We start from the raw sequence: 57,671 nt of genomic DNA, 5'->3' as shown, positions 1-57,671 counted from the left end.
GCGGCGTTCGCTGAAGCGCCTTTTCCCACAACTCGGCGATGTCGAGTTCGAGGCTGAATGGTATGGCAAGATCGGCATGACCGACGACGCACTGCCGCGCTTCCACAAGTTCGGCCAGAATGTCATCGGCTTTTCGGGCTATAACGGCCGGGGGATTTCGCCGGGCACCACCTTTGGCCGGGTGCTCGCCCAGCACATCCTGGGCCAGATCGCGGAAGCTGACCTGCCTCTGCCTTTGACCGAGGTGAAGGAGCCGGGCTTCCGCCCGATCAAGGAGGCCTATTATGAAGCGGGTGCCCAGGTCGCCCACTTCGCCGGCGAACGTTTTTGACGACCACTCCATGGATTGCGTAAACGCAACCCACCTGTAAATTGACGCACGATCGATACCGGAGACTATAATGACGCTTGCCCAACTGGATCTCGCCGCTGAGGTGAACACCATCCTGAGCGACCTCGGCGTTGCCGCAGACCGCTTTACCGGCGGCACGCTCGCCGTCCGCTCGCCGATCACCGGCAAAGAAATCGGCAAGCTTGCCGAAGTGAGCGCCACCGACGCAAAGCAGGCAATTGATGCCGCGCATGAAGCCTTCCTCGAATGGCGCCTGGTTCCGGCGCCCAAGCGCGGCGAATTGATCCGCCTGCTTGGCGAAGAACTGCGCGCTGCCAAGGCGACACTCGGCCGCCTCGTTTCCATCGAGGCCGGCAAGATCACCTCCGAAGGCCTCGGCGAAGTGCAGGAAATGATCGACATTTGCGATTTCGCGGTTGGTCTTTCCCGTCAGCTTTACGGCCTGACGATCGCCACCGAGCGCTCCGAGCACCGGATGATGGAAACCTGGCATCCGCTGGGTGTCACCGGCATCATTTCTGCCTTCAACTTCCCCGTCGCCGTCTGGTCGTGGAACGCGGCTTTGGCCATCGTTTGTGGCAACTCCACCGTTTGGAAGCCGTCTGAAAAGACGCCGCTGACGGCGCTTGCCACCCAGGCGATCTTCGAAAAGGCGCTCGCCCGCTATATCGCTGAAGGCAACACGGCACCGAAGAACCTCTCGACGCTGCTCATCGGCGGCCGCGACGTCGGTGAAGTCCTGGTCGACCATCCGAAGGTGCCGCTGGTTTCGGCGACCGGCTCAACCGCCATGGGACGTGCGGTTGGCCCGCGGCTGGCGCAGCGTTTTGCCCGCTCGATCCTCGAGCTCGGCGGCAACAACGCCGCCATCATCACCCCGACGGCCGACCTCGACCTGACGCTGCGCGGCGTCGCCTTCTCTGCAATGGGCACCGCCGGCCAGCGCTGCACCACGCTTCGTCGCCTCTTCGTGCATGACAGCATCTACGATGCGTTCGTGCCGCGCCTGATCAAGGCTTATCAGTCCGTCACCATCGGTTCGCCGCTGCAGGACGGCAATCTCGTCGGCCCGCTGATCGACAAGGGATCGTTTGAAAAGATGCAGCATGCGCTGGAAGCCGCAAAGGCTGAAGGCGGCAAGGTATCTGGCGGCGAGCGCGTGCTCGATGACCAGGCGGCGGATGCCTATTACGTCCGTCCGGCAATCGTCGAGATGCCTGGCCAGACGGGACCGGTGAAGGAAGAGACCTTCGCGCCGATTCTCTACGTGATGCGGTACTCGGACTTCGATGAAGCGCTGCGCCTGCACAACGACGTGCCGCAGGGCCTGTCCTCCTCCATCTTCACCAACGACATGCGCGAAGCCGAAGCCTTCGTATCCGACCGTGGCTCTGATTGCGGCATTGCCAACGTCAACCTCGGCCCGTCGGGCGCCGAAATTGGCGGCGCCTTCGGTGGTGAAAAGGAAACCGGCGGCGGTCGCGAATCCGGCTCGGACGCCTGGAAGGCCTATATGCGCCGCGCCACCAACACGCTGAACTATGGTCGCACCCTGCCGCTCGCGCAGGGCGTCAAGTTCGACGTGATCTAAGCAATTCGGTGGCGGAGCGCCTGAACCTGCTGACCGACATCGAGGGCGTGGCTGTCGGCCACGCCACCGATCTCGTCTTGGGGTCCGGTGTCACCGCCATTGTTTTCGACCAGCCGGCCATCGCTTCCGGCTCCGTGCTCGGCGGCGCGCCTGGCGGCCGCGATACGGCTCTGCTTGATCCAGCCATGACAGTGCAGGCCGTCGATGCCTTCACGCTTTCGGGCGGCTCTGCATTCGGGCTCGATGCCGCAGGCGGCGTGCAATCGGGGCTGCGGGAAATCGGCCGAGGCTTTGAGGTCGGCCCGGCGCGGGTGCCCATCGTGCCACAGGCCATCCTCATGGATCTGCTCAACGGCGGCAACAAGGATTGGGGCCTCCACTCGCCTTACCGGGACATGGGCTACGACGCCTTCAAGGCCACCGCCAAAAGCCCGTTCGCGTTGGGGACCGTCGGTGCCGGAACCGGTGCAACGACCGCGACTGTCAAGGGCGGCATAGGCTCCGCAAGCGCCAGGACATCCTCTGGCCACACCGTGGCGGCACTGCTGGCCGTCAATGCCATGGGTTCGGCTACCGTGGGTGATGGCCCACATTTCTGGGCCGCACCTTTCGAAGAGAACGGGGAGTTTGGTGGCCTGGGCCTGCCGCCGGCTTTCACCCCCGAACATTCAGCAATGCGCATCAAGAGCGTGAAGCTCAAGGCGACCACGATCGGTGTGATCGTGACCGACGCTGCCTTGACGAAAGCCCAGGCACACCGCCTCTCGATCATGGCGCATGACGGGCTGGCCCGCGCCGTGCTGCCGGCGCATCTGCCTGGTGATGGCGACACTATCTTCTCTGCCTCAACCGGCGCCCGTCCGCTGGGCGACATGGCGGAGTTCGTCGAGCTTTGCCACCTCACCACCCTGGTGACGGCCCGCGCCGTTGCCCGCGGCGTGTTCGAAGCCACCGCACTGCCGGTGCCGAACGCGCAACCGGCGTGGCGCGATAGCTCTCCGTAGGTTGTATTTTTAGCTATTGCAACTTTTAGCTTTATTGATACTCTCTCGTGAGCTTAGGCAGCCGATGAACGCTGTCGCTCGTGGCACGGGAGGAAGTCAGGTGGAAGCAAGCGGAGATCTCATCACCGGCATAGCTTTCGGAAGTTTGGGGCAATCATTTCGGCCATTGCAGCTCTCGGCACGGCTGCATTCGGGCTGGTCGATTCCTCCAAGGCCTTCAGAGGGGGAATATCGAACGTAGGGTACGGCTTCATCAAAGCAGCGTTGAAGCCTTTCGAACCGGCGCTCAGCGTCATCGACCACGATGATCCTTACGCGGTTGCGAAGGCGAACTGGTTAAATGGTTTGCCTCCTGGGGACCAGAAATCCATTGTCAGGAACCTTATTCGGCTCGGCTTCAATTCACAGACGGCACCAGGGCTCGCCGAGCTTGTTCTTCCCGAGAACAGGGACCTGCTTACCGATATCGCTAGGAAAGTAGAGCAGGGCGATACTCCGTCTGAGGCCGAGCTTGCAGTATTGGCACGCTTCGACGCCATCATCGATGCACGTCTGGATGCGGCCTTCGAGCGAGCGGACCAGAAATTCCGCAACACGGCGCGCGTCGCCGCCGCGGGCGTGGCTATAGTCCTTGGCGAGGCAGGAGCCATGTTTGTTTATCAGTCGGCGGGTGCCGAGGTATTGCTTCTGGGTCTACTTGTGGGTGTCATCGCTGTACCCGTTGCGCCGATCGCCAAGGATCTCGCGTCAGCTGTCTCAACGGCGGTCATGACCTTCAAGACCATCAGGAGATAGGTGCTATGACCCTGTTCCTGAATTTTCGCACCAGTCCGGCTGGCGGCGCGATCGCGACGGAACCAGCGCTACAAACCGCAAGCGACAGCTCGCCGCTTGCGCCCATCGACAATGTCTTGTTTCAAAGAGCTATTGCGGGCCGCGACCTGCTGTTCGCCATCCACGGCTACAACAACAATCAGAAAGAAGCAGTGTGCAAGCTGTCTCGCCTTGAGACGCTCCTGAAGCTGCCGGATCATGCGAACTTCATCGGCGTGTTATGGCCGGGCGATTCGCGCGCCGGGTTCATCAGCTATCCTGTCGAGAAACCGACAGCATCGAGAACGGGCCGCCTGCTGGCGGACTTCTGCAACCGAAGACTGCAGCAGGCAGCAAGCTTTTCTTTTGTCAGCCATAGCCTTGGGGCACGCGTGGCACTCGAAACCATCCGGGGCCTGAAACGCGAAGCACGATCTGCGTGCCTTATGGCGGCAGCGATTGAGCGCACCTGCCTTGAGAAAGAATATGCCGATGCCTTTGCCAAGACGCACAGTATCTACGTCCTCGCATCAACGAAAGACGATATCCTCCGCTTCGCATTTCCTATGGGAAATTTCTTCGGTTACCTGCTTGATCCCACCAGCAACCCGCTTTCCAAAGCGCTTGGATATTCGGGGCCGCCGCGTGCCGTGGGCAACACGGTTCAGCCGTGGCAGATCGATCCCAAACTTGGATACGAACATGGCGAATACCTCCCACCTGCTCTGCCCCAGCCAGCCTTTCCCAATCCCAAAGGGACATGGATGAAGACAGCGCTTTTTGCCAAACGCGCGTTCAACCTTCAGCGGCAGAATTGGCCGTAAGCCCGCCCTCAGCCTTTCATTCAAAGGTCCAAGCAGCTTCTTCCACCCGCACCCAATCTCCCGGCCCCGGCAGGCCGATGCGCAGATCATCCGGCCGTTCCTCGAAACGGCGGGTAATGATCCCGCGTTCGCCGAAGTGACGGAAGAGAGACCGCGCCCGAGCATCCCGGATAAAGCGGAACAGTGACGTCCCGCCGCAGACGGGTAATCCGGCGGCAGCCAGGAGATGATCGAGGCCGGCAGCATCCTCCGCCAACCTCTGCCGTGTTGCGGCCTGCCAAGCGGTGTCTGAAAGCGCTTCTCGAGCGATATGCAGCGCGGGCCCTGAAACGGCCCAGGGGCCGAGCCTTGTTTCGACCTGCGCCGCCAGAGCGGGATGGGTGATGGCAAAACCTAACCTCAAGCCCGCCATGCCGTAGAATTTGCCGAAGGAGCGGAGTACCACCAACCCGCCGTCGCCCGCGGCATCGGCAACCGAATCGGCTGCAGAAACATCGTTGAAGGCTTCATCGACCACCAGCAGGCCGCCCTTCGTCCGCATCCTGCCGGCGAGCTCCAGCAAATCGTAACGCGGGATGACCCGCCCGGTCGGGTTGTTGGGATTGACCACAACCACGAGATCAGCAGCCGCCAGTTCAGCAAGGTCCCCCGTCTCCAGCACCGCCAACCCGGCGAGACGTGCAGCACGGGCATGCTCGGCATAGGTGGGCGAAAGGATGGCTGCAGAACGAGCCCCCTGGCACAGTCCGGCAATGATCGGCAGCAGGATCTGGGTACCCGGTGCCGCCACGACATGTGCCGCCGACGGCGCGCCGTAAGCCTCGGCAGCAATCTCTTTGAGCCGCCTCACCGCGTCCGGCTCCGGCAGCCGCGCAAAAGCATTGGCGGGAATGGCTGAGTGTGGATAGGAGTAAGGGCTGATGCCCGTGGAGAGATCAATCCAGGGCTCGGGCGCTTGCGGAAACAGCGCACGCGCACGCGAAAGGTTGCCTCCATGGGTAATGGGATCCAATACCTCGTCTCCACCTGCCGGGCCTGTCACCGCTGATGTTCCTTCTCGCTTTCGCCGCCCTGCTCGTGGAGCGGGTTGTCGGTTACCCGGACTGGCTGTTCCGCCGCATCGGCCATCCGGTCACCTGGATCGGCCACCTGATATCGCGAATGGACCGGGCGTGGAACCGCGAAACCGAGAGCTTTGCCAAGCGCAGGCGAAACGGTGTTTCTGCCTTGATCGTGCTTCTCGGGATGACCATCGCCATTGCCTTTTTCGTCGAGACCATCCTGCTTTCTGTCCCGCTGGGCGCCATCGCGCTGGTGCTGCTTGCGGCCAGCCTGCCCGCCCAGAAAAGCCTGGATGAGCATGTCGCTGCCGTCGCCACCGCTCTGGAAACAGGCGGTCTTCAAGCCGGGCGCAAGGCGGTATCAATGATTGTCGGACGTGACCCGGAGCAACTCGATGAAGCCGCCGTCTGCCGCGCGGCGATCGAAAGCCTGGCGGAAAACTTTTCCGATGGCGTCGTGGCGCCGGCGTTCTGGCTGGGCATGGGTGGCTTGGCTGGTGGCGCGACTTATAAGGCTGCCAATACCGCTGACAGCATGATCGGCCACCGTAACGCGCGTTTCGAAGCCTTCGGCTGGGCTGCGGCCCGGTTCGATGACCTCATCAACCTGCCCGCCTCGCGTCTCACAGCCCTGCTGTTCATCTGCGCGGCCCTCCTGGTCGAAGGCGCATCGCCACGGAACGCAGTGCGCGCCGTTCTGCGAGACGCCAGACATCATCGTTCGCCGAATGCCGGATGGCCGGAGGCGGCCATGGCCGGCGCTCTCGGCATCGCGCTCGCCGGCCCGCGCAGTTATGGCGGCCGGATGATCGAAGCACGGTTCATGGGCGAAGGCGGCAACCCACACCTGACGGCGCGGCATATCCATCAAGCCCTGAAGCTCGCGCGTGTCGCAGACGCGCTGCTGATCGGACTGTTCGGGCTCTTGGCGCTCATCATCTGGCTGATCTGAGACGGGCATCACCCGACTCACGGTTGAGGCTGAAGGCGGCCCTTCAGGCGCGTCAGCTATGCGGCCGCGAAAGGCCGCACGCAACCGGTCCCGCGACGCGGACGACATGCATCTCACAACCGTCTTCGATCGCGCTCGACCGCACGTAGATTGTTTACAAAGAAACAATCCGCCTGTAAACAAATACCGGGCGGAGGAGATCGCCCATTGTTGATCTGGGAGGATCTTATGATGAACCGGTTCTTGTCCGGAATAGCGGCCGTTGCGACCGTTGTTTCTCTTTCTGCATTCTCGACGCCTGCCCTTGCCGACATCACCATCGGCGTCACCATTCCGACGACGGGCCCTGGCGCAGCACTGGGCATTCCCCTCAAGAACTCGATCGAGCTATGGCCTGAAGAGATCGGCGGCGAAAAGGTCAAGGTCATCCTGCTGGATGATGCCGGCGACCCATCGATTGCAACAACGAACGCGCGCCGTTTCGCCAATGACGACAAGGTCGACGTGATCATGGGCTCGGCCCTGACACCGGCCGCCATTGGCGCTGCAGGCGTGGCCGCGGAAGTGGGCGTTCCGCATTTCGCGATCTCGCCGGTTCCGCCACCGGTTGCCAAGGGCAAGTGGACCTTCGTGCTGCCGCAGTATTCAAGCGTGCTGGCCAAGGCGATGTTCAGCCGCATGCAGAAGGACGGCATCAAGCGCGTTTCCTTCATCGGTTTCGCGGATTCCTACGGCCAGCAGTGGGTCGATGAGCTGAAGAACACCGGCAAGGAATACGGCCTCGAGGTCGTGTCCGACGAGCGTTATGCGCGTGCCGATACCTCTGTTTCCGGCCAGGTGCTGAAGGCGCTTGCCGCCAAGCCCGACGCCGTCTTCATCGGTGCTTCCGGCACGGGTGCGGCGCTGCCGCAGATCGGCGTGCGTGAACGCGGCTTCAAGGGTCCGGTCTATGTTGTTTCCGGCGCGGTGACCTTCGAGTTCCTGCGCATCGCCGGCAAGGCCGTCGAAAACACCGTCTTCTCGTCTGGCCCGATCATGGTGGCTGAAGACCAGCCGGATGATTCACCGACCAAGGCTGAAGGCCTCGCATACCTGAAGGCTTACGAAGGCAAGTTCGGTCCCAACACCCGCACACAGTTCGGCTCGCACGTCTGGGACGCGATGGTGATCCTAAACAAGGCCGTTCCGGTTGCCCTGAAGACGGCAAAGCCCGGCACCAACGAGTTCCGCGCAGCCTTGCGTGACGCAATTGAGTCGAGTGGTCCTTACAACGCCACGCATGGTGTCTTCGAGTTCACGCCCGACGACCACTATGGTCTGGATGAACGCGGCGCCGTGCTGCTCACCGCAAAAGACGGCAAGTTCCAGCTCCTGAAGTAACAGCTGCCGTTCTGAAAGCTCCGGCCAATCCGGCTGCCCGTCAACCAGAGGCGGCACCGGATTGGCAGGGCCGCCTCATCACATACCTGAAATACGATCTCTTTTGAGGATATGGATTTTGGACGCCACCATTGCGACCTTTCTGATCCAGGACGGCGTGACCAATGGCGCGATCTATGCGCTGCTCGGTCTAGCCCTGGTTCTCGTCTTCGCGGTGACCCGCATCATCTTCATTCCTCAAGGCGAATTCGTCACCTATGGCGCGCTGTCGCTCGCCGTTCTCGATGGCGGACGTGTACCAGCCACTACCTCCATGCTCGTCTGCTTCGGCCTCGCGGCCCTGCTTTTCGACCTCTGGGGCATGCGACGAAGCTTCTCAGCCCCAGCACTTCTGCGGGCACTCGGCATCAACATCCTGCTGCCGGTCGCGATCTATGCAGTGGTTACGGTGCTGGCACCGCTTCAGCCGGCGCCCATCCTACGTGCGGCTATGGCCGTGCTCATCATCGCCCCGATGGGTTATTACATCTACCGCATCGCCTATCGCCCTCTGGCGGATGCGACGGTTCTCGTTTTGCTCATCGCCTCGCTTGGCGTCCATCTGGCGATGATGGGGCTTGGCCTCATCTTCTTCGGGCCGGAAGGCCTTCGCGCCGAACCTCTTTCGTCCGAAAGCTTCACGCTTGGCCCGGCCCTCGTCAGCTACCAGAGCGTCGGCATCTACATCACGACGATCCTCATCATCATCGGGCTTTATTTCTTCTTCGAGCGGACTCTGATCGGCAAGGCTCTGCGCGCCACCGCCGTCAACCGTCTTGGCGCCCGCCTCGTCGGCGTGCGCACCCAACTCACCGGCAGCACCGCACTGATCATGGCCGCGGCCATCGGCGCCGTGTCCGGGGTACTGATCGCGCCGATCACCACCATCTACTACGACACCGGCTTCATGATCGGCCTCAAGGGTTTCGTTGCCGCGATCCTGGGCGGTCTTGGTAACTTCCCGCTTACGGCGGTCGGTGCCATTGCGGTCGGCATCGTTGAAGCCTTCGCCTCCTTCTGGGCCAGTGATTACAAGGAAATCATTGTGTTCAGCTTGATCATCCCTGTGCTCGTCTGGCTGTCGTTCAGCGTCGGCTCCCATGAGGAAGAATGATGAACAGCACCCGGTTGCGTAACCTCATGCCGCTTGCCGCCTTTGCGGTTGTACTTGCCATTCTCCCGCAGTTGCCGATCCCGACCTTCTGGATCACGCTGATGAACAATATCGGGCTGGCGTCGCTGGTGGCGATTGGTCTCGTGCTCCTGACCGGCGTCGGCGGTCTCACCTCCTTCGGGCAGGCCACCTTTTGCGGCTTCGGCGCCTATTTGACCGCCGTGCTGACGACCAACTACGGCTTTTCACCATGGCTGACGCTGCCGCTGTCCATACTGATCGGCGCCGGTGTCGCGCTGCCACTCGGCCTCATCACCGTGAGGTTGTCGGGACACTTCCTGCCGCTTGGCACCATCGCCTGGGGGCTGGCCTTCTATTACCTGTTCGGCAAGATCGAATTTTTGGGCCGATATGACGGGATCACCGCCGTTCCACCGCTCGAGATCGCCGGCTACCAGTTCTTCAGCAGTTCCTCGATCTTTTATGTGATCTGGGCCTTCGTGATCCTCACCGTCATCTCAGCGCAGAACCTGTTGAGCTCGCGCGTCGGACGCGGCATCCGGGCGCTGCGTGGTGGCGGCCAGGCAGCCGAATCCTTCGGCGTCAACATCGTCCGTGCCAAGCTCATTGTCTTTGTTTTCGCCGCCGCCGCTGCCGCGCTCTCGGGCTGGCTTTATGCCCATATGCAGCGCTCGGTAAACCCGACCCCCTTTGGCCTGAACATGGGCATCGAATACCTGCTCATGGCGGTCGTCGGCGGCTCCGGACATGTCTGGGGCGCGATCTTTGGGTCCGCGATCGTGCTGATCCTGAAGGAAATCCTGCAGCGGGTGATGCCGAGCCTCATCGGCAGCGGCGCCAATGTCGAGATGATCGTCTTCGGGATCCTTCTCGTCGCTATTCTCCAGATGGCGCGCAACGGCATCTGGCCCTTCGTGCTGCGTTTCCTGCCCGCAAAACCGCCCCAGGAGATCCCGCCGACCGACGGCAAGCTGCCCAAGCGCACGTTGGCCTCCCCGGGCTCACCGCTGATCAAGGTGGAAAAGGCGCGCAAGGCCTTCGGCGGTCTGGTCGCCGTCAACGATGTCAGCTTTGAAGTGCCGGCGGGCCGGATCGTCGGCCTGATCGGCCCGAATGGCGCCGGTAAGAGCACGACCTTTAACCTGATCACCGGCATTGCGTCGCTCACCAGCGGCTCGGTCTACTACCAGGGCGAACCGCTAACCGGCGACAGCCCGCGGCAGATCGCCCGGCACGGCATTGCCCGCACCTTCCAGCACGCCAAGATCCTGCCCGAGATGACAGTACTGGAAAACGTCGCGCTCGGCGCACACCTGCGCGGTTCTGCGGGTGTTTTCAAAAGCCTGCTGCACGCCGAGCGCGCCGAAGAAGCGACACTTCTCACAGAAGCGGCGCGACAGATCGAGCGCGTCGGTCTTGGCGGCTATCGCGACCGCTTGGCGGGAGACCTGGCGCTCGGCCAGATCCGCATCGTCGAGATTGCCCGCGCACTGGCGGCCGATCCGGCGGTCCTGCTGCTCGATGAGCCGGCGGCGGGCCTGCGCCATGGTGAAAAACAGGAGCTTTCGAACCTGCTCAAGAAGCTGCGGGAAGAAGGCGTGGCCATTCTCCTCGTTGAGCATGACATGGGCTTCGTCATGGGGCTCGTCGACCACCTTGTCGTGCTCGATTTCGGCACCCTCATTGCTGAAGGGAAACCCGCTGACGTGCGCCAGCACCCAGCCGTCGTTGCCGCTTATCTGGGAACCGCAGCATGACGAAGCCGCTTCTCCAAGTCTCGGATATCCACGTTTCCTATGGGCGCGCCGAAGTGCTGCACGGCATCTCGCTTGAGATGCAGCCCGGCAGTATCGTCACCGTCATCGGCGCCAATGGGGCTGGAAAATCGACGTTGCTCAACGCGCTCATGGGCATCGTTCCGTCGAAGGGCACGATCCTCTACGACGGCGCGCCAGTGCCGCGTTCGGTGGAAGAGCGTGTCGCCGCCGGCCTCTGCCTCGTTCCGGAAAAGCGCGAACTGTTCTCCACCATGTCGGTCGAAGACAATATCGAACTCGGCGGCTTCCTGCGCAACGCAGCCGACCGGGACAGGACGCGGGCGGACGTCTACGAACGCTTTCCGCGGCTGAAGGAGCGGCGCAAGCAGCTTGCCGGCACATTGTCAGGCGGCGAGCGGCAGATGCTGGCGCTGGCACGCGCGCTGATGGCGCGGCCGCGCCTGCTGTTGCTTGATGAACCAAGCCTGGGCCTCGCGCCAAAAATCGTGATCGACATCCTCAACATCGTCTCGGAACTGCGCAAGACCGGCGTCTCGATCCTGCTGGTCGAGCAGAACGCCCGCGCGGCCCTCGAGATCGCCGACCACGGTTATCTGGTGGAGCTTGGCGAAGTGAAACTCTCCGGGGCGGCATCTGATCTCGCCAGCAACCCGGCGCTGATGGAAAGTTACCTCGGCACCCACGCTTGACCGGAAGCAGAGACTTCAGCCGTATTCCGACCGGTCATCGACCCCTGAACACCTCAGGCAGTGCAAACAGGTGAGCTACATTCCAGTGAAATTTTGACGGCTATGTCTCGACCAGCCGATTGAGCAGGTCGGGCTTTTGTTAAAGGGCATATAGCCAGAAGCTGGTAGCGAAGGGTGGCCAAGACAGCAGGAAAACTCGTCTAGACGGGGTACTGCCCATCAGATGGCGGAGAGGGTGGGACTCTTCCCCAATTACAGCGAATCCAAGGGTTTCCGACAAGTTCCTGACGGATAAGCCCGATTTCGATACTTCGAGCGATACATTGAACGATACATTTTGACAAGTCGACGTTTTATAGCCGCTGCCGACCTCTGTTGCGGTAGCCGCGATCTCGGCTTCACGGAGCCTGTTTGGCTCAGACCGGTGGCATTATTCGTTTGCTTAGAGCGGCCACGACATGCGGGGGATGCCACCTACCCTTGGCCAGCCTCAAGCGTACGACGGACACATGTTCGCTCGCATCGAGGGGGTGCTTCGCCTTGTGCCGCGTTGCGTTGCAGAAGAGGCATGCCGCGACGATGTTGGGTGCGACGTCCTTGCCACCATCACATCTCGCTTCCACGTGCTCGGCCGTGCATCGAAACCGCCTCGCCAAGCCCCGCGAAACTCCATAGCGCACGATGAATTCGTCTAACTCTGTGTCCCACATCGGCAGTTGGCAATAGAAGCAGCGCCAACCCTGTTCCCGGGCCGCTCGTCTTCTGAGGGTTTTGATCGTGTCTCTTGATGGCATGGGCCACGTCCTTTGCTTCATTGCTGAAGCGGACGCGCAGTGGCTGGGAAAGCAGCCACCCCTCAGTGGGGAGGATAATCCTCGCACAAGACGACGTATGCGTAATACGTCACTCCGCAGTCTTTGAACGGTACGAGGGTCGATCAGACGCCTCGATGACGAGTCCGCAAAGAACTCCAGGTGAGCACTTATCTCACCTCCATCCATGGCCAGCGTACCAAAAATCGGACGATGATCAACAGCAATGGTTGAGCTTCCCGATCGGGATGGTGTTGCGAGCGGCCTTGGCGTTCTTCCCTAACGGTGAACTTGGATGGACCCAAACACAACTCGCAGAGCGCTGCGGTACCAGGAAACTCGTCATTGTTGATCTGGAGAATGGAAAGCCAAGCTGCCCGCTTGAGAACTCCCTGATTGCAGCTGGGGATCGATCTCGGCGATCTGAAATCGGCGGCAACCGTGCATGCCCCGGCAGCCGACGACGATCTCAGCGACCTGCCCCGCTTCCTGTGATCGGGTGAAACCCTGACGACGATCTACTACGAGAACTGGCCATCGCCCATCTGTCGGATCACGATGGCCTGTCTCTCTCTTACGATGCGGCATGGGAGCAGCGGGGCTCAGCATTCCCGCTTTCGCTCACGATGCCGATGCGCTGGAAGCCACGGTCCGAGTAGGTCATGCCCTGGCTCGCTAACCTGCTGCCGGAAACCCATCTGTCCGAGATCGGCCAGCAGCTGAAGGTCTCGCCCCATGACGTGCTCGGTCTCCTGATGCGCGTCGGGCGGGATACCGCAGGCGCATTTTCAATCGGAGAAACGCGACGAGAGGGAAATAATTTCCGCATCGTCGATGACGAGGCTGCACTGGAGCGCATTATTGATGAGCTGCCGGAGCGGCCTTCCCTGATCGGTGAGCGGGGCGTCTCGATGTCACTCGCGGCGTTCAGGATAAGCTGCCCGTCTACATCGACCCGGACGGCCAGATCGGCATTCGGCTCGAAGGCACTCCATCGACTCACATCCTAAAGCCCGACATCAAGCGTCTAGCGGGGAGCGTCACCAATGAAGCGTTCTGCCTGATCCTCGCCCGGCTCTGCGGTCTCGACGCCGCTGAGGTGACGATGGGTCGGGCAGGAAAGCGAGATAATCTCCTCGTCCGCCGCTATGCCCGGGTTTGAGACGGGCAGGGGATCATCCGCCGCGTACATCAGGAGGACTTCTGCCAGCTGCTGGGACTGTTCCCGGCGGAGAAATATGACCAAACCGGCCTCGGTCGAGGTGGCGGCGCATCCCTTCCGCAGATGTTCGAAGCATTGGCACGCCTTGTCTCTCCAGCCGAACGTCTTCGACTGCTCGGCGCGGTGATCTTCAACATCCTGATCCGCAACTCGGACTCTCATGCCAAAAACTACTCGGTCCTCGTCGGCGCATCCGGCACCGCCAGGCTAGCGCCGCTTTGCGACCTAATATGCGCAGCACCCTATAACGGGTCTATCAATCCCTGCCCCAGAGACTGGCCTGCAAACGCAACGCCGATGAACTGAACGCAAAAGACTGGCGTCAGTTCGCCGCTGACGTCGGGATTAACCCCGCTGGCGTTACCAGACGCGCCAGAGCTTGCGCTTCTGATCGCTTTCAGAGCAGAGGAAGCCTTGGAGCAGGTGCTGTCCTAGCCGCCGGATCGAGTGGCAGATTTCGGGCCACAATCCGACATGATCGCCAATCAGACACAATTTATTGATGTATCGGGAGATGTCGTTCAAGAAAAATTTGCGAGAAATCCGGCTCATTGAAATCATTGTATGAATCGGAGGCAAAAGTCGAAAAAACTGCAATTTATCTTTGATTTTCATACACTTGGAAATCTAGGTTGTAACGCTTTCTGGGAATTCGTGTCATCATTATCTGACGGTCGCTGATGAAGACCGCATGAGACAAGGAGACATCGGATACATGACGAAGTACACGCATAAGAAGATTTCAGCCAAGCTCGCCGCCAAGGCAGAGAAGGCGACGGGCGACATCTCACACGAGGACGTCAGTGAGCTCGAAGCCATCGGCGAGGACATTCGTTCTCTCGGTCGCCGGACGACCGGACAAGGGTACGAGTTGGGGAGCTACCTCGCCCGCGCCAAAGCCATTCTGCCGGAGCGAGCGTTCGGCGCGTGGGTCAAGGCAATCTGCAAGTTCACGCCGAAGACCGCCCGGAACTATGTCGCGGTCCATGAAAATCTCGCGGCTTATAAAGAGCGCCTGGTAACCACTGGCACCGCGCCGACGACGCTTTTCATCCTTGCCCACGCAGATAAGGAGAAGGTCGAAGATGTCGTGACCGCGTTCGAGCTTGGCGAGAAGCTGACGGTCGCGCAGGTGAAAGCCATGGTTGGTGCCGCACCGGCAAAGAAGATGGCATGTGACACAGGGCATAACCTCGGTGGGGCGACCGGGCTGCGCAAGATTGCGCAGTTGAAAGTGGCGGAGGACTCGGTGAAGTTCTTTCAGCTTGTGATGGGCATTCTGTCGCGCGTTGAAAAGGCACTGGAGCCGCTCGATAAAAAGCGCTCCGTAGTCAAAGGCGCACTTCAGAAGTCAATCGTGCATGACTGCAGGCACGCCCACGACCTCATCAACAGCATTGCGGCACCGCTGGAGCCATCCTCCATGGTCGCAAACACGAATTGGCAACCGGCGAAACTGCCGGAGGGCACAGCTTGGCGAAATGTTCAGGCCCTCCTTCTGCGAATGGGCGGCGTCGAGGCTTGGCCCGATCGTCACGCATTCGTGCCTTGGCTTCAGACTGAGGTCGTTCCCCTCCTGCGTTTTGTCGTCCATGGCGAAGCCCTGCCTGCCGATGTAGAGGACGAAACCCCCGGACCTGTCGCCGCGCAGAGGGAAGAGGACGCTGATGATGGTTTCTTGGCATACGATCAGATGCCGCCGGACGTTCAGGACACGATTGATCGGGCTCTCGCAATCGTCTCCCCTGACAGCCGCGATGAGATCAGGGCTCAGATCATGTTCGACCCCCGGCCAATCAAGCGCCGAGCGGCATGTGGAGCGGACTCCTGATCCCAAAAGTCCCGCCACTGTGCGGGATTTTTTATCGGTCGTCTTGGTCGACGCGTCAGCTGTTAACCATGCCGGTGCTCTTTGTTCCGGAAGTGTTCCTGTCGACTTGCCGAACAGGGCGCTCCGGCTTATGTCGACCGTGTCAGCGGAAACATCTCGCTCCTGCAGACACTTAGCGGCTCCCGCCGGTGCTGGTAACACCGAACGGAAGCCTGACCAGTATCCTTATCACGAAGGCCACCGGCTATGTCGACCCTTAACTGCTTTGCTCCGTCCCCGGAAGCATCTTCTCATCCTTCCTCTGTTGAAACCCATCGGTTGATGCCGCCGCGATCCGTCCGGACCGTCCGCTAACCGCCCCCCAAGTATCGTCGTCACCTCGATTTTTGTCGGCAGCAATGCGGAAATTATTTCCGCATGCGCGAACCTGCGGCCGGTAAGCTGAGTGGCAGGCGGTCCTGTTCAACTCAACAGGAGAATACCCATGACCATCAAGAATGAATCCAGTAACAACGCTGCTCGCGTTGCCCACATCGTGGACCTCGACACGCTGCTCGATCACGGCGAGGCGCTTGTCGACGAGATCGTATCTACGTCACTGACTTCCTCGATCTTCCGGCAAGCATTCACTACGGGTCTGGACGATATCGCGTCGTTGCTGCGCTCTGTGCCCATCTTTGAAGGGCGGCTGCTCGAACGGGGTATTGCACTGATCGCCAGATCGAACCCTGACCTTGTTGTTCTCACGGACAATCTGCGGCTTCCGGTTACCAAAGCGGCAACTGAACTGGTCGCCCGCAATGATGAGGGACGCATCGCCGCGCTCAGCCTCGATTGCGATAGTGGCGGGCGAAAGAGCTACACGCCCGATCTGCTGATCGTGAACCGTTCAAGCCACGTTGCTCATCTGATCGACATCAAACGGAGCCTTGGCTCCTATGAAGTGAGCCGGATTGCGGAACTCAAGAGCCGGATGCTGGCAGCGGCGCTGGTCGTGCCGGACCTGCTCTACAAGGAGCATCGGCGTCTTCACGTCGACGAGGTCCGCGTGGTTATTTTGAATGCGCAGAACCAGCGTACGGATATCGAGGGCGGCGTCTGGCCGCTAACGCAGCTCGATCATCTCCTTGGGGTCGCGGGTGCCGGTGAAGTCATGATGCGCCTGCGAGAGCTCTTCCGCGAGCGCGTAGAGGAGAACTGGTCGGTCGCACGGCCTCCTCACAGCGTCGACATCCGCGCGGTTAACCCTGCTGCACCGGCCGGGAGAGCCGGGAACGTTGGGCCAAGCGCCGGTGATGCTCATGCCGGCCCGGAAAGGCTTCGCGCACCAGTGTCGATTGGCTTTGCGCGACTGCCGAAGAAGCCGGCTGGCTGAAGCCGGCCATCCATCCACAATTCCCCCTCAATCTGGAAGCCCGATCCTAGCGGTCGGGCTCATGGGAGACGTTTGTCATGACGCCACAAACTTCCAATGTGCTGCCCTTCCCCAAACGTGTATCTGCGCCGCCTGAACTGGCTCGGCCGGTGGATCGCGACAAGCAAGTCGCTGCTCTGGAGGCGCTCGGTACGGATGATCGAAGCGACTATGTTGTGTCCGTCATCCGGCCGGTCATCTGCTTTGCCCGACGAAAGGGTCGGCGGCTCGAGAGCCTGCCGCCGCAACTCCGGGTCTGGTTGCTCGATCTCTGTGCAGCGGGCGATCCGACTTCCATCATGGTGCGTGACTGGCTCTACGGAAATCCACGCCTTGTGGCGGAAGCCGGAGAGGAGGCTTGATGGGAACGCTCGAACAGCGCGTCAGGCGCTATCTGCTGTCCAGGCTTTGTCATCGCGCCGTCCTCGATCTCTATCAGGAAGCAGTTGCGGCCGGTCTGCTTGGTACGCACTTTGACCGCGCCGGCCGTGCGACAGCGCTCAGGTCATGGTTCGTCTCGGACAAGGCTCGCGATCTTCTTTCCGGTGATCCGGCCCATGACCGGAGGATCATCGGCCGGATGATCGGCAGCGGGTGTCGTCACTGCAACGACATGGTGACGGATTATCGATTCAGCACTGATGACACCGGTTCGGACTGTCGCAATATCTATGACTGGTCAACGCCGGAACCTGCCGATCCGCAGAGGAAACCGAAGTCCGGCCGAAGGGGCACAAGCAGAGAATCGGGGATCAGCTTCAGCTATGTCGGTAATCTGCTGAGAGAGCATCTGCCGGCTCCCGCTCCGATGCATGTCGCGGTGGCGCTCCTCGTTGCACGAACGGTCGGGACCAGTTTGCTTCGTCTGTCCATGCTCACCAATCCGCTCCGGTCCCCAACGCCCTTCGTCCTGATCAAGGCGCCGGTGAACCGGTTCGAGGCGAGCGTCGGCATGATGCTGGAAGACGGGCTGCTGCTCCCGTTTCCGTGCAAGCTCGAGGATGTTCTGCGCGAGGGACCGCTCTCCGGCCGCTACCGCGACAGCGGGTCGGCAGGGCCGCAACAACGCAGGCTGAAGACCGTCGCCGGGTCTGCCGCGCTCAAACGCGATGACCGGATCGTGCGGGGACGGCTGCGTCATGCCATGACCGACGAACCCGCGCCGGTCCTCGTTGTCGACGAGACACGGCGAGCGCTGACGCCGGTTCTGACCGAGACGGCCGATCTGGTGGTCGAGTGCACGGGCTTCGACGGGCCGATGGTCGCCGACCTTCTTCACATCTGCGTGGGCGTGCCGCCGCAGGAGACGATGACGCTTCTGGAGTCGAGCGCGTTCGATCTCAAGTGCCTCTCGATTGATGATCTGGTGCTGGCAGTGCGGCCGGGCCGATCGGCAAACGAAATCCTGTCGATTCTGGCGATGCTCGTTGAGCGGTGCTCCGATGAAGATATTGATGGCAAGGCCGCGAACGGCGAGAATGGTCACCGAAGATCGAGCGGTGACCGCGGCCGTGGTCGAGCCTCCGAGAAACAGACGTCCGATCCGAATCCCGGTGATGCCGGTGTCGAACTTATCCTGCCAGTAGCGGTCTCCGACGCCGAAGATGCCGGCATGTCATCCGGGCGGAAGCAGGCGTCTGCTTCCCGAACTCCCGTACTCTCAGTCGAGACCTTGTCCGGCTACGGGCCGGCGCGTGAATGGGCCATCGACCTCAAGGCCGATCTTGGGCTGTGGCGCGAGGGGCGGCTGTCCTGGTCGGACATGAGCACCAAACTGCTGTTGTCAGGGCCACCAGGGACAGGCAAGACGACATTTGCACGGGCGCTCTGCAATTCGCTTCAGGTGCCGATGCTGACGACTTCAGTCGCGAACTGGCTGGAACCCGGTTATCTTGGCGATGTGCTGAAGCTCATGTTGGCCTCATTCGAAGCCGCTGCAAGTAGGTCACCGTCTATCTTGTTTATCGACGAGATCGATAATATCGGCACGCGGCAGATGGCCGGGCACCGGAATTACGATGACTATTGGTCATCTCTGATCAATCGCCTTCTCGAACTGCTTGATGGCTCCGCGAAAACCGAAGGCGTCGTTATTGTCGCCGCAACGAACCTGCCGGAGAAGATCGATCCTGCTCTTCTGAGATCAGGTCGTCTCGAAAGCCATGTTCGCCTTCCGCTACCCGATCTCGAAACACTGACCAGCATTCTCGCGCATCATCTGGGAGACGACCTGCCGGAGGTCCTATCTTCCGCCCCAACCGGGCGGCCGCGTTCGAGACTGCGACCGCCCCCAGCCCGCGACAACGATCCGCAACGGCTTCGAAAGAATGCGCAAAGGCGCAAGGCCGAGAAGGGAAAGAGGGTATCGCCATGACAGTCGACAACCATCAGCAGGACCGTCTTCGTCCGCTGGCGCTCCTCGCGCTTGGAAGAAACGGGGCGGATATCGAATGCCTTGTCCGTGAAGTTCGTCGGCAGGCGCGGCGGTCGGGGCGGAGCATCGGCTGGGCCGATCTGGAGACGGCGTTGCGGGCAGGTCAGGAGGCAATGTCGGGTGATCTCCGGAAACGGGCGGCGATCCATGAAGCGGGGCATGCGCTGGTCTATACGGTGACCGGTGTCGCCGAAGTGCAGTCCGCGAGTATCGGTCTGAACGGGATCGGAATGGTGACAACGATTGCCAATGCCGAACTGCCACAGACTGAGACCTGGCTAATGAGCAGCTTGGCTTGCGTCCTCGCCGGCCGCGCCGCCGAACTCCTTGTCTTCAAGGAAGCCTTGGCGGGAGCAGGTGGGGCAGACGACAGTGATCTCGCGCAAGCGACGCATATGGCTCTGGCAGCCGAAACCGGTCTTGGCTTCTGCGAACATCAGCCGCTCATCTACCATCCAACTACGATCGCGGCGCACCAGCTGTCCGTCGACCGTGAGCTCGCTGATCGGGTCAACCTGCGGCTAGAAAGGGCCGAGGCGGTCGCTCGCAGCATACTCGAGAAGCACCGGCGTGCCCTTGCGGAAATCGCCGCGGCTCTGGAAGATGTCGGCATTCTGTCCGGAGATGAGATCAGGCGGATCGTCAGGCAGACCGGCGGCATGGGTGCAACGCCGGGTGCAGCTCCTAAGCTCAGAGATCGCGATTCCTGATGGCGCCGGCTCGATTCCCGTTCAAAGATTTTCGATTCAGAAACCTGAACACTCGATTCTGAGTCCGGAAAACTGGATTCGAGCTTCCCGATCCGCGTTGCGAAATCGTGCAACGGCGTTACTCCGCTAGGCATCCGCTTCGCCACGCCAGGAGTTACTGCACCGACTACATCCTTGGCGACGTGAGACATCCTGAGCGCAAGGCATGTCGATTAAGGTCAGTTCGTCATGCCTTGCGTCGAGTTCTGGACACGTCATCTCAATTTACCCTCATCCGATTCCGAATTCGGGAAAAACGTTGCTGGATTCCTTTTCGACGATTCATCTGCAAACGGTGTTTGGGCGGGAGGGCGTGGCCCGCTGGGCTTGCATGCTGAGTTTACCTGAGGGAGGGGCCGCGCCGGCGGCCGGCTCGGCGGGTTTGTTGCTTGCTTGGCCATAGGTCACGCTGAGGCTCCGACAACAAAGGAGCACACCATGTCGAAGAAGCCCAGAAAGACCAAGAAGGAACGCAACGCCAAGCAGGCGGAACGCCAACAGCAGGTGCGTGAGGACGCCCAGGAGTGCCGTCGTCCGTCGCGTGACGATCTAGCGCGCATTCTGCTCTGGCAGATCATCCGAGCGGCCCAGAAGCAGAAGAACCCGTACCGCGCGCTCGGCAAGGTCCGGGACTCGCTGATCAATGATCTCGAGCGCCAGGGCTTCAATGTGAAGGAGAGCGAGAATGTGTTCCACGACATCGCGGACCGCTACAGCGATGGCCTGTATCCCTTCCGTCCCAAACGGCACCTCATGCCTACCTGATCAGGCACTTTGTTTTCCGGTACATGCAACGCCGTTAGGTTCTTATCCTCGTCTTCCCCCCGTTACTCCCGATAACGGCGTTTGCACAGGAATCGCAAATCTATGGCCTCAAAACAAACTCTCAAGCGATCACGTTTTGAGGTTGACAGAAAGGCACAGCGTGATATTCTTGCTTCACGAACTGAGGAAGAATAATGATAGACCGTCGATCATCTGCGGAGCGCCGCACGGACTGGAACAAACTCATGGCGAGCGAAGATCGCTGGGAGTGGGATTCGATACCGTGGCTGGACTCATGCCTGAAAGCTCAAGCCGAATTCCTGGCCTTGGCAACAGGGACGCAGGTTGCGGAACCAATCGCTGTCCACGACCTCTCGGCCTCAGCGTTGTTTAAAAACCTCGCATACTACGGGCTTTACGGGGACGTCATGGACCGCACTGAAACCCAGGACATCGAAGGTCATCTTGATGGTCAATTGCGCTTAGCAAAAACCCTAAAGGAAAAAGCCCCTTCCCGATGCGATGACCGGGTGGTTTCCAAGATAATCATCGTCGCCGAAGGGCGACGCAGCATCGAGCGAAAGACCGGCCTGATCGAGCCCCTTGGCCTCGCCATTCTCGGTGGGGTTTCGGAGGGACGCGTTCGCAATCTTATGTCCGGCACCAGCGCGGAGATCAGGTCCATAAACGGGAAAATCCCTGCACCAGACGCTGAACACTGGTTGCAAGGCAGGGCGGCATTCTGGCCGTCCATATGGAGTGAAGAGCCAGTTTTAGAAGAGGAGAATGAAATGACTGCAGTACGAGTACCCCAAGCGTCGGACGGGACCGTCTTCCATCCGGGCCTCAGACGCAGAAGCGGCTACATGATTGGCGAGAAGGGAAAGGAGTTGACCATCGAGAATTATGACGCCGCCCTTCGGGCGCTGAGCGAAATGGATGTGCCTCGCTGGCGTCGGCCAAATCCCCAAGGCAACTGGGGTATTGTGAAGGCGTCAGGGTGGACTGTGCTCACCAGGCAAGACCTGAACAACATCAAAGACTGATCCGACCAAATCGCTTCTAAGGCGACTCGCAACTTCTATGCCGACTGCTTAGCGGCATCAACCAATCAACCACCTTCGATCAACTATCTCAGCCCCTCCATTTTCTGGAGCGGGAATACTGACTGCTGTTCTTTCAAAGGAGAATGACATGAGAAACACAGACGTACTTGCCGCCCTCCTCTCCCAAACCCCGGTAAAGACAGCCTCTCTGCCACGTGATCAGCGCGGTATCTACGGCTTGATCGATCACGATCAGCATCTTCGCTACATCGGCTGCACGACGAGGGAGGCTGAGAATTTTCATAAGCGTATCCACCAGCGCCATCGGACAGGATCGGAAACGCACAGCCACTACTTTTCCAAAATTTATAACACCGGCAGGATGTATCGCGATCGGTTGACGCAGCAGGGTGATCCCGATGCCAAGATCGCGAAGGACCTTCGTTCTGCGTTCATCGCGGAGTACTGCCGCGCAGTCTACGTGCCCCTTGAGGCGAGCGAGTTAGAAATAATGGCACTCGAGGCGGCAACGATCGCCATCGCGCCATTTGAGAACATTCGCTGGAATCGAGCGACAACGATGATCTACCCGGAACCGACAGAACTCGTGGACGCCCTGATCGCGAAGCTCGGATTGTCGCGACGTGAAGTCGAAGCGCTTGAGCGACAGCGTTTGCGCTTCGACCATGCCGTCGCACGCTCTGGACTGCTAGCATCCTGACCATTCGGGCAACGCGAAGGCGGAAATAATTTCCGCCTTCGATACCCCGCACAAACAGATTCGATACCGCTAGATACATTTCCTTCTTTGAGCGGATGCAGAAATCAATACCGCGTTCACATCGCTTCCCCGTTATGACACCCCCCAACCAAGTTGGAAGTACTCTCTCAAAGTTTGAAATTGCGCAGGAATTTTCTGCCTAAACGTCAGAGCAAAGTACGTTGCCGCTCGTGTGCTACCAACATACAGGTACTTCAAATAGAGGTCGGGCTTGGCGTCAACTAACGCGTCCATATCGACAAAAAAAGCAGCCTCAAACTCAAGCCCCTTGATATGTTTTATGTCGAAGACGCGTACGGTCTCTTTGCTGCCGAGGGACTTTCCATCTTTGCATGCTTCTGCCTTGTAGTTTATCTCAATCAAGGCAGCGTTCAGCGCATGAGTTAGCGGCTCGACTTGATCCTCGCTGTTTACGAGGACTGCGATAGAAGGCAAGCGGCCCTCCCGGGTTTCGATTTCCCGCATGCGATCAGCGAGCCAAGCTGCCTTGGCCGAGACGCTTTCCAGGTTCTCGCCCCACACCGGTGCAATCCCTTCGATGTCGTTGAAATCTGGAAGCAGGACTTCCTCGCTATGGCCATCGATCAAGCTGATAGCACCGGCTAATTCAACCAGCTTGCGTGTTTGCCGATAAGAAATCTTCACGGAGTATCGCCTCATCTGGGAGCTAATCCAGTCAAAGTCTTTGTCCGTTCGAATTCCCCAATCCGTCAGCCGCTGATTGAAATCACCGCAGACGAAGAATGAGTTAAGCGCGGGATTGGCCAGCTCACGCATAATTGCCAGTTGGATCAACGAGAAGTCCGTGACTTCATCAACGAGGATTTGGTTTTTGTAGAGGCCCTTGATGTTAGACAGCACGCCTTGGCTCGGTTCGATGTCACGAACTCGATCCAAACTCCGGTTCAGTTCCCGACCGATCCGAAGCGTCGCTAGAATCAGTAGATCAAGTTCACGCCAGCAAATTGCTGACGGCGCAGGTGGCTTTTCCAAGTACCACTCGCCGGCAAGTGCTGGGTCTGTTCTGAAGGCTCGAAATTTGGCAACGATCGAATGCAAGAGCACGCGATCAAGTCTCAGAAACTTTCGGATCGCCCTTTGTGTCGTCGAAATCTGCGCAAGCTGCTTCAGCTGCTCAGCTGTCGGCAAATTGGCATCGGTAAGCCAATCTACCATCCTTGCTGCAAAGCTCGTCGAGCCAAGCTTCTTTCCACGAGCCCTCGCATTCGCCAGTGTTCGAAGCACTTTTTCAAACTGAGCAAGGGCAGCGCGCCTGCCTTGTGCTGTTAGCCTCACGCGATCGTCATCTTCATCGTCGTCAAAGGGCTCATCACCGTCCTCTGGGCTTTCATCACTGCTCAGCTGACGACGAATGTCTGCAGCTTGCTTGCCAAAATCCGTTAGAAAGTTCTCATTGTCTTTCAGGATGCCCCTCACCAACTGGGTCGGGATTTTGCTGAACTCGTCCCTTGACTTCGTGAGTTGCCGCGTCAATTCCTCGCGAATTTGAAACATATCCTCGATAATGCGGGCGTCGACACCACCTCTTCGCGTCGACAGGATATTGGCGATCTTTCTGCCTAGTTCCACGACTTCGGGGCTTGACGACCGTTGGAGCGCAGACGCCTCCGCGTTCAACTCTTCCGTCAAAGCGTTCCAGAAATAGGAAATGAAGCTGTCATACCACACTGCGTCATCGGATGAACGGCGCTTGTCGACAAGGTACCGCGAATTCTCCTCTCGCAATACAAACAGGCTTCGCTTGCTGGTGGTGTTTAAAAGATCAAGATGCTCCCGGGCGATTTGGTCCCGATACTCATCCCAGGTCTTGATGTTCTCATCAGTCGCGGGAATTCCTTCATTGTTGAAATTCCTCGTCACGTACTGCTTCAAGAGCTCGGTAGGCGAAAACATCATCCAGCTGCGAGCATGGTCCGAAAGCGGGCCCGCGATCTCGATGGCAGATCGCTCTGCCTCACTCAGCGATCCTTCGCTGAGATCGACCTTCTGACCGAGCCGACGGATCAGAGTTGTCGTCTTACCGGTACCGGGCGGCCCAGAAAGAAACAACTGAGTATTGATCGGCAGGCGGTAGATTTCATCCTGATACTCATCGACAAGCCGTTCTTGACGGAGCGCGAAGCCCTCTACGCGTGGTCGGCTGATGCCTTCGATCAGACGGTGTTCCTCATCTTCCTCGGCCAACAGCTTGGTCAGCAAGTCGATCTCTTCCTCGTCAACTCTGTCTGGGTCGACGACGGACCCACCAAGCCATTGTCTGAGCGACGGAATGGTCACATTGCCATAGCCGTCCATAGATATGATCGTGTCGAATGAGTCCCAGTCGCCCTGCTTCCTTCTCGGATAGATTTTCGTGACAGACTTGATCAGGACGTCCTGTTCCTTGCCGCCCACCTTGAGGGAGAACTCAGTGCCAGGTCGCCTTGACGCAATCCTTCCAGCTTCCGCATTCAGGCTTGCAATCTTCCAGCCAGTGCCAGCAGGAGCAGCAGCTGGCGCGATGAAAATCGTCCCCGGATTTCCATCTTCGTCTTCATACTCAACGCGTGCAAGAATCGGCTCCGACCTCAGTCGTTCAAGGTCGCCTTTGTTCGCTGCGCGAATTTCACCGAGAGAGGTCCCTTGCTTAGGGCTGGTGAAAATATTTCCAGATGCAAGATAGGGGCTGGCAGACCTGAACCCTGATAGCTCGCTTTCAACTTTTTCAGCGACATCTTCTAGGCAATCAATGGAATCGTGTGCCGATTTAGCGATGATTTCGCTGCGATCTTCCATACGTGAGTTCACTCCCCCAAAAAGACTCAGTTTCTCGTGCCAAATTTGCGGCATGAGCCCGCGCCTGAATAGATATCACCGCGGTATGCGGCTCCCGGAACGCTCACAGTACCGGGAGCTGCAGTTCTTCGTCGCGATCAAACCACACCCCTAAACGTGGTCAAACACATCCTCAAGCTTCGTTGCCTGGACGTATCGCGCGGGATTGTTGTCGCGCACCAATGCTTGGAAGTGCGCCTGGCCACAGGCGATCTTCGCCGCCTCCTGATCACGAAGATCGTCGGTGAAGAGACTGTCTTTCGTTTCAACAACGAAATACAGGCGCTCTCGGCCGTCGACTTCTAGCAGTACAGCCCAGTCGGGGTTGTAGGTGCCGAGCGGTGTCGGAATCTTGAACCAGCCTGGAAGCTTGGCATAGACCTTAACGGCGTCGTTCTTTTCCATCTGCTCGGCGAAAGTCCGCTCCACGCCGGCAGAGTCGTGAATGACATGCTCGTAAACTGACTTCTGGGTGTTGGTCAGCATGTTCTTCAGATAGCCGGTCAGCTCTTCTCGCTCGAACAGTTCCTGAGCGTAAAAGTCCTGGTCACCGATCCGCTGGTACTTGATGCCGTCCACAAGCGCCAACCGCTTTGTGCGATTGATGATATCAGCCGCCAGTTCGATGAACGCCTGCGGGTTCCTCTTAAAGTCAGATAACCGGCCGCTTTCGATCAGGATCGTCACGAGGCTGCGCCGCGTGAGCTGCGTCCGATCCTGGAGATCGGTCAACAGGTCGGGCAGTGCGATTTCGCCTTCGTCGATGGCAATCGGTCCAGAACTCGACGTCTCCTTGGCAAGCACGCCGCCCTGGCCAATCGCCAGATCGGCCTTCCGCACGGTCACACGCGCTTTCGCGATCGGGGGCCCATTGGCGATGTTGCGGGCACAATCAGCAATGAGTTTTTCATTGTCGAATTGAACCCGATATGTCGTGGTGTGCTTGATCCGGTCCCACAGCGCACGGAACTCCTCGCTGTGGAACACCTCCTTGCGAATGGCCACCGGCTTGCGCTCATCGGCATTCTTGACTTCAAGGCGGCCGGCAATCTTACGCAAGATGCCCGTGACGGCCGGGAGGTATGGTTCCATGCCAGCCGGCAGCGCAAGGGTCCCGGTCTTGATTGCGGTCTTCAGACTATCCTGCACTTTGCCGTGGCGGTCGATAAGGTCCAAGGCGCGCAGGTGGCGATAGATATCCGAGGAGCGTTCATACCCCAACACATTGGGGACGCCCGCGTCGTAGGCTACGCCTTCCTCTTCCATGCCCGACCCTTGCGAAGGGTTGTCGGCGACAACAGGGATATTTGCGAACAGATGATCCTCGACGATCCCGAAGCGGATACCTGTGTCAGCTTCGATCTCCTTCTGAAGATTTTCGGCGAAGGACTCGTAGCTCTCGGTGGCGATCACAGTCAGGGTATTCACCTCAAAGCCCCGTAGCCGCTCACCCTTCTGATTGACGCAGAGCCGAAGTCCGCGACCAATCGTCTGCCGACGCTCGCGCTCAGTGCCCATTTCGCGCAGCGCGCAAATCTGGAAGACATTGGGATTGTCCCAGCCTTCCTTGAGTGCCGAATGGGAAAAGATGAACTTGAGCTTGGTGTCGAAGCTGAGCAGCTTCTCCTTTTCCTTCATGATCAGGTTATAAGCACGCTCCGCGCTGTCCCGGTTGGCCTGGTTGTTTTCGGCCGTATCCGTCCACCGCTTGTTCTTGTCGATGGAGAAATAGCCGTCATGCACCTGCTGGGCGTCAGAGGTGACATCGACCTCCTTGAACAGGCTCACGAACTCGGGAAGCTTGGCTGCGCGACGGTATTCCTCCTCAAAGATTGTCGCATACTTGCCCTTAACCGGGTTTCCGTTTTCGTCGTAGGAGCGGTAGTGCTCGACGGAATCGATGAAGAACAGGCTGAGGACCTTGATCCCGAGAGGCGCGAGCCGCTTTTCCTTCTCCAGATGCTCCTGAATGGTGCGGCGGATCATAAGCCGCTTGATTGCGTCGGCATCCACATCGCCGATCGCTTGACCAGGCTCCAGAAAAACCTCTGAACCCGCCGTTTTGACCTCGAGAAAGGATGCGGCGTCCGAAATGCGAATTTCGCCGATGCGGCAGTCCTTGTAGATCGCGCGGCCGGTTACCTCTTCGAGATCGTCACCGTCATGAACGGTGATTTCTTCGCGTTGAACGCGACCGCTCCGCTGAACGTCGACCTCCACCCGGGCGGAAATCGTGCCCTTCACGTTGCGGGCAGACAGGAACCGCAGATACGCCTTGTTATGGCCGCCCTCGACCTCAAGCGAAGCGACCTCGATCTGCTTCACCAGCTTGCGGTCATAGGCATCAACGGCGTCCAGCCTATAGACCATATGATGCTTGTTCACGTGGGTCGCAGAATAACGTAAGGTGCAGAGCGGGTTCATCGCATCGAGCGCCTGCTTGCCGCGGCCCTGGAGGCCACCATCAACACTCTGGGGCTCATCCACGATAATGATGGGGCGCGTGGCGCGGATCAGGTCGATCGGCGCTTCGCCGCCCGTCTTTTCGCTGTCCTTGTAGAGGTTGTTTACCTCCTGCTTGTTGATCGCACCGACCGTGACCACCATGATCTGGATGGTCGGACTGGTTGCGAAATTGCGCACCTGGCCTAGCTTGGACGAGTCATAGAGAAAATAGTCGTAAGACTGGCCCGAATAGAGCGCCTTGAAATGATCCTCGGTGATCTGGAGGGTCTTGTTAACGCCTTCCTTGATGGCGACGGACGGCACGACGATTACGAACTTGGTAAAACCGAACTGCTTGTTCAGTTCAAAGATCGTGCGGAGATAGACATAGGTCTTGCCCGTGCCGGTCTCCATTTCCACGGTGAAATCCCCAGAGGTCAACGAGCCCGATGGCGGCAGACCGTTGCGCAACTGGATGTCCTTGAGGTTGGACATTATTTCGTCGTCGAGCAGCGTCAGCCGGTTACCGATGCCAAGCGCATTCTCGACAAAGCCTAGTTCGCCCTGCACGCCGCCAGCCGACCGTCGTGTAACGGTAAACTCGGTGCGGTTTATCTCCTGCCCACGAAACAGCTGGCATACTGCCTCGATCGCCGCCTTCTGATAGTCGAGGTTGGATTCGAAATGAAGCTTCATCCCGCCCTCCCTTACAGACTGCGCACGTCGAGGATGCCGTTCTGATTGAGGATCGCCGCCATATTGGTTTTGGCAACATCATCAGCGAAGCCCGAGTCCTTGAACACAACCCTGGTTTCGACCGCCGGTGCAAGCTCCTTCCACCAAGCAACAATGCCCGCCGAAAGGCTTTCAACGACATCCTTCGTAAGACCATCCGCAAGGCACGCGATTAGCGCGCCGCCGCCAATGGCGTGAACAGTCTTCCCTGCGATCTCTCGCGTCTCAATCGAAACGCAGAGGTCGAGACCGAGCTTGAGCAGTAGCTCATACAGAATGTCTTTCTCAGTACGGCCCGGGACGATGTGCTCGGCATTCGCCAGAAGCGTTCCTTCAAGATCAGAGGGTACCGGCTCCCAGGCACGGATGTTGGATTGCGCGAGCTTAAATACACGGAAACCGACATCGCCATCAAAGCTCGGGCTCTCGGTCCGCAGCTTTCGGCCGGCTCGGCGAAGGCGCTCCTTCGTCAGCTCCGCAATATTCTGCGGTTTACCTATCTGAGCACAAAAATCGGCTGCTGTCTTCTGATCACGGTTTCTCGGGTCGAGGGGCTCCGGTAACTGCACGGTTATGAAACGACGTGCGCTTTTGTCCAGGGTATTTTGAAGCATGGTCGCATGAGCGGTCGTCCCTGACCCGGCAAAGAGGTCAACTACGATGTCGTCATCAAACGTTGCTTGTTCAATTACTGTACGAATTAGCTGAACGGGCTTCGGAAAGTTGAACACCCTTACATCGAAAAGCTTGTCGATATCAGCGGTACCATCACGTGTGAACAGAGCTTCTCCGACAACCGTTGAGAACCCTGTAAATTCAGACTCAAGTTCGCTTAGGAACGCCTTCCGACGTGGACGTCCCTCTGCAGATTGTGGCCAAAGTATCCTGTCTTCTGCAATAAGTCGGGCCATGGTCGTTCTATCGTAACGCCATCCCATGTCTGGGCATCCGTAGTTGATCCCCGTTGTAGGATTTATAAGATCGTAGTGGAGGTTGGGTCGTCGATCCGCGGTTGCGATTCCCACCATGTTAGCGCTCGCCCAGTCACCACGAGGATCATTATCAATGTTAGAATACTGCTGCACATTACGCCGCGATCCCCGTATTCTGCTGCCATATGCTACTATGTACTCGTGATCGACAGATGCGCCGGTAACAGTGCGGTTATCCTTGTTTTGGCGGCTCTTCCAGATGAACGTCGCAAGAAAGCGTTCTTCACCGAATATGTCGTCCATCGCCAAACGCAAATTTGCCAATTCACCATCATCTATGCTTACGAAAATTAAGCCATCATCTGTAAGTAGTGATTTTGCCAGCCTTAACCTCGGATACATCATGTTTAGCCAGCTTGTGTGGAATCTCCCGGACGACTCTACGTTCGTGCTGATCTTGCCATCTCCGCCTATTTGGCCGGTAAGGTTGAGGTAGCTTTTGATACTATCTGTGAAGTCGTCTGGATAGACGAAATCGCCTCCAGTATTATATGGAGGGTCCATGTAGATGAGTTTTACTTTCCGGGAATAGCTTTTCTGCAGCAGCTTTAGAACTTCTAGATTATCCCCCTCTATCACCAGATTGCGGGACCTTTCCCAATCGACACTGTCCTCTGGGCAGGGCAACAACGTTCCGACTGAGGGCGTCAGTGCGATCTGTCGGGCCTGCCGCTTGCCATGCCAATTAAGCCCATACTTCTCCTCCCGGTCATCAATCGCTCCACCAAGCAGTTGCTTGAGAACATCGAAATCGACTTTCCCCTCACAGAAGGCGTCTGGAAAGAGCGACTGCAAGGCGCTGATATTCTCCGAGACGACATCGGCGCTCTTCGTTTCGGGATCATTCAGTTCAAGCTTCTTCATCGCAAATCCATTTCATTCGGGTTCCAACAGCAGCCTCAAGCTGCCTGTTGTCCGAGCATTTCCTTGTTGACGTAGTTCTTGAAAGCCTCGGCGCTGGTAAAGCAGCGGAAGCCTGCGGCACTTGCAAGGGCAATTGTCTCGTCGTTTTCGTTCAGTAACACGGCGACCGGTTCTGACAACTCCTCCTGGAGCCCGTTCGGCCAGACGAGATCGAAAACGGCGATCTGATCCCCTGTCTCCGGGTTTGAATGGTCATAGGCGATGTCGCCATCGGTGAAGCCTTGCTCGACAGCCCAATCATTGATTGCCTGTAATTCTGCCTCTTCATCAGCGCTGGAAATGCCGCCGGCCGCAGCCGTCGTGGAAATCGCCGATACCCGCGCCGGTTCGGCAATCCATCTGTCATCGCCATGCAACAGCGAGGCAAATCGCTTGTTTGCCTCTGCCGCCAGCAATTCCTTTCGCGCCTCAAGGAAATCGGCATAGCGATCGATCTTCCACAGCGACTCGTCCATGGGAATCCACTGCGACGCCAGAGCGCCCGGATGCTTGGATTCGATTTTCGGGAAATAGACCTCAGGCAGCGTGTCGCGGATGCTGAGGTTGGTGTCCTTGGTCAGGAAGCAGAAATTGGCAATCGCATTCACCTGGGATCGCGGGACCTTCTGCTTGTAGAGCTGGGCCTTCGGGAAGATGTGGTGCACTTCAAGTGCATTCATTCTCCCCAGAAGCCCGGACTTCAGTTCGATACCCGTTCCCCAGTCCTTGGACGCCCCCAACCGGGTCAGCATGTAGAGAACAGGGTAAAAGCGTGCACCGAGGCTCCAGCCGGTGAAATGGCCTTTTTCGACCCGCAATCCGCCATGCCAAAGCCGCAACTGCTCCAGGAGTTTGTCCAGCCCGCCGTCCGGGCCTTCCAGTGCCTCAAGGTCCTTATCGAGGAAGGATTCCGTCGAGCCTGAGTAACGCCCCCACATTCCAGCCTGCGCGAACCAGAAGAGAAGCTTGTCCCGCTCAACCTCATCCAGCGCTCCGCCCTTTTGATCCAGGTAACGGACGATCACGGGAACAGCGAAGCGACCGAAGAAGACCCGAGCGTGATCCAGACCTAGTCTGCCGGATATTAGATTAAGGCACGCGTCGATGCGCTTGGTGGCGCGCTTGAGGCCATCCTGAATCTCGGCTGCGGACTGAGTGTGCAAGTAAAGGAATTTGGCTTCACCGGTCAGCACGGTGTTAATGGAGCGCAGGAGCCAATCGAGGTTGAAATCGTACCCCGCGTTGTTCCAGGCTTTCAGTTTCCCCTTCATCTCGGTGCGGGCATCCGGCCACTCGGCGCAGATTTTCGCAAGCGCTAGATCGCCCTTGGAGAGCTTGGTGCCGCCGCTGTTCACCTTGTTGAAGATGTCCACGACCACATCAAGCGTCTTGTCCGCGCCAGTCACCTCTTCTTCATGCAAGTTGATTTCGAGGATACCCAGCAGCCGGCTCAGTCGGCCATAATACTCTCCGGGCGGTGTCGGCCCAAGAGAGGTCATGATCTTTCCAACGCCATCATGGCCCGACTTCATAAGAGCCGACACATCGATCCAGAGCGGGTCTCCAGACATTTTCAGAGGCTGGTAAAACTCGAATGTCTCGGAGGCGAGGTTGAAATGTAGGCCAGTAAAGGCTTTGGCGTTGCCGTCGAAGAATGCAGGTGGCTTGCCGCGGACGACACCATAGAGGGAGGTGACCCGCTGCTGGCCATCTAGCAATAACTTCACGATGCCGGAGGCGAGTTGGCCATCGCCGCGATGATTTGCAGTGACGGATTCCGTTGCCCAGACCAGCAGCCCTCCCACGGGGTGGCGTCGGTAGAGCGAGGTAAACAAACCACGCACCTGTTCGGTGTTCCAGACATAGCCTCGCTGGAATTCCGGCAGGGCCATATGCCCGCTATCGATATGGTCCAAAATGGTTGAAATCTTCATGGCTGGCTGCCCCCATTGCCTGCTTTGCATATTCCATGGCGCGTTCGATGGCCTTTATCTTTTGGTTCAGATCGACGCGCTGACTGATCTGCTTCGTCTTTGTCGCCTGCGACCGCAAAAGCGAGTTTTCTTTGGCCAGCCTCTCGTAGTCCTCGATCGCCACCCGGCGGCGCATAATCTGGTTCTCGTCTGTCGGCACCGAGAAGGAGCCGACCAGGTGAGCCGCGTTCATGGCCTCAATTCGTGCCACCCACCCGTCATACAGTGTGTACAAGTCCCGTTGAGATTGCTTCGAAAGGGCCATGCTATCGAGAAAGGCCTTCTCATTCGGTGTCGGCGTCGTCGGATCGGATAGGTGTGTCTTAGCATCTCTATCCAAGACGACCTTGGCCGCCTCGTTTTGAGCCCGCCGCTTATGGGCGACGGACACGTCGATCCCTTGATCATCAGTGGTGATCAACACAACGGGATAAGGGATAGCGCGATGAATGAGCTCTATAAGTCGGCTCGTTTTCGCCCCAGCTCGGAAGGCGCAGCCAATGACAGAGATTTCCACATACTCTCGTACATCGTCGGCAAAGGTCGGCACGCCGACAGTTCCAGGCTTGCATGCCGCAAACCAGAGCAACTCATCGATGCCATCCTGAATGGCGCGCCTGTCGGTCGATGTGGGTGCGCCTTGTTCAATGAGCATTTTCTTCGGGACGCGAATGTCAACGCGCGCATTCGCGGGTAACCCGAGAGCGTCAACGACAGCACTGATGCATGCTGCTGCGTTCATTCCGCGCTTATCTCCGGGAGGATGACGAGGAATGCGACGACCTCGAAATCGTTGATACCAGCGAACTCCCCTTTGAGCGCATGCGTACCACCTGGAGAGAACAGGCTTGCGACCGCACGCTCCTCGCTCTTTCCCGCAATCGAGGCGACGGCCCGAGCTAGGAGCTTTTGATAGGGCTCCATGTCCCGCCCAAAGCGGGTCGACTTATCGAACCGGCCACAGGCCTGGGCGTCAGGTAGATCGCGTCCGATGGAAACCTTCTTGAGGCGATCAAGCACCTGCTTCGCACGGGTGTAGGGCAATAGCGCCTCTCCTTCGTCGCTCACATGGACAACGAAGTGAGGTTTGAGCGGATACCCAGGTTCCGCCAACCGTTCAGCCGCTTCGCCGACAGCGCGCAGGCAGAAAATAACCCCAGGCGAGATGACGTTTTCGGCACTGCCAAACTCGTCCTCAGGCGGTGAAACCACGGCATAGGTACCAAGTGGCAAAGCCTCGAGTTGCTCACGGTGATCACGCAGATAACCTGCGAGGTCGATGCGAAAATCATTGAGCGTGAGGTCGGCAATGGAAACACCGCTAGACAGGTCCTCGAGATCAATCACGGAGTCTTGCATCTTCTGCAGCTGCGCGCGACGATACTCCAAATCATTCATCTGGTTGCCGGCCTGGAACTCGATAACGTTTTCCTCCCCGGTCGCGGACACATCCAAGAGGACCATGCGTCCACTCACTCTCGATTCCAAATCGAGGTATTCGTCGAGCTCGATATTCGGCCAGAAGTTCACCAGCTGAATGCGCTGGTTCGTGGAGCCAATACGGTCAACGCGGCCGAAGCGCTGAATGATGCGGACGGGGTTCCAGTGGATGTCATAGTTCACGAGGAAATCGCAATCCTGAAGGTTCTGGCCTTCTGAGATGCAATCCGTGCCGATCAGAAGATCGATCTCACCCTCGACAGCCAGCTCCGGAGGCCGTTCCTTAGACCGCGGCGAGAAGGCACTGAGGATGGAGCTCATGTCCGATCGAAGGCCCTGAAGCGTGGTTTTATTTGCGCCTGTACCGGTTACCACGGCCGTATGGATTCCAAGCACCGCCCGTGCCCACTCGCCGAGCTCGCGGTATAGGTAGTCAGCAGTGTCCGCAAACGCGGTGAACAGCAGTATCTTCCTGTTCTCACCATTGATTGGTACCTGAACTTTGCGGGTAATCAGTGCTTTCAGCTCCGATAGCTTTGCATCGCGATCTGCGGACACAGAGCGTGCAGCCGACAGAAGTGTCGCCAGGCGATTCCTGTCTTCAATCAGGTCCTGCTGCCAACGAACCCGATCGACGTCCTGCAACAGAACCTTGACCTTGCGGCCGACGAGAAGTGTCTCAAATGCAGGGTCGTCAATATCCACATCGTCGATCGTAAGCTCGTCGATAGACTCGTCATGTGCCTCGATTTTGGCAAGCAACGCATTCACATCATCGAGCTGACGTTTGATCGTGAGAGCGAAGGAGGCCACCGAGCTTTCCATCCGCTTGAGTAGATTGACGCGCATCAGGTGGATGAGGCTTTCCTCACGGTCGGCCTGACGAAAATAGCTCTCGCCTCCACGAATCTTGGTGCTGTATTTCGCGTCGTACGCCTCTTGCTTGTCTGGCACCACGTATCGCAGCGGCGCATAGGCTCCGAGCGTCAGTCGCCTGATCTCATTGTTGATTTCGCGGATAGGACGGAACTCGCCAGCGAGGTCTACATCTGCCTTCACGTTGATCGGCTGCAACCGATCGGGGAAGTGGCCCGTTTCCGCTGTCCCGTAGTAGCGTTGCACGTGTTTTCGCGATCGCGCAATGGTCAGCATGTCCAGGAGCTTGAAGTAGTCAAAGCCCAGCATGTCCATCAGGCGCGATGTGCGACGCTCGCCGTCGGGCAGGTCGAGCCACCTATTAAATTGCCCCTGTGCCTTTCGGATTGTCGCTTCAATGCTCGGAATGCCGTGATCGATTAGGGCAATGTCGCTACCTTCGGTCATGAAGGCGATCTGGTTCTTCAGGTCCGCAAGCCTGTTGTTGACGGGGGTAGCCGACAGCATCAGGACCTTGGTTTTGACCCCCGCCTTGATCACGCGCTTCATCAAGTGATCGTAGCGGGTGTCGCGGTCCTTGTGGGTCGCCTTGTTCCGGAAGTTATGCGACTCGTCGATCACCACGAGGTCGTAGTTGCCCCAGTTTACGTGCGAGAGATCGATATCGCCCGAGGTACCACCATCCCGGGACAAGTCTGTATGATTTAGGACGTCGTAGTTGAAGCGATCGCTCGCCAGGCTATTGCGGCGGTCGTTAGCCTTATAAAGGGTCCAGTTATCGCGTAACCGCTTGGGGCAGAGCACCAGGACGCGATCATTGCGCAGCTCGTAGTACTTGATCACTGCGAGCGCTTCGAAGGTCTTACCCAAGCCGACGCTGTCGGCGATGATGCATCCTCCGATGCGCTCGAGTTTGTCGATTGCTCCGACGACACCATCCCGTTGAAATTTGAAGAGCTTCTTCCAGACGGTCGTGTTTCGGATGCCGGTAGCGGATTTGACGATGCGCTCCTCATCAAGCTCGTCGCCCAAATCCTTGAACAACTCGAACAGAAATTTGAAGTAGATCAGGGAGGGCGCACGTTGAGATGCAGCGTCGGTCAGAACGCGCTCGAGGTCATCGGCATCGGGCCTGCCCGGAACGGTATCCCAGGCAGTTTGGAACCACGATGAGAAGGCTGCAGTTTCACCATCCGTGGATGTTGCCTGCACCAGTCCCAACCGGCTTCCTGGCGTTATGCCTAACCCCTCCGTTGTCAGCGAACATGCCCCGATCGCAACCCTGCTCAGGCTAGGGTTGCGGACGATGACCATAGATTGAGGTAGTCGATCAGCATACCGAAGCTGAACTTGCCGTCCCAGCCATTCTAGCGTCGATCTAGCATGCCATCGGCCCTGCAGTTTGTTGCGGTACCCGATATCAGAGTGCCCGCCAAACAAGGACGACGTCAGGGAGGCTCCATCCTCCAGCAATAGCCTAACTGAGTCCGCTCTTTTCAGAAGCTCGCGGACTTCAGCGAAAGCGTGCAGCGACAAGCTGGGAGACATAATGTCGAGTGCCGAGCCTGCGTGAAGCCACTCTTCCAGCTTGTCGAGGACACGCTCCCGACCAGTATTCTTAATCAAATCCATAGTCTGTCCCAGCCGGCTGGCGCTGCTGGAGGCAGGCAAGCCCCCACTTACTTGTAGTCAGTGTATTTCATTCAACATCCTCATGGTTGTAAATCGGTTTCTTCAACTTTTGATGGCTCGCCCCCAACTCTAAGCTGCAGGGGCGCGAGGAAGATTGGAAGGTCATCACTGACTATTTTTGGGACGGAGATTATTAAGCCTTCTTTGGCTTCCGCCCCTTGGTTCTCTTTGCCTTCGCAAGCTTGTCGAGATTCAACCCTCTGAACATCGACAGATCGATGTCCGGGTTGAGCGGCAGGTTCGCAAGGACGCGAGCCTTCCGCTCCGTCAGAGTTCGAAAACCGTACTTGTCATGCTCATCGTCACCGACCTCGTGCCCGACCTGCATCTTTCTGTCACGCTTCTCGATGTTCTGATCTCCAGTATCAGCGATGTAGCCGCCTCTAAGAGAGTGAAACACCTCCCCGCGTGAGTCCTTGATGCCTGCGTCCTGGAACAGCCGCGCCATGTACGACGATGCACTCTTGCTGGGGTCCTTGAGCTTGATCAGTTCAGGGAACAGAAACCTATCTCCCTGCCCCTTCGCCCACTGCACAAAACCAATTTCGGACAGGAAATTGTGGAGAACGAAGAACGAGGTGCTGGCATCTGTCTTGAACGGTACTCGCTGCCAGACGCCGTCCTTCTGGACGATACCGGATGTCTGTGCCACCCACACGCCCTCAAACTTTTCCCGAAAATCCTCGCCCTTGAGATGCAGCAGCAGTCCAAGGCGACGCCCGGTCAGGAAGCCGAGTAGCGGGAGGAACACATTGTCGAACATGCCGCTGGCAACACCGGTTTCGAATAGCTTCTGAATCTTCGCACTTCCCAGCGGCTCGGTGTGCACCGTTGCCCGCGCAAGATCGGGGTAGACAAGCTTGGCATTGGCGATAGGACGATAATCGTGCTTTACCTGACCCGAATTCAGAGCCGCCTTGACGACGGCAACGTAACCTTCCTCCAGCGTCTTCTTCGCCAAAGTCTCGAACCGGTAGTGCTGGTTGGAGTCGATGATTTCGCGGGCGGTGAGGTGGTCAGGACGGCACTTCGCATCCTTCGGCCAGTATTTGAGGAGATCGATGAAGGCCTGCAGGTCGGTGGCGGTATAGGTGTCGACAGGATGATCACCGATAAGCTCGGCAAAGAGGTTCAGGCGGGTCTCCGCAATGGCGATGTCCTTGTTGTCTCCTGATTTGGATGACCGCCTCGTGGCAAGATACTCGTTTGCGATCTGGCTGAAGAGCGGCTTGGTGGACGGTGCTCTCTCGACGGTCCGTCGGTCTAGCTTGAAGGCAGGCGTTGCATTGGAGTGGATCAGGCGTTGGCGCTTGCCCGCAACCTCATCGATAATTTTGGGGACAGTCATGGGTTCTGGTTTAGACGAACTCGACGATTGATCCGGGGCCGTCGCCGCCGTCGACACCGAGGTGTAGAGCTGTTCAGGCACCGAAACAGGCCCTGCAGCCGCGCCATATTTGGCGACGTGGCTGGTGGCCAAAAGCTCGGCGTTGTCGGCAATCATTTCGTCATAGGGCAGGCCCGACTGTTTGGCCGAGACCTGTCGCCCAATATGAACTAGCCCGCGCATCATCTCGAACCCCCTCGCCTCCTCCGGCGATGGCGCGCGGGCAGGCTCTCGGATGTCCCAGAGGGCAGCTTTGAAGATCAGCGTGGCAAACTCGAAGGGCCAATCGTCTGCGGGCAATTCATCTTCATCGGGCTTCCCTGCGTTGAGCGATGAGCCGGATTCGAGCTTGTCTCCCATTTTCTTCTCGATCTCCTTGAAGACTATTCGTGCCAATGATCCGAGCGCATTGGCAAGCTCTCTCGCCTGATGGTGCGGGAGCGCGCCGAGGCTTAATCGAACGGGCCGAGAACCAGCGCCGCCACCGATGCGTTTCGGCAGCCTGATCTGGAAAAGATAGGTTCCGCCACTGCGTACCAGATATAGCCCCGAAGATCGGGTTTTAAGCTTGCGATTCCGTTTCTTTGCGGAAATGATTTCCGCGTCCGGCGATACATGAGACTGTACATCGGACGATACAATGCGCGATACATTCATGACGGAAGTGCCTCCGGTTGGGGCAGTCGGTCAGGAATTCACGAGGAAACCCAAGGGCTTGCAGGTAATTGGTGAAGAGTGACCCATCAGATGGCGGAGAGGGTGGGATTCGAACCCACGATACGGTTGCCCGTATGCCGCATTTCGAGTGCGGTGCTTTCGACCACTCAGCCACCTCTCCGGTCGATTCTGGTCGGCGCTCTGTGGCGCGGGCTGTCTCATAGCGACGATTGGTGGTGCTGGCAAGAGGCCAATCTCACTCATCTGCATCCATTTATCTTGACAGCTGTTTGTTCCTCGCGTATCGGGGCAGGCAAGTGGGAGTAGAAGAGATTCCGTTCCCTCTGCTTGCGCTTTGGCTTCAGGCCGTTGCGCAGTTCACCGGCAGATATCCCCGAAGATTATTCTTCGAAAACCCTGCTCAAGTCCGACTGATAAAAAGACGGCCGCCTTGCCAAAGGCAGAGCCGGAACGAACATGAAAGGATAAAAAATGTTCGCAGTCATCAAGACCGGCGGTAAGCAGTACCGCGTGGCAGCCAACGACGTGCTTACCATCGAAAAGCTGGAAGCCGAAGCTGGTTCCGTCGTTGAATTCAATGAAATCCTCGTAGTCGGCGTTGGCGCCGATGCCAAGATTGGCGCACCTTTCGTTTCCGGTGCGACGGTCAAGGCCGAAGTGGTCGAGCATAACCGCGGCAAGAAGGTCCTGTCCTTCAAGAAGCGTCGCCGCCAAAATTCCAAGCGGATTCGCGGCCATCGCCAGCACCACACGGTTGTCCGCATCACGGACATCCTGGCTTAATTTCAAGGGTTTCGAAGGTTAAAGGAGCACTCCAATGGCACATAAAAAAGCTGGCGGTTCGTCGCGCAACGGTCGCGACTCACAGTCCAAGCGCCTTGGCGTAAAGAAGTTCGGCGGCGAAGCCGTCATCGCAGGCAACATCATCGTGCGCCAGCGCGGCACGCAGTGGCATCCGGGCGCCAATGTCGGCCTCGGCAAGGACCACACCATTTTCGCGCTGACGGCCGGTAATGTGAACTACCGTACGAAGGCCAATGGCCGAGTGTACGTGTCCGTAATGCCGAAAGCCGAAGCAGCAGAATAACCGGTGAGCGTTCTTAAGCAGCCGGTGTCACATCGACCCGGCTGAACACTCAAGGTTCAGTCAGAAAAAAGGGAAGATGGGACACCACCATCTTCCCTTTTCCTTTGCCAACAGGAGGACTGAACCATGCAAGGCGAATTACTGAGGGCGAGCCAATCCCGGCCGCCGGAAGAACAGTTGCGGCCCGGCGGGCTGGAAACCTTGTCGAGAAGCGATTGCCCTGTCTTACTGTCGCAGAGCCTGGTGCTCCGCGCGCCCCATGAAGAAGACATCGACGCACTTGCCCATCTCGCCAACAATGCGAACATTGCGATCATGGTATCGCGCATGCCGCATCCCTATACGGCTAAGGACGCAGCCGATTTCGTGCGACGCACGAAGACCGGCGAGATCGGCAAATGCGTCTACGCCATCACCCTAGCGGAAAATGGTGCCTTCATCGGCTGCTGCGCGCTGGAGCCGCAGGAGGATGAGCGCACCCTCGAACTCGGCTACTGGCTGGGCGAACCCTACTGGAACCGCGGTTATGCCACGGAAGCCGCGCATGCGCTGGTCGACATGGCCTTCCGCACCCGCAATCACGTCGATTATATCGACGCGCGGTGCCGGGTGACCAACATCGCCTCCCGGCGGGTCATCCAGAAATGCGGCTTCCAGTTCCAGGGTACCGGCATGATCGATTGCCTCGCCGTCGGCGCCATGGTCGCGGTGGAATGGTACCGGCTGGACCGGAAGACCTGGATGTCGTTGAGAAGCTGGGGAGAAATGCGATGAATGCCGCCCTGCTTCAAGCAACGCCTTCGGTTGTTTTGCCCGCGCCCTGCCCGGTCATCACCAGCGAGCGGTTGATGCTCAGGCCGCACCGGCTGGAAGATGCGACCGCAATCGCCGAGTCTCTCAGCGACTTCAAGGTCGCCCGGATGCTGGCCCGCGTTCCGCAGCCCTACCACCGGCAGGATGCGCTCGACTGGCTGGTCTCGCATGCTTCAGGCGCCCTGCCCGATTGGATGCTCGCCATCACCGCCGGTGATGACAGACATATCGGCATGGTCAGCCTGGAAAGCCGGCCGACCAGGTTCGGGTCGAACACATGGCGGCTGGGTTACTGGCTGAACCGCAACCACTGGGACCTCGGTTACATGACGGAAGCCGTGGCGGCGACTCTCGAGCAGTTCTTCCGGTACCTGCCGGATGCAACGATCTCCTCCGGCGCATTCGCGGACAACCTTGCTTCGCTGAACATCCAGAAGAAGCTGGGCTTCCGCATTGTTGATGCGAACCAGGTGTTCAGCCTGGCGCGCAACCGCATGGTGCCCCACGTGGAAACCCTGCTCGTGCCGGAAGATTTCCACCCCACCGCGGCAATCCGCCCATGACATCGAACGGAACCGGCGGGCAAGCCGCCGGTTCCTCATCAAGCCGCAGCTATTCGTCCGGCATCGCGACCATTGTCCCTGCCGATGCCCTATTGGCGCTTATAGCTGGCGCACATCATGATAATCTTTGACCTGCGCCCTTACCGGCGATATCGACTTTGACAACATGCCCCTCATCAAAAAGGTCAGGTGACCGGGCGAACACAAGATTGACGGCAGCAAGATGAAATTTCTCGACGAGGCAAAAGTCTACATACGCTCCGGCGACGGCGGCGCAGGTGCAGTCTCGTTCCGGCGAGAAAAGTTCGTTGAATTCGGCGGCCCCGACGGCGGCGATGGCGGACGCGGCGGCGATGTCTGGGTGGTCGCGGTCAACGGATTGAACACGCTGATCGACTTCCGCTTCCAGCAGCACTTTAAGGCGCAGACGGGCACGCACGGCATGGGTCGCAACCGCACCGGTGCGAACGGCGGCGACGTGACGCTGAAGGTGCCGGTCGGCACGCAGATCTTCGAGGAAGACAACGAAACGCTGATCGTTGACCTCACCAAGGAAGGGCAGAAGTTCCGGCTTGCCAAGGGTGGCAACGGTGGCTTTGGCAACACGCATTTCAAAAGCGCCACCAACCAGGCGCCGAACTGGGCCAATCCCGGTCTCGAAGGTGAAGAAAAGACGATCTGGCTGCGGCTGAAGCTGATTGCCGATGCAGGCCTCGTTGGTTTGCCGAATGCCGGCAAGTCGACGTTCCTGGCGAGCGTCACCCGCGCACGGCCGAAGATTGCCAACTACCCCTTCACGACGCTGCATCCGAACCTTGGCGTCGCGACCATCGACGGGCGCGAATTCGTGCTGGCTGATATTCCGGGTCTCATTGAAGGCGCGCATGAAGGGGTCGGCATCGGTGACCGGTTCCTCGGCCATGTGGAGCGCACCCGCGTGCTGCTGCATCTGGTTTCGGCAGTCGAGGAGAAGGTCGGCCAAGCCTACAAGACGGTGAAGACCGAACTCGAAGCCTATGGTGGTGGCTTGATCGACAAGCCGGTCGTCGTTGCGCTGTCGCAGATCGACGTGCTCGATGAAAAGGAACTGAAGAAGAAGGCCAAGGAGCTTGAAAAGGCATCTGGCCAGACGCCGTTCCTGATTTCGGCTGTCAGCGGCAAGGGCATGACGGAAGTCCTGCGTGCGCTTCGCGATGTGATCGTGGAAACGAGCGGCACCGGGGAAACGGCACTTCCCGATCGTTCGACGCCGATCCAGGAGTTCGAAGAGGAAGACGAGGAATGACTGCCGACCGCAAGCCGATCACGAGCCACCGTCGGGTGGTGATCAAGATTGGCTCCGCCCTGCTTGTCGATCGCAAGACCGGCCTCAAATCGCAGTGGCTGGACGCGGTCTGTGCAGATATTGCGGCCCTGAAGGCGCGGGGGATCGACGTGCTTGTCGTCTCCTCGGGCGCCATCGCCATGGGTCGTACGGTGCTTGATCTTCCGTCGGGCGCCCTGAAGCTCGAGGAAAGCCAGGCCGCGGCCGCGGTTGGCCAGATCGCCCTTGCACGCGCCTGGTCCGAAAGCCTGTCGCGGGACGGCATCGTCGCGGGCCAGATCCTGCTGACACTCGGCGACACCGAAGAACGCCGGCGTTATTTGAACGCCCGCGCCACGATCAACCAGTTGCTCAAGATCGGGGCCGTGCCGATCATCAACGAGAACGATACGGTCGCGACGACAGAAATCCGCTATGGCGACAACGACCGTCTGGCGGCTCGCGTCGCCACCATGACCAGTGCCGACCTGCTGATCCTGCTGTCCGACATTGATGGGCTTTATACGGCACCGCCGCATCTTGATCCGGACGCTCAATTCCTGGAGGTGATTCCAGCCATCACGCCGGAGATCGAAGCAATGGCGGGCGGCGCGGCATCCGAACTGTCGCGCGGCGGAATGCGCACCAAGATCGATGCTGGCAAGATCGCCACCGGCGCCGGCTGCGCCATGATCATCGCGTCGGGCAAAACGGAACATCCGCTACGGGCCATCGAACAGGGCGCCCGCTCCTCCTGGTTTGCGGCCTCCGGTTCACCGGTGACGGCTCGCAAGACCTGGATTGCCGGGCAACTTCTGCCGGCGGGCGAGCTTCACATCGACGACGGCGCCAAGCGCGCGCTCGGTAGCGGCAAGAGCCTGCTGCCGGCGGGCGTGCGGCAGATCGAAGGCAGCTTCCACCGCGGCGATACGGTCGCCATCATCGGCACGGATGGGCGCGAGATCGCCCGTGGCCTGGCGGGTTACGATGCCGACGAGGCGCGCCAGATCATCGGCCGCAAGTCGGCTGAAATCGAAGCTATTCTGGGTTACCCGGGCCGTTCCGCCATGGTGCATCGCGACGACCTCGTGGTGACCGGCACCCTGCAGGAACATGCTGCGACGGATGAGATGAACAAGGATGCGGCACATGCTTGATAACGTCACCCAGGTGGATGACGTCTCGGCAATCATGGCGGAGATCGGTCGCAATGCCAGGCAGGCTGGGCGCGCACTCGCTACGGCCTCCACGCAAGTGAAGAACAAGGCCCTGCATGCGATGGCCAATGCCATCATAGCCGCTGAGGCCAATATTCTCGCGGCTAATGCCGCAGACCTTAAGGAGGTCGAAGGCAAGGACCTGTTGCCGTCCTTCATCGACCGCCTGACGCTCACCGAGAAGGGCATTGCCGGCATGGCGCAGGCGCTGCGCGAGATTGCCGAGTTCAAGGATCCGGTCGGAGAAGTCATTGCCGCATGGGACCGTCCCAATGGCCTGCATATCGAGCGCGTGCGCACCCCGCTTGGCGTGATCGGCGTGATCTACGAGAGCCGTCCTAATGTGACGGCTGATGCGGGTGCTCTGTGCCTCAAGGCGGGCAATGCCGTCATCTTGCGCGGCGGCTCTGACTCAGCCCGCTCCTCCAAGGCAATCCACGCCTGCCTCGTCGCTGGCCTGAAAGCTGCCGGCCTGCCGGAGCATGCCATCCAGATCGTGCCCACCACTGACCGTGCCGCTGTTGGCGCCATGTTGTCGGGCCTTGATGGTGCGATCGACGTCATCGTGCCGCGCGGCGGAAAAAGCCTTGTTGCACGCGTCCAGAACGAGGCGCGGGTCCCGGTCTTCGCCCATCTTGAAGGCCTGTGCCACATCTATGTCGATGCGTCGGCCGATCTTGAAATGGCCAAGTCCATCGTGGTCAACGCCAAGATGCGCCGCACCGGTGTCTGCGGCGCAGCCGAGACCCTATTGGTCGACAGTGCGGCAATCGGCACGCATCTGATGCCGATCCTTGAAGCACTTACCGAAGCCGGGTGCGAAATCCGGGCATCGGCCGCGGTGCTGAAGGTGTTTGCAGGCTTCAAACCGGCGACGGAAGAGGATTGGCGCACGGAATATCTGGATGCCGTCATCTCGGTTGCGATCGTCGATGGCATCGGCGGCGCGATCCGCCATATCAGCACCTATTCGTCCAACCATACGGAAGCGGTGATCGCCGAGGATCCGGCGGTTGTTGCGCAGTTCTTCAACGAGCTCGATTCCGCAATCCTGCTGCACAATGCCTCGACGCAATTCGCCGATGGTGGGGAATTCGGCATGGGCGGCGAGATCGGCATCTCGACCGGCAAGATGCATGCGCGTGGACCGGTCGGTGTCGAGCAGTTGACGTCGTTCAAATACCGCGTCCATGGCACCGGCCAGACACGACCCTGATCACGTGGCGGGGGAGAGGGTCGAGCGCAAATATCTGATGATGCCGCATGTGGAGCGCGGCATGGCGGTTGGCCTTTTCGGCGGATCCTTCAACCCGCCGCATGCCGGCCACCAACTGGTGAGCGAGATCGCGCTGCGAAGGCTTCATCTCGACCAGATGTGGTGGATGGTGACGCCGGGTAACCCGCTGAAGAGCAGGTCGGAACTTGCCTCGCTCAGCGACCGGATCGCTATGAGCGAAAAGCTGAACCACGATCCCCGCATCAAGGTCACTGCCTTCGAGGAAACGCTCGGCGGCGCCTACACCGCTGATACGCTGGCCTACGTCAAGGCACGCAATCCGCAGGTTCACTTCGTCTGGATCATGGGTGCCGACAGCCTCAAGACTTTCCACCTGTGGCAGAAGTGGCGCCGCATCGCCTGCACCTTCCCGATCGCCGTCATCGACCGGCCGGGGTCGACGCTATCATTCCTGTCGTCCAAAATGGCCCGCACCTTTGACTACGCGCGAATTGACGAAGATGATGCCGCGACGCTCTGGAAACGCCCGGCCCCCGCATGGACCTTCTTGCACGGCCCGCGCTCCAGCCTGAGCTCAACCGCGCTTCGTGCTGCCGCTTCGCGCACCCGATGAGCCGCGTGTACGCCAGCGGACGAAAGCCAGATTCGATGACCTCGCCGCCTTTTAGATCCCTTGAAAGATCGACGGTTCGATGCCACCTTAAATTAGCGGCCGAGTCTTTTGCCCGGGACCGCTTCAAGTGCTGTTACGGAAGAAAGGAACAACCCTGACAACAGTACACGCCAAGGGAAAGACGGCCTCCGTCCTCCCACAGAGCCTGGAACGTGGCGCCGATGCTGCCGCCCGTGCTCTAGAACTGGTCCTCGCAAGCCTTGAGGACTCCAAAGCCGAAGATATCGTCACCATCAACATTGCCGGAAAGTCGGCGCTGGGAGACTACATGGTCGTTGTCTCCGGGCGATCGAGCCGCCATGTCATGGCCATCTGCGAACACCTGATCTCCGACCTGAAGGACGAGGGACTGGGCGGCGCACGCGTCGAAGGCCAGGAAGCAGGCGACTGGGTCCTGATTGACACGGGCGATATCATTATCCATGTGTTCCGCCCCGAAGTCCGCGAGTTCTACAACATCGAAAAGATGTGGGCCGCTCCGGAAGTCGAGGAAGGCACATCGTTGCACTGAAAGGTTCGGGCGTAGCCTGAACCGGTGCCGCTGCTAGATTGAATACGCGCCGGGCCACCGTTCGGTGCAGAGTTGATTTCGGCGGCAAAAATCACGGGTTCTGGGATATGCGCATCAGCCTTTTTGCCGTGGGACGGCTCAAAACCGGACCGGAAAAGGATCTTGCGTCCCGTTACCTCGATCGTTTCGCAAAAGCTGGTCCGGCGATCGGCCTGGAGCTTGCAAAGCTCGTTGAAGTCCAGGAAAGCCGCGCCTCAAACAGCGACACCCGAAAACGCGAAGAAGCAGGCATGCTGGAAAAGGCGCTGCCCGATGGGGCGGTGCTTTTGCTTCTGGATGAACGGGGCAAGACCTTCGACAGCGAAGGCTTCGCCAACCTGATCGGTCGCTACCGGGACGACGGAAAACGCGACTTGATGCTCGCGATCGGCGGCGCGGACGGGCTCGACCCTGATCTGCGCAGCAAGGCGGACGTCGTTCTGAACCTTGGCGCGATGACCTGGCCGCATCAACTGGTGCGGATCCTGATCGCCGAGCAGCTTTATCGCGCTGTGACCATTCTTTCCGGCCATCCGTACCATCGCGTATAGACTTTGTTTACCATCAAACACGATGTTGTTTGTGGCCTCGCAACGGGATCCAGCTTAGGCTTTTCCTGATCCGGCGAGAATTCGGGGTTCAAATGAGGCACCAGACGCGATCGCACCGAAGGGCTCTGCTGTTGGCGGCGGGGCTTGGCCTGTCGCTGCTCTGTCCTCCGTTGTGCGTTCCGCAGGCCGCAGCGCAAACAGCTGACGCCTCCCCCTCCGAACAGACCGTAGACCCCACTGCCGATCTTCAGCGCCGCCGCAACGAGACGCGCGGTGAGCTGGAAGTGCTCACCAAGACGATGAAGCTGTCGCTTGAGAAGATGGCAGCGATCGAACGCAGCATCGCCGACACGCGCAAGAACAGTGCCGACATCCGCCAGGCCCTGATCGCATCCGCCGCGCGCCGCAAGGAGTTCGAGGAGAAGATCTCTGCAAGCGAAAAGCGCATCACCGATCTCAAGGTCGAGCAGGACAAGATCCACGCTTCCCTGCGCAGTCGCCGCGCGGTTCTTGCTGAAGTGCTGGGCGCGCTCCAGCGCATGGGCCGCAACCCGCCGCCCGCGCTCCTCGTCACGCCCGATGACGCGCTGGCATCCGTCCGCAGCGCGATCTTACTCGGCGCCGTCGTTCCCGGAATGCGTGGAGAAGCCGAAAAGCTGGTCGCGGACCTGCGCGAACTTGTGGCGCTACAGGCGCAGGCAGAGGTAGAGAAGAAGGCCGTCTCCGAAACGATCAGCGCCAGCCTAGAGGAAGAGCGGCGCATGGATCTGCTCCTCGCCGAAAACGACAAGCTGAACCAGCAGAGCGTCGCCGAGCTTGACGCCGAACGTCGCCGCTCGGAAGAACTCGCAGGCCGCGCCAACACGCTCGACGGGCTGATCCAGTCGCTCGAAAGCGAGATCGCCTCCGTGCGGGAAGCGATTGACCAGGCGCGGGCGGAAGAAGAACGGCAACGGCTGATGTCGGAGGCGGAGCGCGAAAAAGCCCGGCAACTGGCCGAAAGCGGCGTGCCTGACAAAAACCGCATTGCGCCCGCATATGCGTTTTCAAGCCTCAAGCAGAAGCTGGAGCTTCCTGTGGCGGGAGAAGTATTGCGTTGGTTCGGTGATGCCGATGGGACGGGTCACACGGCAAGGGGCATGACGGTTGCTTCCAATCCAGGTGCGGTCGTAACCGCGCCAGCGGATGGCCTAGTCGTGTTCGCCGGTGCTTTTCGTAGCTACGGTCAAACCATCATCCTCAATGCCGGAGACGGATATCATCTCGTTCTCACCGGCATGGACCAAGTGAATGCGCGGCAGGGAAAGTTCGTATTTGCAGGCGAACCCATTGCCGTGATGGGTGAGAAAAGAGTGGCAAGTGCAATGGCATTGGCGCTGGAAACAGATCGTCCAACGCTTTACATTGAATTTCGAAAAGACGGCACTCCGGTTGATTCTAAGCCGTGGTGGGCCGCGAAGGAAACTGGAAGGGCACGAAATGATTCGTAGGGCTTCTCTTGTGATCGTTGGCGCGCTGATGGGCGCAACTGCGATGAGCGTGATTTATTCCGCCGGCATGCCAGCGCAAGCCGCCGGCCCGTCCACATACAAGGAACTGTCCATCTTCGGTGATGTGTTCGAACGCGTACGTGCCCAGTACGTGACGCCGCCGGATGAGCAGAAACTGGTCGAGAACGCCATCAACGGCATGCTGACCTCGCTCGATCCGCATTCGAGCTACATGAATGCCAAGGATGCCGAGGACATGCGCACGCAGACGCGCGGCGAGTTCGGCGGTCTCGGCATTGAAGTCACCATGGAAAACGAGCTCGTCAAGGTCATCACGCCGATCGACGATACGCCCGCTTCCAAGGCCGGCATCCTGGCAGGCGACTTCATCTCGGAAATCGACGGCAAGCCCGTCCGTGGCCTGAAGTTGGAAGAAGCCGTCGAAAAGATGCGCGGCGCGGTCAACACGCCGATCAAGCTGACGGTCATCCGCCAGGGTGCCGACAAGCCGCTCGACATCACCGTTGTTCGGGACATCATCGCGGTTCGTGCGGTCAAGTCGCGCGTTGAAGGTGGCAATATCGGCTACCTGCGCGTCATCTCCTTCAGCGAGAAGACCTATGACGACCTCGAAAAGGCGATCAAGAAGATCAAGGCAGAGGTTCCGGCTGACCAGTTGAAGGGTTACGTGCTTGACCTGCGCCTCAACCCGGGCGGTCTTCTGGATCAGGCGATCAACGTCTCCGACGCCTTCCTGGAGCGCGGCGAAGTGGTTTCCACCCGCGGCCGCAATGCGGAAGAAACCCGCCGCTTCAACGCCGGCCCGGGCGACCTGACCGATGGCAAGCCGGTGATCGTGCTCGTCAACGGCGGCTCCGCTTCCGCTTCGGAAATTGTCGCCGGTGCGCTGCAGGACCTGCGCCGCGCCACCGTTGTCGGCACGCGTTCCTTCGGCAAGGGTTCGGTCCAGACCATCATCCCGCTTGGTGACGCCGGTGCACTGCGCCTAACGACGGCGCTCTATTACACGCCGTCGGGCAAGTCGATCCAGGGCACGGGCATCAACCCGGACATCAAGGTCGAGCAGCCGCTGCCGCCGGAACTGCAGGGCCGCGTGCGTGCTGAAGGTGAATCCAGCCTGCGTGGTCACATCCAGGGTGCCGCCGAAACCGAAGAAGGTTCAGGCTCGGTTGCTTACGTCCCGCCGGAAACCAAGGTCGACATCCAGCTCAACTACGCGATGGACCTGCTGCGCGGCGACAAGACGGATCCGGCTTTCCCGCCGAACCCGGAAAAGGCTGCCGCCAACATCAAGAAGTAATCCACCTTCACGCGGCCAGCGTCCCAATTCGGAACGCTGGCCGCATCTGCTTTGCGCAAAGCTGATGCGGGACTGAACTTGGGAACTGATTTCCACGCACCGCTTGGGCAGGACCGGCCGCCTGCACGGCCGAAACGCCGCATCCTTTCTTCCGCACGTCTTCTTTCCATTATTGCTGTCGCGGCCGTACTAGGCCTGTCGTTCTATGCCATGCAAGGCGACGAGGCGCTGAAGCAGGTCGCGCCGAACGAAGCATCCAGCGCGAAGCCGGAAGCTGCGGCAACAACTGCGAACACTGATCGCGCCGCAAACCAGCAACCGGCGGGCATGCCGCTCTCCAATCCCAATTCCGGTGCAACGATCGAGCGGACGACGACGGACGACGGATCAGTCGTTACGAAGTACTCGCCGCGGGCGCGCGATGGCAGCGGGCCAGTGCTCATCAATGCCCAGCGCGTCGGGCAGGATCCACGCGTTGCAGCCCAGCCCAACGAAGCTCTCCTCGAAGATTCACCGCACGGGCGGCTTCCCATCATCGGGCCGGATGGGCTGCGTCCGATGGACCAATATGCCCGGCCATGGTCCGGTGCGCGCGGCACCCGCATCGCCATCGTTGTCAGCGGTCTTGGGCTCAGCCAGACTGGCACCCAGCACGCGATCAGGGAACTGCCGGCAGGCGTAACGCTCGCCTTTGCAGCAAGCGGCAACAGCCTGCAGCGCTGGATGCAGGAGGCGCGACGCAGCGGCCACGAGATCCTGGTGCAACTGCCGCTGGAGCCCTTCGATTATCCGGCGAACGACCCCGGTCCTGATACGCTGCTGGTGAAGAGCTCGGCCAAGGAGAACCTCAACCGCCTCCACAGCGCCATGGGCCGGATCACCAACTATACCGGCATCATGAACTACCTCGGCGCCCGCTTCCTCTCGGACCCCGACGCGCTGGAGCCGGTGCTGCGGGACATCTCAAAACGTGGCCTGCTGTTCCTCGACGACGGCACCTCCGCCCAATCGCGCACCGAGGTCATATCGAAAACGATCCAGCTTCCGCACGCCTTTGCCGACCTGACGCTCGACGGCCAGTTGCAGACGGACGCCATCCTCAAGAAGCTCGATGAGCTGGAGCGTATCGCAGCCCGCAAGGGCAGCGCGATCGGTGTCGCTTCGGCTTTCAACGAAAGCGTCGCCGCAATAAGGAAGTGGAGCGAGGAAGCAAGCCAGCGCGGTATCGAGATCGTTGGCGTCTCGACGCTTGCCTCCGAGAGTGTCGCACCCTGATCGGATAACCATGACAGAGACTGCAAAAAGCCCGATGCGCGCCGAAGACCTGCCCTACCGCCCTTGCGTTGGCGTCATGGTGTTGAACCGGCAAGGCCTTGTGTGGGCCGGCCGCCGCATCGCCGAAGGCAACTCGGAATATGACGGATCTCCGCAGCTCTGGCAGATGCCGCAGGGCGGCATCGACAAGGGCGAAGATCCCCTGCCCGCCGCCTATCGCGAACTTTACGAAGAAACCGGCATGAAGTCGGTGACGCTGCTGGGCCAATCGCGCGACTGGATCAACTATGACCTGCCGGCGCATCTAATCGGCATCGGGCTTAAGGGAAAATACCGAGGCCAGACCCAGCGGTGGTTTGCGTTCCGCTTCGAAGGCGACGAGAGCGAAATCGCGATCAACCCGCCGCCGGGCGGTCACCAGCCGGAATTTGATGCCTGGGAATGGAAGCCGATGGCGGAGATTCCCGGCCTGATCGTGCCCTTCAAGCGGGCGGTCTACGACCGAGTCGTCGCAGAGTTCGCGCATCTGGCGAAGCCGATCGCCTGAGCGGCCAACGCGGCGACTTCTCACTGTCGCCGCATCAGGCCTAAGACCAGTGGCACCCGAACAAGTGGGGCCACTGTAGGTTTCGGATTACTCGGCGCTTTCAGCCGATTCTGCGTTGAGCAGGCCGTACTTCTCTTCACCGATCTTGGCGAGCAGGTCGAGCTGGGTTTCGAGGAAGTCGATATGGCCTTCTTCGTCCATCAGCAGCTCTTCGAACAGCTTCATGGAGACATAGTCGCCGGCGGCGTGACAGACGTCGCGGGATGCCTTGTAGGCGTTGCGGGCGTCATATTCGCCGGCAAGATCGGCTTCCAGAACTTCCTTGACGTTCTGGCCAATGCGCAGCGGCGCAACCGTCTGGAGATTGGGGTGACCTTCGAGGAAGATGATGCGGTCGATCAGGCGATCCGCATGCTGCATTTCCTCGATGGATTCGGCACGCTCCTTCTTCGCGAGCTTGGTGAAGCCCCAGTCGTTGAGAAGGCGATAGTGCAGCCAGTACTGGTTGACTGCGCCGAGTTCGAGAAAGAGGGCCTCGTTAAGCCGCTCGATGACCTTTAAGTCGCCTTTCAATGTCCGCTCTCCTGTTCTCTTCGTGGAATTGTCTCAGGCGGGACATATATACGGTCAGCTCGGCTTCCGTCGAGTGCCGCATGGCATGATATTCTTCGCTCGTGCGGATGATCAGGTCCACCACGTTGGGGAAGCAGCCGCAGCAGCGACCGCGTTTGGACATGGCGTGATAAACTTTTGCCGGAACGATCAACTGCCAACAGTCTTCGTCTAGGAGTTGGACAATCGTGTCTTTGATGTCTTTATCGGTAATGTAATTGCAACTGCAAACCAGCATTCTCGGTCGACCTGCTAAACCTGACCAGTGGCGTCCTCTTTATTTGCGAAAGAGGATATTAGATGTCAAGAAAAAACAACGCGAGCTCCAGGGGGAATGTCCGGCAGCGGACCAGCCACCCGGCACGCCAGCGATAATGCTGCAGAACAAGGCCATCTGATGGCCGCGGGCGCCTCCTGTCACGAAGGTTTATGGCCACACCCTCAATGGAAATTTCGCCCCTTCGGCATCACGCTGCCGGCCTCGGCTGAGAACAACTGGCCCTGGTCGACCGACTGCCGGCTGTTTCCGCTGCCGGTTTTCCCTCGGCCCCTGTAGCTGCCGCAACCCGAGTTGAGCGTTTCATCAGAGCGAACTGACGCCGCGAACCGGCGCGCCTCCTTCTGCAGCAGCCCGAGCATTGGCGTGATGTCTTCGATATGCTCCACCACCGTGTGGATGACGCCGTGCACGCTTTGCAGCTTGCCGGTGATCTTCACCATGCGCGCGCCCATGACGACCGGCCGGTATTGTTCAAACACCTTGGGCCAGACGATCGCATTTGCCATCCCTGTCTCATCCTCGAGTGTCATGAAGATCACCCCCTTGGCCGAGCCCGGCCGCTGGCGCACCAGCACGATGCCGCCGATCGTCACTCGCCGGTTGTTCGGGATCGACAGGAGATCGACGCTGCGGGTGATGCCCATCCGCTTGAAGTCATCCCGCAGGAAGGCGACCGGGTGCCCCTTCAGCGAAAGCTTCAGATAACGGTAATCCTCGATCACCTCCTCGCCCGGCAGCATTTGCGGAAGGTTGAGTTCCGGCTCCGGTCGCAGGTCGGCATTATCGGGCGCATCCAGAAGAGGAAGACGGTCGCGGACCTTGCCCTTATCCAGCCCCTGGACGGCCCAAAGCGCCTCACGCCGCCGCAGGCCCAGGCTACCAAAAGCATCCGCATCGGCCAGCCGCGTAATATCGGCCTTGTCGAGGCCGGAGCGGAGCCAGACATCGTGGATGGAAGTGTAGCCCGATCCGCGATTGGCGATCAGTTTTTCCACCACCTCCCTCTCGGGCAGGCCTTTGACATACCGGAGCCCAAGCCGCACCGCATACCGTGTCTTGATGACATCGCGCATCGACTGGTGCCGCCGGTTGATGGTCTTCTTGTCGAAGCCGCTTTCCACGAGCGTACAGTCCCAATCCGACCGGTTAACGTCCACGGGCAGGATCTTCACCCCGTGTTCTGCGGCATCGCGAATAAGCTGCGCCGGCGCATAAAAACCCATGGGCTGGGAGTTCAGGATCGCCGCACAGAAGACATCCGGGTAATAGGTCTTGATCCAGGATGAAGCGTAAACCAGAAGCGCAAAGGATGCTGCATGGCTTTCGGGAAAGCCATATTCGGCAAATCCCTCGATCTGGCTGAAGCAGCTTTCCGCAAACTCTTGCGAATATTCGTTCTTGAGCATCCCGTTGATGAAGTCGTTTCTGAACTTCTCGATGCGGCCCGACCGCTTGAAGGTTGCCATCGAGCGGCGCAGCCTGTCGGCCTTGGCCGGTTCGAAACCAGCGGCCGTGATGGCGATCTGCATTGCCTGCTCCTGGAACAGCGGAACACCGAGCGTGCGGACCAGCACCTCCTTCAGCTCAGGCCTTTCATACGGGATCTCTTCTCCCCGGTTCTGCATGTCCCGCCGCTTCAGGTAGGGATGCACCATATTGCCCTGGATCGGGCCCGGCCGGACGATCGCCACTTCGATGACGAGATCGTAGAACCTGCGCGGCCGAAGCCGTGGCAGCATGCTCATCTGCGCCCGGCTTTCGATCTGGAAGACACCGATCGTGTCGGCCCGGCAGATCATGTCATAGACATTCTGATCCTTGTCGTTCTTGGTGAACCAGTTCAATGTCTTCTGCTGCCCATAATGGCTTTCCATCAGGTCCAGGCACTTCTTGAGGCAGGTCAGCATGCCGAGCGCCAGCACGTCGATCTTCAGGAGCTTCAACGTGTCAAGGTCATCCTTGTCCCATTCGATCATGTAGCGGCCGGGCATCGCCGTCTTCATGATCGGCACGACCTCGTCGAGCCGGTCGCGGGTGATCAGGAAACCGCCGACATGCTGGGTGAGATGGCGCGGAAAGCCCATCAATTCCTTGGCATGCGCGATCACCTGCCGCGTGGTCCGGTCGTTGATATCGAGCCCTGCGACCTTGGCCTCCCGCTCCGAAATCCCGTCTTCCGACCACCCCCACACGGTGCTGGAAAGGGCAGCCTGCACATCCTCCGAAAGCCCGAAAGCCTTTGCCACCTCGCGCCCTGCCATACGGGTGCGGTAGCTGGTGATCGCGGCGGTGAGGCCCGCATGCCGATAGCCGTAATGCTTGTAGATATATTGGATGATGTCTTCCCGGCGTGCGTGCTCGAAATCCACGTCGATATCCGGCGGCTCGTTGCGCTCGGTCGAAATGAAGCGGGCAAACAGCAATGTGGTGGACATCGGGTCCACCTCGGTGATCTCCAGGCAATAACAGACGGTGGAATTGGCCGCGGATCCGCGCCCTTGGCACAGGATCCCCAGGACATGTCGGGCATGCCAGACGATATGGCGCACGGTGAGGAAGTAGGGCTCGTATCCCATCTTTTGAATGAGGGCGAGTTCCTCATGGATCTGCTCGCTGACCTTTTGAGGAATACCCTCGGGATACCGCCGGTGAGCGCCTTCCCATGTCAGCCGCTCCAGCGTTTCGGCCATGGTTTCACCCGGAATGCTCTCATCCGGATAATTGTGGCTCAGTTCATCGAGCGAAAATTGCAGGCTCCTGCAGAACGCCTGCGTGTTGGAAACAGCCTCGGGATAAGCGTGGAAAAGCCGCGCCATCTCACTGGGCGGCTTGATGTAGCGTTCGCCATTCGGCGCAAACCGGAAACCGGCCTCCCGGATTGTCACATGCTCACGGATCGCCGTGACGACATCCGACAGGGACCGGCGCGCCGGAAGGTGGAACGCGGGCCGGTTGGTCGCCAGAAGCGGCAAGTCGCTTCCCTGAGCAAGCTGAGCGAAGGCTGCGAAAACAAAGGCATCGCGTCCATCATAGGTCGGCGTCAGCGCCAGGTAGATCCGCCGCCCGAACCGCTTGCGGTAGTCCTTCAGCCTGCGGCCGAGGTCCAGCATGTAATCTTTGTTTTCGGCGCGCCGGTAATCCGGAACCACGGCGAGCATCATCTCGTCGCACCATTCCAGGAAATCCCATTCCTCCAGAATGCAGGAGCCTTTTTCGGTGCGCAGGTTCCCGCGGCTCAGCAGCCGGCACAGATTGGCCCAGCCCTTCCGGTTCTGCGGATAAGCGAGGACCTCTGGCGTGCCGTCGGAGAAAACCAGACGGGCGCCAGGATGAAGGGCACAGGGCTTGGGGGCATCCGGCTCGTCCTTCTTCTTGCCCTGCGTCTGCTGGCGGTCGAACACCTCCCGCATTTCCTTCACGTGGCTATGGGCGCGCACCACGCCCGCCACCGAATTGCGGTCGGCAATGCCAAGCCCCGACAAGCCAAAGATGCTCGCCGCCACCACCATTTCCTCAGGCCGGGCCGCCCCTTCCAGAAAGGAAAAGTTGGTCTTGGCGCCGATCTCGAAGAATGGCGGCGCCTGTCTCATGCGAAGATCCCGTGGACATGCCAGGTGGGCGCGTTACCGGGAAGATAATGCCCGCGCCTGAACACCCAGAAGCGGCGACCGGCATCGCTTTCCAACCGGAAATAATCCCGCTCCTGCGCATTTTCCGGATCGAACCACCATTCCGGCGATATCCGCTCAGGACCCTCGGCTCTCACGACCTGGTGCAGGATGCGCCGCCAGCGAAACCGTTGCGGCGGTCCGTCCGGCACGGTGGCGGCAATTGCCTCAACAGGCTCCGGATGGCGGAAAAGCCGCAGGGGCCGGTCGGCATTCGGGAAAAAAGTAAGAAGCTCCTCGGCCCGGTCTTCGGACGACCATGTCGCAATGGCAGGAATAAAAACCTCTGCCCGTTCCGGCACATGGCTATGCTTCAGCCGGGCGACTTGCAGGCAGCCGGCACCGAGCCTGGCCGAGACACGGTCAACAAAATCGGCAAGCGGGACCTCGCCGTTATTGTCGGCCGTGAAGTTTCCCTGCGCGTTCTGGAAAGCTTCATGCTGCAGCACGTTGAGACGCAGGAGCTCGAAACCATACCCGGCATCGAGATCATCATGAACGGCGGTGAGGCGCTCGCAAAACAGTTTCGAGATGCGTTGGGGATCGCGTAGCGGCTGCGATGCACCGGCAGCGATCCTGAACACCCGCCCGTCGATCCGGAAAAGCACAAGCTCGAACAGCCGCCCCCCGGCGCCGCGCGCCTCGAGCCCGGACTTCAGAGAATTGGCCACCTGGCCGGTGAGTTCCAGAATATCGTCCTCGGTTGCAATTGGCTCGGCCAGCTTGCGTTCAGCCGATAAGGCGGCAACGGGTCGTCGGGGCGAAATGGCTTCTTCGTTGGCACCGCGCGCCTGGTCGAGGCGAAGCAGAAGCTGCATGCCGAAGCGGCGGGCGAGCGGAGCCCGCGGCATGTGAAGGAGATCGCCGATCAGTTTCAAGCCGACCTTGCGCAACGAGGCGGCGACACCTTGATCGATGCGCAGCGCCTCGACCGGCAGCGGAGCAAGCACCTCATCCGCCACGCCCTGCGGGATAATGCCACCCTCCCCGAAACGACAGGCTGCCCAGGAGAGTGCCGGAGAAGAAGAAATGGCGCCTTTGACATCAAATCCGATCTGGAAGAGCCGCCCAAGAATGTCCTTGAGCATCACCTCCTCGCCGCCGAAAAGATGCGCGCAGCCGGTAATGTCGAGAAAGAGCCCGTTCGGCCCGTCGAGCGACACAAGTGGTGTGTAGCGGTCGCACCAGTCGGCAATGGCCTCGAGCAGGGCCCGGTCCGCTGCCTCGTCCTCATCCACCACATCGATCTGTGGGAACATGGCGCGCGCTTCCGCGAGCCCCTGGCCGAGCTTCAGCCCGAGGCTTTCGCTCACCTCATCGAGCGCCGTCAGCCGCTGCGCATTGTCGCGCCGCCCGGCGCACAACAGTGGCGGATGATCAGGACGCCCTTTCAAACGCCACGATATGCCCCAGAGCCGGCGGGCGACCCTGTCGGTCGGCAGATGCGGGAATACGAGCGCCAGGATGCGCTGGTGCGTTGCGATGGGTAAAGGTTTCTCCTGCCTGTCGGCCAAGGAAAAATTGACGGTCATTGGGGTTCCACTCCAGAAGAACGGAGAGCGGAGCCGGATTGCGGCTCTTCTCCAAGGTGAGTCGGAAAACCGGATGGCCCACGCTGCCGCCAAGCAGTGATCCATCCGTCAGGCGCCGCTCGGAAGCCGGCGCTGGCTCGACAAGAAAGCGGAAGGAAGCACTGCTTGCTTCTTCTTCGCCTGCATGTCGCATCAGAAAAAGGGGCCGTCCCACGGCCTTGGCGCGCAGGCTAAGCCTGCGGCTTTCGGTCAGCCCGAAATGTTTCAGGTTGCCGCGAAGTTCGAGAATGGTTGCAGCGAGCGCTCCGCTGCCAACCGCCGTTT

46 protein-coding genes, 1 tRNA gene and 1 pseudogene (2 of these 48 cut by a window edge) are annotated in these 57,671 nt (G+C 59.4%); 34 read left to right on the top strand and 14 right to left on the bottom strand.

Features of this window, described 5'->3' with window-relative positions; genetic code table 11:
* The 5 genes from M0654_RS18170 to M0654_RS18150 form a co-directional block, all read left to right on the top strand.
* A protein-coding gene (locus M0654_RS18170) for an NAD(P)/FAD-dependent oxidoreductase (protein ID WP_248684293.1) crosses the window boundary here: on the top strand, window positions 1-331 show its end. Its footprint begins 953 nt before the window's first position; the window shows 331 of its 1,284 coding nt (coding positions 954-1,284); its start codon lies off the left edge, out of view; the stop codon is at window positions 329-331.
* Between the two features lie 70 nt (window positions 332-401).
* Window positions 402-1,943, top strand: coding sequence for an L-piperidine-6-carboxylate dehydrogenase (gene amaB / locus M0654_RS18165; protein ID WP_118851060.1), 1,542 nt, complete (start codon window positions 402-404; stop codon window positions 1,941-1,943).
* 8 nt (window positions 1,944-1,951) lie between these two features.
* Entirely contained in the window at window positions 1,952-2,947 is a 996-nt protein-coding gene (locus M0654_RS18160) for a P1 family peptidase (RefSeq protein WP_248684292.1), read from the top strand.
* 264 nt (window positions 2,948-3,211) lie between these two features.
* Entirely contained in the window at window positions 3,212-3,742 is a 531-nt protein-coding gene (locus M0654_RS18155; RefSeq protein WP_248684291.1) for a hypothetical protein, read from the top strand.
* Between the two features lie 5 nt (window positions 3,743-3,747).
* A complete protein-coding gene (locus M0654_RS18150) occupies window positions 3,748-4,584 on the top strand; it encodes an alpha/beta hydrolase (RefSeq protein WP_248684290.1) in 837 nt (278 codons plus the stop codon).
* A gap of 16 nt (window positions 4,585-4,600) precedes the next feature.
* Here M0654_RS18150 and cobD read toward each other — a convergent pair whose 3' ends face one another.
* Window positions 4,601-5,587, bottom strand: coding sequence for a threonine-phosphate decarboxylase CobD (gene cobD, locus M0654_RS18145; protein ID WP_248684310.1), 987 nt, complete (start codon window positions 5,585-5,587; stop codon window positions 4,601-4,603).
* A gap of 41 nt (window positions 5,588-5,628) precedes the next feature.
* On the opposite strand from cobD, the gene cbiB reads away from it, so the two are divergent.
* From cbiB to M0654_RS18065, 15 genes and pseudogenes are all read left to right on the top strand, one after another.
* Window positions 5,629-6,597 carry an adenosylcobinamide-phosphate synthase CbiB gene (gene cbiB, locus M0654_RS18140; protein ID WP_248684309.1) on the top strand — a complete coding sequence of 323 codons (969 nt, stop codon included), beginning with the start codon at window positions 5,629-5,631 and terminating at the stop codon, window positions 6,595-6,597.
* 231 nt (window positions 6,598-6,828) lie between these two features.
* Window positions 6,829-7,977, top strand: a complete 1,149-nt coding sequence (locus tag M0654_RS18135) for an ABC transporter substrate-binding protein (RefSeq protein WP_118851685.1) — start codon at window positions 6,829-6,831, stop codon at window positions 7,975-7,977.
* 118 nt (window positions 7,978-8,095) lie between these two features.
* Window positions 8,096-9,130 carry a branched-chain amino acid ABC transporter permease gene (locus tag M0654_RS18130; RefSeq protein ID WP_248684289.1) on the top strand — a complete coding sequence of 345 codons (1,035 nt, stop codon included), beginning with the start codon at window positions 8,096-8,098 and terminating at the stop codon, window positions 9,128-9,130.
* Window positions 9,127-10,908 carry a branched-chain amino acid ABC transporter ATP-binding protein/permease gene (locus M0654_RS18125; RefSeq protein WP_248684288.1) on the top strand — a complete coding sequence of 594 codons (1,782 nt, stop codon included), beginning with the start codon at window positions 9,127-9,129 and terminating at the stop codon, window positions 10,906-10,908. The genes M0654_RS18130 and M0654_RS18125 overlap by 4 nt, the downstream gene beginning before the upstream one ends.
* Window positions 10,905-11,618, top strand: a complete 714-nt coding sequence (locus M0654_RS18120; protein ID WP_248684286.1) for an ABC transporter ATP-binding protein — start codon at window positions 10,905-10,907, stop codon at window positions 11,616-11,618. Before M0654_RS18125 ends, M0654_RS18120 begins: the two co-directional genes overlap by 4 nt.
* A 1,474-nt stretch (window positions 11,619-13,092) precedes the next feature.
* A complete protein-coding gene (locus M0654_RS18110) occupies window positions 13,093-13,440 on the top strand; it encodes a HipA N-terminal domain-containing protein (RefSeq protein WP_248684285.1) in 348 nt (115 codons plus the stop codon).
* Window positions 13,368-13,958, top strand: a pseudogene (locus tag M0654_RS18105) (HipA domain-containing protein). Before M0654_RS18110 ends, M0654_RS18105 begins: the two are co-directional and overlap by 73 nt.
* A gap of 409 nt (window positions 13,959-14,367) precedes the next feature.
* Complete coding sequence (locus tag M0654_RS18100) at window positions 14,368-15,483, top strand: hypothetical protein (protein ID WP_248684284.1); 1,116 nt, start codon at window positions 14,368-14,370, stop codon at window positions 15,481-15,483.
* Between the two features lie 484 nt (window positions 15,484-15,967).
* Complete coding sequence (locus M0654_RS18095; RefSeq protein WP_248684283.1) at window positions 15,968-16,858, top strand: hypothetical protein; 891 nt, start codon at window positions 15,968-15,970, stop codon at window positions 16,856-16,858.
* Between the two features lie 77 nt (window positions 16,859-16,935).
* Entirely contained in the window at window positions 16,936-17,259 is a 324-nt protein-coding gene (locus M0654_RS18090) for a hypothetical protein (protein ID WP_248684282.1), read from the top strand.
* Window positions 17,259-19,271, top strand: coding sequence for an ATP-binding protein (locus M0654_RS18085; RefSeq protein WP_248684281.1), 2,013 nt, complete (start codon window positions 17,259-17,261; stop codon window positions 19,269-19,271). Before M0654_RS18090 ends, M0654_RS18085 begins: the two co-directional genes overlap by 1 nt.
* Window positions 19,268-20,041, top strand: coding sequence for an ATP-dependent Zn protease (locus M0654_RS18080; protein ID WP_248684280.1), 774 nt, complete (start codon window positions 19,268-19,270; stop codon window positions 20,039-20,041). The genes M0654_RS18085 and M0654_RS18080 overlap by 4 nt, the downstream gene beginning before the upstream one ends.
* A gap of 477 nt (window positions 20,042-20,518) precedes the next feature.
* A complete protein-coding gene (locus M0654_RS18075; RefSeq protein WP_248684279.1) occupies window positions 20,519-20,845 on the top strand; it encodes a hypothetical protein in 327 nt (108 codons plus the stop codon).
* A 245-nt stretch (window positions 20,846-21,090) separates the two neighbouring features.
* A complete protein-coding gene (locus M0654_RS18070) occupies window positions 21,091-21,891 on the top strand; it encodes a hypothetical protein (protein WP_248684278.1) in 801 nt (266 codons plus the stop codon).
* Window positions 21,892-22,039: 148 nt separating this feature from the next.
* Window positions 22,040-22,612: a hypothetical protein gene (locus M0654_RS18065; protein ID WP_248684277.1), complete on the top strand. Its 573-nt coding sequence runs from the start codon at window positions 22,040-22,042 to the stop codon at window positions 22,610-22,612.
* A gap of 132 nt (window positions 22,613-22,744) precedes the next feature.
* Here M0654_RS18065 and M0654_RS18060 read toward each other — a convergent pair whose 3' ends face one another.
* From M0654_RS18060 to M0654_RS18025, 8 genes are all read right to left on the bottom strand, one after another.
* Window positions 22,745-25,468: an ATP-binding domain-containing protein gene (locus M0654_RS18060; RefSeq protein ID WP_248684276.1), complete on the bottom strand. Its 2,724-nt coding sequence runs from the start codon at window positions 25,466-25,468 to the stop codon at window positions 22,745-22,747.
* A 150-nt stretch (window positions 25,469-25,618) separates the two neighbouring features.
* Window positions 25,619-28,648 (bottom strand): type III restriction-modification system endonuclease, encoded by a 3,030-nt coding sequence (locus tag M0654_RS18055; protein ID WP_248684275.1) that lies wholly within the window; start codon window positions 28,646-28,648, stop codon window positions 25,619-25,621.
* A gap of 11 nt (window positions 28,649-28,659) precedes the next feature.
* A complete protein-coding gene (locus M0654_RS18050) occupies window positions 28,660-30,543 on the bottom strand; it encodes a site-specific DNA-methyltransferase (protein WP_248684274.1) in 1,884 nt (627 codons plus the stop codon).
* A gap of 35 nt (window positions 30,544-30,578) precedes the next feature.
* Window positions 30,579-32,516 (bottom strand): GmrSD restriction endonuclease domain-containing protein, encoded by a 1,938-nt coding sequence (locus M0654_RS18045; protein ID WP_248684273.1) that lies wholly within the window; start codon window positions 32,514-32,516, stop codon window positions 30,579-30,581.
* The gene (locus tag M0654_RS18040) at window positions 32,482-33,297 is read right to left on the bottom strand and encodes a DUF4391 domain-containing protein (RefSeq protein ID WP_248684272.1); all 816 of its coding nucleotides are present in this window, start codon (window positions 33,295-33,297) and stop codon (window positions 32,482-32,484) included. Before M0654_RS18040 ends, M0654_RS18045 begins: the two co-directional genes overlap by 35 nt.
* Entirely contained in the window at window positions 33,294-36,083 is a 2,790-nt protein-coding gene (locus M0654_RS18035) for a helicase-related protein (RefSeq protein ID WP_248684308.1), read from the bottom strand. Before M0654_RS18035 ends, M0654_RS18040 begins: the two co-directional genes overlap by 4 nt.
* 613 nt (window positions 36,084-36,696) lie before the next feature.
* A complete protein-coding gene (locus tag M0654_RS18030; protein ID WP_248684271.1) occupies window positions 36,697-38,607 on the bottom strand; it encodes a hypothetical protein in 1,911 nt (636 codons plus the stop codon).
* Window positions 38,608-38,698: 91 nt separating this feature from the next.
* Window positions 38,699-38,788 (bottom strand) — tRNA-Ser (locus tag M0654_RS18025).
* A gap of 311 nt (window positions 38,789-39,099) precedes the next feature.
* Here M0654_RS18025 and rplU point away from each other — a divergent pair.
* The 14 genes from rplU to M0654_RS17955 all read left to right on the top strand — a co-directional run bounded on the left by rplU (window position 39,100) and on the right by M0654_RS17955 (window position 51,255).
* Complete coding sequence (gene rplU / locus M0654_RS18020) at window positions 39,100-39,411, top strand: 50S ribosomal protein L21 (RefSeq protein ID WP_118851067.1); 312 nt, start codon at window positions 39,100-39,102, stop codon at window positions 39,409-39,411.
* Between the two features lie 34 nt (window positions 39,412-39,445).
* Window positions 39,446-39,715, top strand: coding sequence for a 50S ribosomal protein L27 (gene rpmA, locus M0654_RS18015; RefSeq protein WP_052639912.1), 270 nt, complete (start codon window positions 39,446-39,448; stop codon window positions 39,713-39,715).
* A gap of 126 nt (window positions 39,716-39,841) precedes the next feature.
* Entirely contained in the window at window positions 39,842-40,489 is a 648-nt protein-coding gene (locus M0654_RS18010; RefSeq protein WP_248684270.1) for a GNAT family N-acetyltransferase, read from the top strand.
* Complete coding sequence (locus tag M0654_RS18005) at window positions 40,486-41,091, top strand: GNAT family N-acetyltransferase (protein ID WP_248684269.1); 606 nt, start codon at window positions 40,486-40,488, stop codon at window positions 41,089-41,091. Before M0654_RS18010 ends, M0654_RS18005 begins: the two co-directional genes overlap by 4 nt.
* A gap of 223 nt (window positions 41,092-41,314) precedes the next feature.
* The gene (obgE, locus tag M0654_RS18000; protein ID WP_118851071.1) at window positions 41,315-42,376 is read left to right on the top strand and encodes a GTPase ObgE; all 1,062 of its coding nucleotides are present in this window, start codon (window positions 41,315-41,317) and stop codon (window positions 42,374-42,376) included.
* Window positions 42,373-43,551, top strand: coding sequence for a glutamate 5-kinase (gene proB / locus M0654_RS17995; protein WP_248684268.1), 1,179 nt, complete (start codon window positions 42,373-42,375; stop codon window positions 43,549-43,551). Before obgE ends, proB begins: the two co-directional genes overlap by 4 nt.
* Window positions 43,544-44,827: a glutamate-5-semialdehyde dehydrogenase gene (locus M0654_RS17990; protein ID WP_248684267.1), complete on the top strand. Its 1,284-nt coding sequence runs from the start codon at window positions 43,544-43,546 to the stop codon at window positions 44,825-44,827. Before proB ends, M0654_RS17990 begins: the two co-directional genes overlap by 8 nt.
* On the top strand, window positions 44,802-45,461 hold the full coding sequence (locus M0654_RS17985) for a nicotinate-nucleotide adenylyltransferase (protein WP_248684266.1): 660 nt from the start codon (window positions 44,802-44,804) through the stop codon (window positions 45,459-45,461). Before M0654_RS17990 ends, M0654_RS17985 begins: the two co-directional genes overlap by 26 nt.
* Before the next feature lie 127 nt (window positions 45,462-45,588).
* Entirely contained in the window at window positions 45,589-46,032 is a 444-nt protein-coding gene (gene rsfS, locus M0654_RS17980) for a ribosome silencing factor (RefSeq protein WP_248684265.1), read from the top strand.
* Window positions 46,033-46,139: 107 nt separating this feature from the next.
* Window positions 46,140-46,622 carry a 23S rRNA (pseudouridine(1915)-N(3))-methyltransferase RlmH gene (gene rlmH, locus M0654_RS17975; RefSeq protein WP_248684264.1) on the top strand — a complete coding sequence of 161 codons (483 nt, stop codon included), beginning with the start codon at window positions 46,140-46,142 and terminating at the stop codon, window positions 46,620-46,622.
* 92 nt (window positions 46,623-46,714) lie between these two features.
* Complete coding sequence (locus tag M0654_RS17970; protein WP_248684263.1) at window positions 46,715-48,112, top strand: murein hydrolase activator EnvC family protein; 1,398 nt, start codon at window positions 46,715-46,717, stop codon at window positions 48,110-48,112.
* Complete coding sequence (locus M0654_RS17965) at window positions 48,102-49,433, top strand: S41 family peptidase (RefSeq protein WP_248684262.1); 1,332 nt, start codon at window positions 48,102-48,104, stop codon at window positions 49,431-49,433. The genes M0654_RS17970 and M0654_RS17965 overlap by 11 nt, the downstream gene beginning before the upstream one ends.
* Window positions 49,434-49,511: 78 nt before the next feature.
* Complete coding sequence (locus M0654_RS17960) at window positions 49,512-50,708, top strand: divergent polysaccharide deacetylase family protein (RefSeq protein WP_248684261.1); 1,197 nt, start codon at window positions 49,512-49,514, stop codon at window positions 50,706-50,708.
* A gap of 10 nt (window positions 50,709-50,718) precedes the next feature.
* Window positions 50,719-51,255: an RNA pyrophosphohydrolase gene (locus M0654_RS17955; protein ID WP_248684260.1), complete on the top strand. Its 537-nt coding sequence runs from the start codon at window positions 50,719-50,721 to the stop codon at window positions 51,253-51,255.
* 87 nt (window positions 51,256-51,342) lie between these two features.
* On the opposite strand, the gene bfr is transcribed toward M0654_RS17955, so the two are convergent.
* The 5 genes from bfr to M0654_RS17930 all read right to left on the bottom strand — a co-directional run.
* Window positions 51,343-51,828, bottom strand: a complete 486-nt coding sequence (bfr, locus tag M0654_RS17950) for a bacterioferritin (protein ID WP_118851079.1) — start codon at window positions 51,826-51,828, stop codon at window positions 51,343-51,345.
* Window positions 51,794-52,105: a (2Fe-2S)-binding protein gene (locus M0654_RS17945; protein ID WP_248684259.1), complete on the bottom strand. Its 312-nt coding sequence runs from the start codon at window positions 52,103-52,105 to the stop codon at window positions 51,794-51,796. Before M0654_RS17945 ends, bfr begins: the two co-directional genes overlap by 35 nt.
* A 203-nt stretch (window positions 52,106-52,308) precedes the next feature.
* A complete protein-coding gene (locus M0654_RS17940) occupies window positions 52,309-55,737 on the bottom strand; it encodes an error-prone DNA polymerase (RefSeq protein ID WP_248684258.1) in 3,429 nt (1,142 codons plus the stop codon).
* Window positions 55,734-57,209 carry a Y-family DNA polymerase gene (locus tag M0654_RS17935; RefSeq protein ID WP_248684307.1) on the bottom strand — a complete coding sequence of 492 codons (1,476 nt, stop codon included), beginning with the start codon at window positions 57,207-57,209 and terminating at the stop codon, window positions 55,734-55,736. Before M0654_RS17935 ends, M0654_RS17940 begins: the two co-directional genes overlap by 4 nt.
* On the bottom strand, window positions 57,193-57,671 hold the 3' portion of the coding sequence (locus tag M0654_RS17930; protein WP_248684257.1) for an ImuA family protein. 457 nt of this gene lie beyond the right edge of the window; only the last 479 of its 936 coding nucleotides appear in the window; the start codon falls outside the window, past its right edge; the stop codon is at window positions 57,193-57,195. Before M0654_RS17930 ends, M0654_RS17935 begins: the two co-directional genes overlap by 17 nt.

It is taken from the genome of Neorhizobium turbinariae (assembly GCF_023223505.1).
GTDB lineage: Bacteria > Pseudomonadota > Alphaproteobacteria > Rhizobiales > Rhizobiaceae > Neorhizobium > Neorhizobium turbinariae.
This window is presented reverse-complemented; position numbering and strand designations above follow the sequence as displayed.

Excerpts from the sequence above, each read along its gene's own strand:
- amaB (WP_118851060.1), top strand. The coding sequence starts at position 402 with ATGACGCTTGCCCAACTGGATCTCGCCGCTGAGGTGAACACCATCCTG.
- M0654_RS18150 (WP_248684290.1), top strand. The coding sequence starts at position 3,748 with ATGACCCTGTTCCTGAATTTTCGCACCAGTCCGGCTGGCGGCGCGATC.
- M0654_RS18135 (WP_118851685.1), top strand. The coding sequence starts at position 6,829 with ATGAACCGGTTCTTGTCCGGAATAGCGGCCGTTGCGACCGTTGTTTCT.
- M0654_RS18125 (WP_248684288.1), top strand. The coding sequence starts at position 9,127 with ATGATGAACAGCACCCGGTTGCGTAACCTCATGCCGCTTGCCGCCTTT.
- M0654_RS18120 (WP_248684286.1), top strand. The coding sequence starts at position 10,905 with ATGACGAAGCCGCTTCTCCAAGTCTCGGATATCCACGTTTCCTATGGG.
- M0654_RS18110 (WP_248684285.1), top strand. The coding sequence starts at position 13,093 with ATGCCCTGGCTCGCTAACCTGCTGCCGGAAACCCATCTGTCCGAGATC.
- M0654_RS18100 (WP_248684284.1), top strand. The coding sequence starts at position 14,368 with ATGACGAAGTACACGCATAAGAAGATTTCAGCCAAGCTCGCCGCCAAG.
- M0654_RS18095 (WP_248684283.1), top strand. The coding sequence starts at position 15,968 with ATGACCATCAAGAATGAATCCAGTAACAACGCTGCTCGCGTTGCCCAC.
- M0654_RS18090 (WP_248684282.1), top strand. The coding sequence starts at position 16,936 with ATGACGCCACAAACTTCCAATGTGCTGCCCTTCCCCAAACGTGTATCT.
- M0654_RS18085 (WP_248684281.1), top strand. The coding sequence starts at position 17,259 with ATGGGAACGCTCGAACAGCGCGTCAGGCGCTATCTGCTGTCCAGGCTT.
- M0654_RS18080 (WP_248684280.1), top strand. The coding sequence starts at position 19,268 with ATGACAGTCGACAACCATCAGCAGGACCGTCTTCGTCCGCTGGCGCTC.
- M0654_RS18075 (WP_248684279.1), top strand. The coding sequence starts at position 20,519 with ATGTCGAAGAAGCCCAGAAAGACCAAGAAGGAACGCAACGCCAAGCAG.
- M0654_RS18070 (WP_248684278.1), top strand. The coding sequence starts at position 21,091 with ATGGCGAGCGAAGATCGCTGGGAGTGGGATTCGATACCGTGGCTGGAC.
- M0654_RS18065 (WP_248684277.1), top strand. The coding sequence starts at position 22,040 with ATGAGAAACACAGACGTACTTGCCGCCCTCCTCTCCCAAACCCCGGTA.
- M0654_RS18060 (WP_248684276.1), bottom strand. The coding sequence starts at position 25,468 with ATGGAAGATCGCAGCGAAATCATCGCTAAATCGGCACACGATTCCATT.
- M0654_RS18055 (WP_248684275.1), bottom strand. The coding sequence starts at position 28,648 with ATGAAGCTTCATTTCGAATCCAACCTCGACTATCAGAAGGCGGCGATC.
- M0654_RS18050 (WP_248684274.1), bottom strand. The coding sequence starts at position 30,543 with ATGAAGAAGCTTGAACTGAATGATCCCGAAACGAAGAGCGCCGATGTC.
- M0654_RS18045 (WP_248684273.1), bottom strand. The coding sequence starts at position 32,516 with ATGAAGATTTCAACCATTTTGGACCATATCGATAGCGGGCATATGGCC.
- M0654_RS18040 (WP_248684272.1), bottom strand. The coding sequence starts at position 33,297 with ATGAACGCAGCAGCATGCATCAGTGCTGTCGTTGACGCTCTCGGGTTA.
- M0654_RS18030 (WP_248684271.1), bottom strand. The coding sequence starts at position 38,607 with ATGAATGTATCGCGCATTGTATCGTCCGATGTACAGTCTCATGTATCG.
- rplU (WP_118851067.1), top strand. The coding sequence starts at position 39,100 with ATGTTCGCAGTCATCAAGACCGGCGGTAAGCAGTACCGCGTGGCAGCC.
- rpmA (WP_052639912.1), top strand. The coding sequence starts at position 39,446 with ATGGCACATAAAAAAGCTGGCGGTTCGTCGCGCAACGGTCGCGACTCA.
- M0654_RS18010 (WP_248684270.1), top strand. The coding sequence starts at position 39,842 with ATGCAAGGCGAATTACTGAGGGCGAGCCAATCCCGGCCGCCGGAAGAA.
- M0654_RS18005 (WP_248684269.1), top strand. The coding sequence starts at position 40,486 with ATGAATGCCGCCCTGCTTCAAGCAACGCCTTCGGTTGTTTTGCCCGCG.
- obgE (WP_118851071.1), top strand. The coding sequence starts at position 41,315 with ATGAAATTTCTCGACGAGGCAAAAGTCTACATACGCTCCGGCGACGGC.
- proB (WP_248684268.1), top strand. The coding sequence starts at position 42,373 with ATGACTGCCGACCGCAAGCCGATCACGAGCCACCGTCGGGTGGTGATC.
- M0654_RS17990 (WP_248684267.1), top strand. The coding sequence starts at position 43,544 with ATGCTTGATAACGTCACCCAGGTGGATGACGTCTCGGCAATCATGGCG.
- M0654_RS17985 (WP_248684266.1), top strand. The coding sequence starts at position 44,802 with ATGGCACCGGCCAGACACGACCCTGATCACGTGGCGGGGGAGAGGGTC.
- rlmH (WP_248684264.1), top strand. The coding sequence starts at position 46,140 with ATGCGCATCAGCCTTTTTGCCGTGGGACGGCTCAAAACCGGACCGGAA.
- M0654_RS17970 (WP_248684263.1), top strand. The coding sequence starts at position 46,715 with ATGAGGCACCAGACGCGATCGCACCGAAGGGCTCTGCTGTTGGCGGCG.
- M0654_RS17965 (WP_248684262.1), top strand. The coding sequence starts at position 48,102 with ATGATTCGTAGGGCTTCTCTTGTGATCGTTGGCGCGCTGATGGGCGCA.
- M0654_RS17955 (WP_248684260.1), top strand. The coding sequence starts at position 50,719 with ATGACAGAGACTGCAAAAAGCCCGATGCGCGCCGAAGACCTGCCCTAC.
- M0654_RS17945 (WP_248684259.1), bottom strand. The coding sequence starts at position 52,105 with ATGCTGGTTTGCAGTTGCAATTACATTACCGATAAAGACATCAAAGAC.
- M0654_RS17940 (WP_248684258.1), bottom strand. The coding sequence starts at position 55,737 with ATGAGACAGGCGCCGCCATTCTTCGAGATCGGCGCCAAGACCAACTTT.